Origin of the sequence: Herpetosiphon sp. NSE202 (genome assembly GCF_042688385.1) — a bacterium.
In the GTDB taxonomy this organism is placed as follows: Bacteria; Chloroflexota; Chloroflexia; order Chloroflexales; family Herpetosiphonaceae; genus Herpetosiphon.
This window is the reverse complement of sequence record NZ_JBHUPY010000011.1, coordinates 173,014-230,684: the sequence shown is the minus strand read 5'-3', so window position 1 is coordinate 230,684 and position 57,671 is coordinate 173,014. Positions and strand designations below refer to the sequence as shown.

The following is a 57,671-nucleotide window of genomic DNA, read 5'->3' as shown; positions in this document are numbered from 1 at the left end:
GAAGGTGCAGTTATGGCAACGCTGCCATCAAGCAATCTCATGTTCACTATAAATGGGCCCAATCGGACGAATGTCCGTAAGAAACAAGCCATGCTTGCCTCAGCCAAGCGCATTATACCACAGCCACTTTTATGCTCTGTGAAAAATGAGAAACTAGGATTAACAATCGTTAAGAATCCCTTGGCGCTGGCTGCTTTCGGGCAGCAACCAGCGCCAAGGGATGAATTAAGCCTTATTTGGAGCGCAAAGCTTATGCGTCGCGGAAGAAGTCGATCACGTTGCCGCGTTCTTCTTCGCTGACCATCATTTCGATGAAGGTCACCCGATGCCATGGGTAAATCACCGATTGCACCCCACCGCCAATGTAGGGCACATCTTTGCCATCGCGGCGACGCATGTTGCTGACGCGAATAAAGGCATCGGTTGGCTGGGGATCGTCTTCCATCTCAGCCACAATCGGATCTTCGCCGCTCAAGTGCAAAATAACAACCCGTGTACCCATAAAAAACTCCTTCTACTAGCGAGAATGGTTTTGTTTATTGACTCGTCAATTCAATCCGTAACAAGATATTGCCCAAGCGTACTTCATCGCCATGGCGCAAGGCTTTGGGGCTATTCGCAGCCAGCTTTTCGCGATTGATAAAGGTGCCATTCGAGCTACCCAAATCTTCGAGCGTACAGACATTGCCTGTTTGAATGCGAATAATTGCATGGCGACGTGAAACGCCAGCCTCTAGCCCGCCATCGGTCGAAAGATCAATATCGGGGTAAAAACTGCCTTTGTTGTCTTGGCGACCAATCACAATTGGCTGGTTGGTGTTGAAGCCAAGCTTGCGCCCGCTATTCAGAATCACCACCCGCAATACTGGAATCGCCGTATCGCGGGGTGGCGCAGGCGGCGGAATGACCAAATTGCCAGAGCCACCAGCCATCGAGGCTGCCCCAAGCGAAGCGGTGGTCTCACGAATGCGCGAAGGCAAAAACGACGAGCCACAGTCAATGCAGAAAAAGGTGCCTGGTAAATTTTCGGTTTCACACGCTGGACACTTAATCATAACAACTTCCTATTGCTCTCCGCCCCGTTCGCGAGCTACCAAGCCACGGGTGCCGTACTTAATCCGTTTGCGACCTTCATCGCTGGTTGTGCCGCTGCGTAACAGGCGGGTTGCCTCTTCTTGCACGGTTTGGGCCAGATCGGTTTGGCCCGATTCGAGCAAGCGCGTGCCAGCCATGCGCAGTTTTTTGGTCGCTTCTTCAATATTGCCTTGCTCGACATGTTGCCACGCCGAGGCTTGTAGACGATAGGCCACCGTGCGCTCGAGCCAGTGCTTAACCACGCCATCAACATCAGGCCGAATCTGCTCTGCTGATCGAATTGGCAATTGCACATCGACCTTGGTTTGCAAGGCTTGGCTGCTGATGCTCGGCACTTCGTAGAACATCTCGACCCGACAGATCGTTTGGTTGCCTGCTGGCATTGGCGGCACGACCAGCTCCAACAAAAAGACTTGATCTTCGCGGCCAACCCACTCGCCGAGCGGCATACGCCACAAAGTTTCGTTGTGAAGTTGCGGGGTGAGCGCGGCAATAAATGGGCGCACCCGAAACAGCGAACGAATCTCAGCTTGCGGATGCAAGTGAAAGCGTAATTCAACCTTATGCGCCATCACATTTTGCAGCCGTTTGATCTCCTCGGAGAAGACGTTAACAATTTGCTGGGCGTTGGTAATGTACTCGGTGCGGCTATTTTCGGCTGAGGCGATAGTTTCGAGCAGATCTTCGTTCCACTCGTCGCCAATACCTAGCGCCGTGATGCCGATGCCCTTGGATTGCGCGCGGCGGGCGATTTCGACACAGCGGCTTTCATCGCCATAGGTGCGGCCATCGGTCAACAAAACCATGCGGCTGATCCCACGGCTCATCATAGGCCGCGAGATTTCTTGCAAGCCCATCATCATGCCGGTGGCCATTTCGGTGCCACCTTTGGCCTCAATCATGCCAATTGCGCGTTTGATTTGGTCTTTATCGTTGGGGCGTTGGCATGGCACAACCACTTCGGCGCGGTCGTTGAACGACACCACCGAGAAATAATCTTGACGATTGAGTTGATTGACGACGTTGTTACAGGCCTCTTTGACTTGGTAGAGCCGTTCGCCGCGCATAGAAGAGCTACGATCGACAATAAAGCCAAGATTGACCGGAATCGCCAAATCGGCATCGGGAATGCCGGAAGGCGAGGCTTCGACCAACAAATAGACGATTTGCGGATCGTTGCTTTGGGCAACTGCTGGCCGCCCAGGGGTGATGCGCAGTTGAACCATTGCTTGGTTACTCATCGAAGCGCTCCTTGGGCTTGCAAGGGTGGCAATGAAACGACCACCGCGCTAATATTATCTTCGCCGCCTTCTAGGTTGGCGCGGGCAATCAAACGTTGGCAGGCATCTTGAGGCCAAGGCGTTTCATTGATAATCGCGGCCATCTCATCGTCGTCAACCATACTCCACAAGCCATCGCTACACAATAACAAATGGCTGATGCCCTCAAGGCTTTGATAGATTGAATCGACTTGCAGCTCAGGGTGTTGGCCAACCGTCCGATAGAGTTGATTGCGCAGCGGATGATTGCGGGTTTCTTCTTCGGTCAATTGACCCATCGCAATCAAGCGCCCAACCGTTGAGTGATCGCTGGTAATGAGGCGCAATTTGCCATCGCTCATGGCGTATAAGCGGCTATCGCCAACATGGGCAATGTACAATCCATCGCCAACCATTAACGCTGCCGTGCAGGTTGTGCCCATATCCGTGCCGTGGGCTTGGGCTTCATTCCAAATCCGCGTGTTGGCATCTTGCACCGCAGTCATCATCAGCAAGGGCAATGGATTGCCTGGATCTTCATCGGCCATGGCTGGCAGGGCTAATTGCTCCAACACGGCAATCATCACGGTTTCAATTGCGCGCCGCGAGGCGATTTCGCCGCCTTCGTGGCCGCCCATGCCATCAGCAACCACAAACAGGCCAACACTCAAATCGTGCTCGCCATCGGGCAAACTCATCAACAGCGAGTAAACGCTATCTTGGTTGTTGCGCCGAATTCGCCCAATATCCCGCGCGGCCCAGGTTGCCAAGCCACGGGTTGAAACGGCTTTGGCTACAATCGGCGCATTGCTAATATCGCGCGTCCCAAGGTAATTTGTGCCATCGGGATCGCGCTCCGGCAGTTGCTCTGGGTCGAGGGGGGCTGTAGTTTTTTGCGAGCGTTCGGTGGCCAAAGCGCCAGCAGTTTGAGCTGCTGGCAATTCGGCTACTGGTTCTGGGCTGGTTAGCTCAGCTTCGGTTACTACCTCGGCTGGTTCACCGCCAACAGCCTCAATGGCTGGTTCGACATGTGGCTCGTTGCTGGCAGGGTTTTCGATCGCAACCGCTGGTTGCTCGGTTGCAGCAGGAGCCGAATCAAGCGTGCTTGGCTCAGTTGAAGTACGCCCGAATAATTTACGAAAAAATCCCATGGCGGACTCTCCTAAGCACGTAAGGCATAGACATTGTGATCCATCGACCCAATATAGACAACACCTTCGACGACCGCTGGCGTAGAAACGATTGGGCCTTCGCAAGTGTGCGTCCAAACCGGCGTGCCCGAACCAGCATCGAGACAATAGACCGTTCCATCAGCGGCCCCGATGTAGATGCGACCTGAATCGGCAACCGGCGATGAGACGATTTGCGCCCCGGTGTTGTATTGCCAAACCTGTTTGCCATTTTTCAGATCAACTGCATAGACATTGCCGTCGATGCCGCCAACAAAGGCGCGGTTGCCAATGATAATCGGCGATGAATTAACGTAGTGGCTGGTGCGGAATTTCCAGATAGGCCAGCCGCCTTCAAGGTCGAGCGCATGCAAATTGTTATCCATACAGCCAACCAAGACCATGGTATCGTTGGCCGCAGCGCTTGAAACAATCCCACCTTGGAGTTTTTGTTTCCAGCGAATGCCGCCCTTAAACAAGTCAAGCGCCACAATGCTGCCATCGCCTGAGCCAAAAATAACCATACTTGAGGTCAAACATGGCGATGAGCGAATCCATTGCCAGCCGCGATAGCGCCAAATTTGGCGGCCATTGGTGGCATCAACCGCATACATGTGGTAATCGTCGGAGCCAAAGTAGACCAAGCGGTCTTGGACGCGGGGCGAGGAACGCACGGGTTTTTCGGTGCGAAAGACCCAGCGTTGCGTGCCAGCACGGGTATCGAAGGCATAGACGTTGCCATCATCCGAGCCGACAATCACCATATCATCCCAGACGGTCGGCGTTGATGAAATACCGCCCTCGGTTGGCTTCTTCCAGCGAAATTCGCCACGTTTGGTATCCAAGGCGTAGAGGTTGGTGTCGTAGCAGCCGATGTAGAGCGTGCCATTGCGCACAAATGGCGATGAACGCACTTCATCTTCGCAGCGAAACTTCCAAAGTACCTCGGTATTTTTGCCGCCACGGCGAATTGCTGCGCCAAAGGCTGGCGTTGCTGGCGTAGCGACCGCGACCCCTGCTGGGGCCAAGCCTGGCACGCTCATCAAGACCGCTTGAAATTCGGCTGCCGAACCCCAGCGATTGGCCATGTCGTATTCGAGCGATTTCATCACAATCGCTTCTACTTCAGGCGAAACGCTTGGGTTCAATTGGCGAATCGGGCGATCGCCAAAGGTAAATGGAGTTTCTAAGCGTGGGTCAATGTTGGTGAGCAAGTGGTGCAAGGTCGCGCCCAAGGCGTACACATCACCACGGGCTTCGGCAATCCCGCGATATTGTTCTGGTGGCGAATAGCCTTCCGTCCCAATCATCGTGCCTTTTTTATCAGTGCGGGTAAAGACCCGCGCAATCCCGAAGTCGATCAGCACAATCCGATCGCTTGGCGTGACGATCATATTCGATGGCTTTAAGTCGCGGAAGATAATTGGCTCTGGCTCGTGGCCATGCAAATAGTTCAGCACATCGCAGATCTGAATCGCCCAGCGCCCAACTTGCTGCTCTTCCAAGGGGCCGTTGGCTTTTTCGAGCACGGTTTCAAGGTCGTGGCCTTCGATCAATTCCATCACCAGATAGGCGCGGCCTGTTTCTTCGAAAAAGTCGTAGACCTTGGGAATTGCTGGATGATTGAGGGTTGCCAACAAGCCAGCTTCGCGCTCGAAGTTCTTCAAGCTCAGCAAGCGGGTTTGTGAATCGGGCGAGTTTTGAAACATTTCTTTGATCGCACAAAAGCGCGTCACATCTTTAAAACGGGTGTCGCGGCCTTTGTAGACCACGCTCATCCCGCCGATGCCCAAAACGCCTTCGATCACATAGCGGCCTTCAAGCACTGTGCCAGTTTTGAGCGTTGGCGAGCTTGCTTGGGGCATGCTTGGCTCTGCTTGTTTCGCGCCTGGCTGTTGCAAACGGGTTGCATCAGGGTTGGGCGCACGATTGCGAATATCTTCCGTGCCAAGCCGTGAAACCCCTTGATTACGTAAGATCGAGCCGATCCGATTGCTAACGCTGCGGGTCGCATCGGGATTTTCATTGATCCCACGGGTTGCATCAGGATTTGGATTGATCCCACGGGTCGCATCGGGATTGACTGGCGGGGCAATGCTTCTGGTTGAATCATTGCCCGCGGCGACTAAGCCACGAGTCGAATCGGGATCGGCTGGAGCAATCGTGCGGGTTGCGTCTAAGCCGCGAGTCGAGTCATCGCTGATTGGTTGTGGAGAGAAGGTACGTGTTGCATCATCGGGCTGCCCTGTTGATGAACCGCCATCCGGCCCATCGATTGGGGTTAAACGCGATGTCCCACCTCGTTTGATTAACGCCATACAGCCCCCTTGGCTTTAAGGAACGATCAATGCGCGGCTTGCCGAAGTAGGGGTGATGTTGTAGGACAGCAAATAAACAAGAGCATAACAATAATTGCTACCAACATCCCAATCCACCTACAACTACTGCATCTCGCAGGAGCTTCTTCAAAGCTGCTGGTTGAATAAATCCAGTCGGCTTTGTAGGAACAATGTTGATCAAGTCTTAAGAAAGAAAATGTTACGATGTATTATACGAAATCGCCCGAAGGCGGGCAAGGTAGCTGGTTAGGCAATTTTAAGTAAAATCCGCGGCTGATGGGTGGTTTGTGCAGCAACATTGCTCGTCAAATAGTCCTCAGTTGGGCTAGTACCTAGTTAAATGACCAACGCCGACTACGAATCGAGACACTTAGCACAACTCCAATGCTCATCAAAACTGTTAGGGTAAACGAGCCACCATAGCTCAAAAACGGCAGCGGAATCCCAGTCATGGGCATCATAATCAGGTTCATGCCAATGTTTTCTAAGCAGTGCACCAAGAGCAAGCCGCCAATTCCGGCCACCATCAAGCGCCCAAATGGATCACGTGCCCGTTCAACGACCCGCCAAATTTGCCAGATGATAATTAATTGCAGCACAATCACCACTGCTGCTCCAATAAAGCCCAGCTCTTCGGCGGTCACGGCAAAAATAAAGTCGCTTTCTTGCACGGGCAAATAGTTTAATTGGCTTTGCACGCCGCGCAACAAGCCCATGCCGCCCAACCCGCCGCTGCTAATTGCCAAGCGCGATTGAATAATTTGCCAACAGGCGCGCATGCGAAATTCAAGATCAGTCTCGCAACGCTCAGGGGTGAGAAACACGGTCAAACGTTCGCGCTGATAAACGCTAAAATTGAGCCAAGCCAGCACCACAACCGGCGCGCCAAGCAGGCTTAATACGCCATATTGCACCCAGCGGGTATTGGCCACTAACGACATAACCAGCCAAATCCCAATCATCACCATGCCTGAGCCAAAATCGGGCTGAAGCATAACCAAGCCAAGTGGCACCGCCAGAATCACCAGCGAAACAAAGACCGATTTCCACGGGCTTGGTTCATCGCCATGCTTGCTCCAAAAGGCTGCCAGCGCGATAATTACCATCAGTTTGGCAGGCTCGGTTGGTTGAAACGACAGTTGGCTGGAGCCGATCCAGCTTTGGGCACCATATTTGACCTGGCCTAGCGCCACCACCATGCCCAACAAACCCAAGGCCGCAACATATAAAACAATTGCCAACGAACGTAGCAACTGATAATCAAGCAGCGCCAGCCCAAACATCAGGCTCACGCCCACGCTAATCCAGACAATATGTTTGGCAAACGATGAGCCAAGGCCAAACACCAAGGTGCCTGCTGAACCCACCGTCGTGGTATAGACCATTGGTAAGCTAATTGCTAGCAAGAGCAAGACAGCAACAACCATTAATGGATTAAACTCGCGCCATGAGCGGGCACGAATGCTAGTGGACATAATAACCCTCCTGACTCAAAATAATACCATATTGGCTTGCTGCGTGTGCGCAATTAACCAATAATTTGGCATAGCTTGAGCGTTTGTTGGTGCAATTATAGCAGTTGCGCTTGCTGCGCGATGGGCAATGTGAGCTTGGGGGCTGCTTAACACTGAATGAGCAATTCGCGCTTTGTCATCAAATTGTTGGGAATAAGGCTAGCCTATTCGCTATAATTCAGTGTATTATCACCAAATAGCAGCATCTGCTATCCCACTCGCGTTTAACCTCTTGATTGCTGATGCTCGTCGTCGTGTATAATTGCGCATATCTTCTATTAAAGAGGATATGCTTAGGATTCCAGAAAGAGTGGATCGTATGCAAGCATCTGCGGAAGGCCCGCGCCGCCGCGGCGATACAGCCGCCAAAACCAATCTTGTTTTGGTTCATGCCCACACGATTTATCGCGAAGGGCTGCGCTATCACTTTGGCCAAGTGCCACGCTATAAAATTATTGGCGAGGCTAGCAACGGCCAACAAGCAATTCGCTTGGTCGATTATAGCAACCCCGATATTATTGTGATGGACGTTGATTTACCTGGGGTCAACGGGATTGAAGTTGCGCGCACGGTCAAATTAAACCACCCCAATATTGGCGTGATTTTGCTCAGCGATATTAACGATCAAGAAGGCATCGTCAAATCTCTGCGCGCTGGCGTTGCGGCCTATCTTTCGCGCACGATCGATTGGGACGATTTGATCAATTCGGTCGATATGGTGCGCTCAGGCAATTATCCAATTAATGATTTGGTGCTGAACACGCCAGCGGTTGCTGCTGCTGTGATGGATTCATTTCGCCAGCTCACGATGGATACGCATACCGAGCATGTCTATTCGCCAATGTCGCCACGTGAGATCGAAGTGCTCGAATTGGTTGCTGCTGGCCAGACCAATAAAGAAATTGCTGCTCGGCTCGAAATTAGCAATCAAACGGTCAAAAATCATATTTCATCAATTTTGCGCAAACTAGCGGTCAACGATCGCACCCAAGCTGTGGTATTTGCATTACAGCGGGGCTGGATTAAAATTGTGCAAAACGATAATTCGTTTTCTGGGATGTAATTGCGGCGTTGCCCACCGCCGGTTTGGATTGTCCAAGGAGTGTCGTTTGAAGTTGTTGTTACGGCAACGTGTGAGTTTAGCCTTGGTCGTTGTGGCGCTCGCAGCATGTCAACAAGCCCCACAGCCCACTGCTCGCCCGTTACAAAATCAGCTAACTATTCTCGCCTTAACTCCGACAGGCACGGCTACTCCAACGGCTACGGTGACATTAACGCCTGCACCTGCGTCGCCAACTAGCGCGCCTTCGGTTACGCCAACTCGCACAGTTGGCCCGTCGCCAACCAAAGGTGCTACGCCAATCAATCCTTCAGCAGTTATTCCACAAACAACGCCACAAACAACGCCGCAAACAACACCGCTGAGCACGCCAACTGCCAATCAAAGCAGCAGTTTTTGCACCCAGAATTTTGGGGCGGTGAGTGATGAGCGGTTTAGTGCACGGCTCAATAATGCTGGGCTTGATCGCACGCCAAATGGCGATCGGCTCTTTTTAGAATTAACTTCAAACAGCGGCCCGGTCAACGGTCAAGTGCGCTGTGTGCCGCCTGCTGCCGCCCAGTTGCTCTCTAACGATAGCTCTATCGCCAGCGTCATCCAAATCGATTTGCCACTATGGCGACACGATGAGCTGTGGAGTTCGTCTTCGGTCACGCTGACCAAAGTTTTACGCCTCGATACCTTGCAACATGTGCGCTCGGTCGTCTCGCAATCGAGCAGCGATTCAGCAGGCGTGTTGATCGAAATTGGGCTTGATCAAGCCTTGCCATTTACCGTTCAGCTTAATGGCGGTCGCTTAAATGTCGTGATTGCCGATACTGCCAATACTGTGCTTAGCGATGATGCCCTGTCTAAGAGCAACGGCAAGCCAACCGCTCCCAAGCAGCCAGTTGTCTTTGCCAGCAAGGGCGATTTGTACCGCTACGAAAGCTCACGGGTCGTGCCGATTACCACAACCTTGGCCATTGAAAGCGATGTTGCGCTGAGTCCAGATCGCACCCAAATTGCCTTCTGTCGCGCTAATCCCGATGGCTTGCCAACCCAAGGCGCACTCTGGACAAGCACCATCGATGGCGATAACGAAACCTTGGTTGCCGATGTTGGCGGCTGTGCCGAGCCAGCTTGGGCGCTTGATGGCGGCGTAATTTGGTTTACTGCGCCGTGGAGTGATGCAGCGCCTGATAGTTATCGTTTGTGGCAAGTTACTGCCAATGGTGGCGATGCCAGCGCGGTCTCGCCGCTCGATGAGTGGAGCCGCCGCATGCCGCATGCCTTGCCCGATGGTTCGGTTTTGACGGTTGGGCATACCGATGGCGGCCAAGGCGCGTTGCTGATTAGCAATCCGTTGAGCGGCACCGATAGCTTGCTTGGCCAAGCCAGCCTTGGCAACTATGCGAGCGTTGGCAAAGCCAGCGTTTCTGCTGATGGCACACGGATTGCCGTCGAAGCCATTCGTGCTGATGGCGGGGCCGACTTGGTTGTGCTCGACCAGAGTGGCAAACAACTTGACTTGATTAGCGGCCAATGGTGGGTGCGCCCGCTGGCGTGGGGCAACGACAACACCCTCTACTACTTAAATGTAATTTGTCGCAGCGGCCAAGTGCTGAACTATAGCCTCCACAGCCGCCAAGGCAGCAAAGATAGCCAAATAGTCAAAGGCTCGACCCTTGGTGATTTAGGCTCAGTTGCAGTCGTTGATGATACGATGTTATATGTACGCTCTTTACAAGCGCCCGATACCGAGCGCGGCGCGCAGCCAGTGATTGGCGGGGCCAGCGAATTATGGCTGTATGATCTTTCAAATTCAGCCCGCACCCGCCTGATCGCTGCCGACGATGGCATTACCAGCGTCAAGTAAGCGCAAGCAAATCAGCGTTTGGGGCAAGTCACACGACTTGCCCTTTTTGTTAGCAAAAGATGGTGTCTATGTTTCAAGCAATGTATAGCTTGCCCGACCAGCCGTTGCGCAAACTCAGCAGCGTTGATGAAATTCGCGAAATGCGTGCCAGCGGCGAAGGCATGCTGTGGGTTAATTTGTATTCTTGTCAGCCAAGCGAATACGATATCTTTTTGCGCGACATGTTTCATTTTCACCCGCTTGCTATCGAAGATACGCTGAGCACTGGCTATCAACCGCCCAAGGTTGATGATTTTGGCGATTATCTGTTTATTATTGTGCATGCGCTTGCAGTGGGCGAAGATGTATCGCGCTTGAGCACCGATGAATTAAACTGCTTCTTAGGCCGCAATTTTGTGGTTACAGCCTCGCATGTGCGCTTAGCGGCCTTGGATTCAATTTGGGAACGGGCTGGCCGCGATGGGCGAATTCTTGAGCGCGGCGCTGATTTTTTGGCCCATGCAGTGCTCGATGCGATTGTTGATGAATTTTTGCCCTACCTTGACCGAATTGATGAGGAAGTTGATTTTTTGGAAGATAGCATTATTCAAGACCCCAAGCCTAGTGCTTTGCGCCGCATTTTGGAGCTGAAGCACAGCATTTTAGGCTTGCGGCGGGTTGTATCACCCCAACGTGAAGTGATGCAGCGGCTTTCGCGCGGCGAGTTCGATGTGATTTCGCGCAACTGTGAAATTTATTTTCGCGATATTTACGACCATCTGGTGCGGATTACTGACCTCAGCGAAGGCGTGCGCGACGTGGTTGGCAGCACCTTGGATACCTACCTCTCGGTTTCGTCGAACAAAATGAACGAAATTATGAAGGCGCTTACCATCGTCAGCACGATTTTCTTACCCTTAACGTTGGTTACCTCGCTCTATGGCATGAACTTTGAAATGATGCCTGAACTGCATTGGCGCTATGGCTATCTGATGGTGTGGGCAATTATGCTGCTGATTATCATCGGTATGCTCTGGTTTTTTCGCCGCCGCCGCTGGCTGTAAACCGATCCCCTCACCCCCCAACCCCCTCTCCCAATGAACGCGGGCGAGGGGGAGCATCCATTTTTCACCAAGAATTCCACGAATTGCACGAATACGTATTTTGAGCCACAGATTCCCACTGATTGTTGGAATTATGTTCTATGCTCTCTGTTCTATGCTCTTCATCCCTCATCCTTCATCCCTCATCCCTCATCCTTCGGTTCTCTGCGCCTCTGCGTTAAAATATTGATCCCCGAAGAGCACGAAGCGTGTAAAGAAAAATTATTGGGGCATAGCAATCACTCCAATAATCCAATACATAAATATTAGGGGGTGCTGGAGGATGAAAACCCCCGGCGTTTCCCTCCAGCGGAGGGACGGAAGGGTGGCAAAACGATGGTGAGCTATCAGGATTCAGGGGTCAGGAAAACGAAGGCTTCTTTTTTGCCAAGATTGACACAGATTATTGAGATTGAAATTCCGCTAGCCAATAGCTGTAATGGTTTATTAGGTTGGCACCCATGTTCCCTCACCCCCCAACCCCCTCGCCCACTGAACGCGGGCGAGGGGGAGCACGGGTTTTTACCGCCGTATTGCGCAAGAACCACGGCGTTAAAGCCCCTCGCCCGCCACGTGGGAGAGGGGTTGGGGTGAGGGGATCAGGCGGTGGTTAACCTGATGTATCAGTACAAATAGCCAATAGCCAATAGCCAATAGCCTCTTATCCATGAAAGAATTTCTACGAGCTAGCCACGTAGCTAGCTGATTGAGTTTTTCGCCCTAAACCCTTGCACTCGCCTGCGAAGCGATCAACAATTAATAAAGCCTCATCGTTTTTTCACAATGGTGACATTGTATGACACAGGGGCATGCGATAGTATCTAGGTGGAAGGTATTGTCGTCTACAGGTTAAAAGTTAGCGTTGGAATGACGATGTTGTTAGCAGAAAGCCAGCAATGCACCCGCGATCTCGTCTGATACTAAATCGCTGCTTTGAGGGAATCCTCGCGACCTATGCTCCAATTCCTAGGTTTGAGGGAACCAAACTTTCTGCATGGCGGTTATTAAAATATCAGGCTTCAGACCGACCAACAATCGGTTTATTTGCCCTGATCAACACAGCAACGCTCGGCTATACTTTGGGCATCCTGTTGGCAAGCCAAGCGCCTGGTGTGCTTGAGCGTTGTTCGCAGCGTCAGCGTTTATAGGGGGGAACCATGAGCAACTGGGAAAAAACGTTTGGTAAGCGCGAATTACCAACACCTCCAGCATGGGTCAATTTTTTTAGTCCACAGCAATGGCAAGATTTTCGCCAAATCGTGCAGCGATATTTGAAAAACCTCGGTTTGCCGGTTCGTCCCGAAAACCAAGGCTTTGTGGTGCTGGCCGATTATGCTGGTTGGACCAAAGACACCCGCATTGGGCTTAGCTCTTTGGCGCAAAAATGCTATGCCCATCCCCAATCGCAATGGCTGGCAGTTATTACCGATCACTTTGAGGCAATGCACAAGGGCTTTGAAAACGAAGTGCTCTTGCAAGATGAAATAGACGATTTTGAAAGTGTTCGCGATTTGTTGGCGATTCGCTTGTGGGCCTTGGAGCCTGAATTGCGCGAAAAGCTGATTTATCGCGAGGATTTGCAGGATGTTTGCTCGGTGTTGGTCTTTGATTTGCCAACAACCATTCGTAGCGTCAGCAGCGACGAGGCCGCAGCTTGGGGCAAGAGCGATGAGGAATTGTTTGCAATTGCCTTGGAAAACTTGCGCGGTCGCGAGCTACGCCTGACCGAACACGAGTTGGATGATGGGATCAATGTGCTGGCGATTACCGGCGACGATTTCTTGATTGGCTCGCAAAGCTTGTTGCTTGAGCACTATCCTCAATGTTTGGGCCGCTTTGGCACGTTGGTGGCTGTGCCCAATCGCCATGTGGTGTTGTGCTACCCAATTAATGAACCAATTGCCTTGGAAGCGTGGACAAGCATGCTGCCTGTGGTCGAAGGCATGTACTTGAACGGCCCTGGCTCGATCTCGAATCAGGTTTTTTGGTACGATAACGGCACATTCACCCATTTGCCGCATTCGCAAGAGCAGCAATCGCTGCGCTTATCGCCGCCAAGCACCTTTTTAACCACCTTCCAAGAGTAAACCTACCCATTGCAATTCAAGCGCCTGCTGTTGTCAGAGAAAGCCAACAGCAGTTTTTTTATATTCAGCGAGGAGCCAACGAATGAAATTACACATCCGTCGCTATCAAGCAAGCGATGCAGCGATCGTCTGGGAACTGCACAATTTGGGTTTGCAACTGATGGGCGCACATCTGGGCAATGGGCCGCGCGATGCTGATGTTTTAGCGGTTGAAAATTATTATCTGGCTACAGGCGGCGAATTTTTGGTTGGCGAATTAGCTGGGCAAGTGGTGGTAATGGGCGGTTTGTTGCCAACTGGCGAGCGTGAGGCCGAAGTTAAACGTATGCGCGTGCATCCCGATTTTTGGCGGCGCGGCTTGGGCGAGCACATGTTGCTTGGACTTGAAATGCGTGCGCGCGAATTGGGCCTAAATCGCTTGCATCTGGACACCTCAGTGCCGCAAGCGCCAGCTCAAAAGCTCTATCTGAAACATGGCTATCGGGAAATTGCGCGTGGCCAGATCGATCAACTCGAGATTATTTATTATGAAAAATGGCTCTGATTCGTTGGTTATGGGCAAGATTGCGCACATTTGAAAATGTGACATTTGTGAAAAAGATTATTAATCATTTACTCATCTTATTCGCTAGACAACTATTAATAATTAAAAGTATACTAGCGTCAATTCACCGATTCATTAAGGAGTATCCATGAAGAAACTGACGATTCGCAAGACCGAAACCATGAAAACGACCGCTGCGTTCTATGCTGGTGGCTGTGGTGGCCCAGTAATCATCATCCTGCCATAAACGTCGGCAAACCCAAAACCTCATCGAAGCAACACCTCTCCTATTTCCTGCCCTTGCTTCAAAACCCAACTTAACGCTCTAAAGTAAATACGATCATTTTCATTCCAATGAAGGATTTCCGTGAAAAAGATCACCATTCGTAAAGCTGAAACCTTGAGAACCACTGCGGCATTTTATGCTGGCGGGTGTCATTCAGGCGGTGGCGGAATTATTGTGATTCCCTAAACCTCGCAGCTACGACGATTTTGAAGCAACTCCTCCCACATCTTGCTCCACTGCTTCAAAATAATTGAGGATGATCGTCGCACATTTAACTATCATCTCACAAGGAGCAACCCCATGAAGAAAATCATCATTCGCAAAGCTGAAACCGTTAAAACGACCGCCGCTTTCTATGCTGGTGGCTGTGGCGGCTCGCCAATTGGCCCAGGCCGAATCCTGATCCCATAAGCACAACTCCATCCTCAAGCTATTTGCCCACCTCAATTCTTCCTGCCGCAAATAGTGCTTCAGATTTTATTTTGGCTCATTAACCTCCCATCATTACCATGGGCTTATTAGGAGTGTCACATGAAAAAGATCACGATTCGCAAGGCCGAAACCGTCAAAACAACCGCTGCCTTCTATGCTGGCGGCTGTGGTGGCCCACTTGTTCCAGGCCGCGGTGGCGTGTTAATCCCATAGGTTTTGCTTGTTGCTATTTGCATTTTTCGCTCTTTGCTCCCGCTGCAAATAGTTCCACAGATTCCCACTTGAATCGATGCGAAGCATCCCATTAACGCAATGGGTTTATTAGGAGTGTGTTATGAAAAAGTTGAGCATTCGCAAAGCTGAAACCCTCAAAACCACCGCTGCGTTCTACGCTGGCGGCTGTGGCGGCCCACCACGCCTAATTCCATAGATTTGGCCGTTTGAATTGTTTGCTTAAGGAGTGTGTCATGAAAAAATTGAGTATTCGCAAAGTTGAAGCGCTCAAAACCACCGCTGCCTTCTATGCTGGCGGTTGCGGCGGCCCAGGCGGCCCACCCCGCCAAATCCCATAGGCTTGGCCGTTTGAATTGTGTGTTTGCTTAAGGAGTGTGTCATGAAAAAGTTGAGCATTCGTAAAGTTGAAGCGCTCAAAACCACTGCTGCGTTCTACGCTGGCGGCTGCGGCGGCCCTCGCCAAATCCCATAGGCTTTTCGACTTAATAACGAGCAATTTTAGGAGTGTGTCATGAAAAAGATCACGATTCGCAAGACTGAAACCCTGAAAACCACCGCTGCCTTCTATGCTGGTGGCTGTGGCGGCGTTCGCTTGCCATAACAAATAGCGTCAATTATTGAAACTGATTAATTGTTATCAAGGAGCATTCCCATGAAAAAGATCACGATTCGCAAAACCGAAACCTTGAAAACCACCGCCGCCTTCTACGCTGGTAGCTGTGGCCCAATCTTCGCCCAACCATAGGCAACAAACCTCAACGATAAGGAGTGTGTCATGAAAAAGATTACGATTCGCAAAACCGAAACCCTGAAAACCACCGCTGCCTTTTATGCTGGTGGCTGTGGCGGCCCAATCTTCGCCCAACCCTAGTTTATTCGCCGAAATCTAAATTAGTGCTAAGGGGATTTCCAATGAAAAAGATCACCATTCGCAAGGCTGAAACCTTGAAAACGACCGCTGCCTTCTATGCTGGTGGCTGTGGCGGCCCAATCATCATCAGCCCATTCCCAGTGCTCGAACCATAGGTTTTTTGACTCGACGGTGTGTTAAGGAGTATCCATGAAAAAGATTACGATTCGCAAAGTCGAAACCCTCAAAACAACGGCGGCCTTTTACGCAGGCTCCTGCGACCCAATTGGCCCCGGTGGTCCCATCCTCGTTGGTGCATAAACTGAACCTGTGAGTGAGTGAGCAGGAGAAGGTTTTTAGTTAATCCCAACACTAGAAGGGTGGGCCTGGCGCTATGACAAGTATGGTTGCTGCCTCGACGAATCCTTTGTATACAGCATCAGCCTATGTTGATGTGTATCCATTTGTTCGGCAAGAGGAGAGCGAAGAAGAGTTATTAATTGGGCGCGTCGATACCAATAACTTCATTATGCTGCCCAAAGAAGCGGTTGAAATCCTCGATGATTTGGCGCATGGCAAAACTATTGGCGAGGCGCAAGCCCTGTATGCTGAACGCTATGGTGAAATTCCCGATTTGGTCGATCTCCTCGAACAATTAGAATCCGAAGGCTTTGTCCAGCCACTCCAATCGGATACTGTGCGCTTTGGCCAACAAGCGCCAACCAATACAGCCGAAGCTGTTGCAACCACACCCAATCAACCGCGCACTGTGCGCTTTCACTTCACGTTTTTTCCGGTGCGGCTTGCTCAATTGTTGTTCAGCCCAATTGCTTTGGCCTTGTATGCGATTTTTATTGGTGGTGCAGCGGCAATTGTGCTGTCTCAACCATCGATTGTAGCAGGCTGGCGGGCGATGGTCGTCGATGAGCAAATGGCGATCTTTACCTTAATCATCATGCTGCATGGCTTTGTGATTACCTTTTTTCACGAGCTTGGCCATGCGGTGGCTGCCCGCTCGCGTGGGGTTGATGTGCGCTTTGGCATCGGGCGACGCTTATGGGTGATTGTGGCCGAAACCGATATGTCGGCAATTTGGTCGATTAAGCGCAATCTGCGCTTTTTGCCAATTTTGGCGGGCATGGTGGTCGATTTGCTCAGCGCCGCGATGATGATTTATCTGGCGTTTATGCACCAGCGTCAAATCATTAATCTTTCGGATTTTGGCTATGTTTTGGTGCGGGCATTTATGTGGAGCTACCTGCTGAATTTGCTGTTTCAGCTGTATTTCTTTGTGCGCACCGATATTTATTATTTCCTCTCAACCTGGTTGCGTTGCTCAAACCTCATGGGCGATACCGCCAATTATATGATCAATCAGTTCAATCGTTTAATGGGTCGCCCAGAACCGCATAATCAAGCGGCAATTCCCGAACGTGAGCGCACAATTATCAAGCGCTACGCCTTTTTCTGGCTGATCGGACGGGTGCTTGCTTTCTATTCATTATTCTTCTTAACCCTGCCAATTTTATGGAGCTACGCCAGCATTTTGTTTGAACGGATGTTTGGTAGTTCAAGCAACAACCTGCAAGTGCTCGATTCGATTTTGGCAGCCATTTTGATCTTTATCAGCCAAGCCGTTGGAATCTTCCTTTGGCTTTGGAGCTTGATCCGCAGAAAGGTTAGCGTCGATGACATCTAAGAGCAAGCAATTAATCGTTTGGGTGGGCAATGCTGGCGCGCAACGAACCGCAGCCGCCCAAGCATGGCTAAACCAACAATCTGCGGCACGAACATGGCTGCTAAGCATGAATAGGGCCAATTTGGGCCACTGGGCTGGGCTGAATAGCTTTGTTAGCTCGCTCTTGCCCGAAATTAAGGCCCAAGCGCCTGAGCTATTGGTCAAATATGATTATGAATTGGCTTTGGTGCTGCCCCAATTGCAACGCGAATTGGCCGTGCGCAACCCAAGCCTGACTGATATTAGCAATCCTCAAGAGCGCACCCGCAATTATGCAGCCGATCGCGCTTTTCGAATTGTGCAGGGCTTGATCGATATGCTGCATGAGTTTCGCCAACATGCGCCCGACCAAGCTTGGGTGATTGTCTGCGATCAGTTTGATCAGGCTGGTTCGCTGGTCACGATGTTTTTCAAAGAATTATTGCGCCGCGCCGACCAACGCTTTGGCTTGACGATTGGCTTTTTGATTGAGCCAAACCCTGAGTTATTGGCCGAATATCAAAGCTGGGCCGAGCAGGTCGAGCTTATCAATGGCGATTGGCAAGCAGATCAGCCAGCGGCTGAATTAGATCCTGCTGAGGCCAAACAACAGCTTGAAGCGCTAGAGCGCGACCATACCTTTGATCCAATTGAAATTGAATTGCATTTGCCGCAATTGATTCAACTAGCAACCGCCGCCAACGAGCCACGCAAGCGGCTGGGCTTTATGCACGAAGGGCTTTCGATCTGCTCGACGCGCGGCTTGTATGCAGATGCGCTGTATTATGGCGAACCGTTACAAGTTGAGATGGAGCGCGATTTCCCTAAGAGCGTTGATTTTCGGCTAAGCGCCTATTTGAAGCTCTACAATTGTTATATTGGGCTAAAACAGGCCGAGCCAGCTTTGGCAATTGCCGAAACTGCGGTGAGCATCACCGATAATCCAGCTCGTTTATTTAGCTGGTATTACTTGATTGCGATGATTCATGGGCGTTTTGCAGTGCCGCGTGATTACGATCAAGCCGAGCATTACCTTAATTTGGGCATTGAAGCGATTCAGCAGGCCGACATTCCCGCCCAAGAAAAAATCTTTCAATCATCGTTTAATCGCAATGGCTTGGCATTAATTCGCCACTTCCAAAAACGGCCCTTGGAAGCGATTGAAATTTGCCAAGAATGTTATAAGCAGCTAGAAACTGGCTTAGATACTGAGGAACATAAATTACATCGCTCGGTGTTGCTCTATAACATTGCCCAAGTGTATGATTCGCTCAAAGATTATCCGAATGCGCTACACTATTATACCTTGACAATTGAAATGGACCCCAATTACGCCGAATATTACAACGAGCGCGCCAATATTTACCTGCAAATTGGCGATTATGCAGCCGCCGAGCGCGATTATCGCCAATCGATTGAACTTAGCCCGCCCTATACCGAAGTGTGGACTAACCTTGCCCAATGCTATCAGTTGCAAGACGAGTTTGAGCAAGCGGTTGGCGCATTTAGCCGCGCACTGGATATTGACCCCAACAACGTGGTGGCGCTTAACCATCGGGCCGAATGCTACGAAGCCTTGGGCCAAACTCAAGCCGCAATCGCCGACTATAGCGCTAGCCTGAAGCTCAAACCAAACGACTCAGGGATTGTGGCTAACCGCGCCATTCTCTATTATGAGCTTGGCGATTTAGCAGCATCGTTGGCCGATTTGAACACCGCGATTGAATTGCAGCCCGATTTGGCTGAGCTGTACGAAAATCGCGCGGTAGCCTTGGAAGCGCTCGAACGCTATCCAGAAGCCGAGCACGATCGCCAGCAAGCAATATTGTTGGCCAATGCCCACGAAGTCAATGCCTAAGTTCCCTCACCCCCCAGCCCCCTCTCCCACGAAAATGCGGGCGAGGGGGAGCACGCGTTTTGTATCACACATTACGGCAGAACCACGAGGTTAAAGCCCCTCGCCCATCGGATGGGAGAGGGGTTGGGGCGAGGGAACGCAAAATCCTTGCAAACTTATAAACCGCTGCAACTGAATCTTCATTTGTTGGCGAAATCATTGCTATACTGAGCCTCAAGGAACAATCCCTTGAGGCTCATTTGATTGAGGATCTGCCGATGCCAACCATATTTAGTCATGTTGCGCCAGCCTTGGTGCTTGGTTTGGCGCTTGGTCGCGAGCGAATTAGCCGCCCGTTGTTGGTTTGCGCCTCGATTGCAGCGATTAGCCCCGATTTTGATGGGATTAGCTTTTGGCTGGACATGCCGCGCGGCACGTTGTTGAGCCATCGCGGTTTTACCCATTCGCTTGGCTTTGCTAGCATGATTGCAGGGTTGGGGGCGATCTTCGCGCCGCATTTGGGCTGCAAACGCTGGGTTGCGGCATTGGTGCTATTTCTGGCAACCTTCAGCCATCCGCTTTACGATATGCTGACCAATGGCGGCAGTGGCGTGGCGCTGTGGTGGCCGTTCAGCAGCCAGCGAGTCTTTTTCGAGTGGCGGCCAATTGCGGTTGCACCAATTAGCGCGGCGCGGCTTTTTTCCGAGCGCGGCTGGAATGTGTTGCTCTCAGAATTACGCTGGATTTGGCTGCCATGGCTGGGGCTTGGCTTGATTGTAGCTTGGCTGCGGCAGCGCTATGATACGTCCAAAGCGCAGATTCGTGCGTAGCATAAGCAATCTCGATAGTGTGGAGCGATGACGAACATGGCCCAATTTGATGCGATTGTTGTTGGCGGCGGGCATAATGGCTTGACATGTGCCTGTTATTTGCAAAAAGCTGGAATTAAAACCCTTGTGATCGAACGGCGACCGATTGTTGGTGGCGCGGTTTGCACCGAAACCATGTTTGGTGGCTATAAGATGGATGTTGGCTCATCGGCCCACATTATGATTCACCTCACGCCAGTGGTGCGCGAGCTTGAGCTGCACAAATTTGGCCTCGAATATATTGATATGGACCCGTTTGCCTGGTATCCATTGCCCGATGGTTCCGGCGCGATTGAATTTTGGCGCGATTTAGACAAAACCTGTGCTTCGATTGAGAAAATTTCGCCCAAGGATGCTCATGCCTATCGCCAATTTGTAGCGCTGTGGGGGCCGCTCAACGAAGGCGTATTTGATGTATTCCTCAAAGCGCCATCGCCTGCCAACCTTGGCCGTCAGATGTTAACTGGCCAATTCAAGGGCGAGAAAGGCACGCATCCGCTGGATATTCTGCGGCGTTTGTTTACCTCGTATGGCCATTTGATCAACGAAACCTTTGAAAGCGAAGCCATGCGCGCCGCCATGGGCTGGTTAGCGGCGCAATCTGGCCCACCGCCGCACGAAATTGGCACTGGCGATTTTGCTGGCTGGCATTCGATGCTGCACGAAAGCGGTGCGAAACATCCGCGTGGTGGCTCTGGCATGTTGACCCAAGCGATGGCTGCGCGTTTCAAAAGCGATGGTGGCACATTGATGCTCGATGCTCCGGTTGAGCGAATTATTGTGCAACATGGGGTGGTGCAAGGAGTTGAATTAACCTCAGGCGAAATCTACAGCGCACCAATGGTTATTTCGAATGCCCATGTGCAAACCACCTTGCTCAAGTTGGTCGAGCGTGCGCAACTGCCGAATGGCCTCGCCGAGCGGGTTGGCCGGATTCGAGTTGGCAATGGCTTTGGGATGGCAGTGCGTTGTGCCGCCGATGAATTGCCCGATTATTTGGCCGCGCCTTCTGGTGGCCGCCCGCATCCATCGCATCATGGCTTGCAACTGCTTTGCCCATCGATCGATTATCTTAATCGCGCGGTCAGCGATTATGATCGCGGCGTGCCAGCCAACGATCCGGCGGTGATTGCTATGACATTTAGTGCAATCGATCCTGATGTTGCGCCCAAGGGCAAGCATACGCTGTTTTTGTGGGGCCAATATCACCCGTATGAATTAAGCAATGGCGAAGATTGGGATAGCATTGCCGATCGCGAGGCCGACAAACTTTTAGAAGTGGTGTATCGCTATGCGCCAAATATGCGCGGCAAAATTAGCAATCGTTATGTGCAAACTCCATTAACCTTGGAGCGAACCTTTGGCATGCTACGCGGCAACGTGATGCATGTCGAAATGTCGTTTGATCAAATGTTTGCCTTCCGTCCGCTGCCTGAGCTTTCCGAATATCGCGTGGCTGGGATCAAGGGCTTGTATCTGACTGGCGCGAGCACCCATCCTGGTGGCGGCGTATTTGCGGCATCGGGCTATAACACTGCCCAAACTGTGCTCAAAGATCGCCAGCCATCACGCCAATGGGTTGGTTGGACGCTTGGCGCGGCGGCGGCCTTAGGCGCAATTGCTTGGGCGAAAAAGAAATAAAGCTATTGCAATAGCTGCTCAGCGATTGATCCAACTGAGCAGCTATTGTTTATTTAAGGCTGAATTGTCGCTTCAAAAACGCTAATTGATAAGGTTCGCGGGTCGGCACCTGGTTGTTGCAAGCTTGGGTTAATACCTGCTTCGTGGGGTTTGAAACGCAGTTTATAACTTTTTTGGGCTAAATCGATTGGCAGTGTGAAGCTTTCAACGGCTGTGCCAACATTCAGCGTTGCCAACAATTGGTCATCGAGCAAAATATCGACCGCCTGCGGATGATCAAATGCTACCAATTTCAATTGAAGCTGGGCTTGCATCGGGCGAGTGGGATATAGGCCCAAGGTTGCGCCAGCGTCAGCATCTTTAATCCAGCGATGTAAATCATGCTCGCTGCCCTCAAGCTCATACCAACCAGTACCTAGTTCCATCAGGCTCGTCAATGGCTCGCTGCTTGGTTGCCAATCCAGTCGATAGGCCACCAGCGTTTGGTCGTTGGCAATTTCGCTGGCCTTGGCTCCAGTGAGCGCTTCAACTTGCTCCAACGTCGGCACTTGCTGATTCGGCATATCCGATTTGCGGTAGTACAAGAGGTAGCGCAAATTAAAGTAGCTGGTGGCGGCCAGCGGTTGTTGCACCGGAAAAATATCCTGCGCTGGCAAATTAAGTTCTGGTTCTTCCAAGCCACGCACGAGCCGAATATCAAAAATTGGAATTCGTGGCACGGGTCGCGCCAACACGCCATCAATAATTGGGCGCTGATGGATGGTTTGATAATACATAGCAAACCACGCGCTGTTGGTGCGCCGAATCGGCATGTCGAGCACGCTGCCAGCGATTGGATCGGCGGCAATTTGCTCATACACCGGATGATGGCTTGGTTGGAGCAATGGCCGCTGGTTTGGCCAACTATCAACGCCAATTAAGAGTAGCAAAACGGCGCTTGCTAGCACATGCCAACGCGCTTGCCAACGCTTCAGCAGTGCATCCACGCCCATGGCCGCCAACACCGCACAACTGATTAACGTTAAAACGATAAAGCGATCGGGGTAGCGCCCAAATTGGGCAATTGGCAAGAGATTATAAATTTGATACAAGCCATAGCGTGGGCCGAGCGCCAGCCAAAATGCCCCAAGCCCCAGCACAATCCAGCGCAAGCCTTGTTTTTTGGTCAACACCACGCCCATTACGGCCAGCACCAAGCCAACAATGCCTAAATAGGATAATGTTGAGCGTTGAACGATTGCCAAAGGTGAGATTGCCCGCTTGCTCACTTCCTCAACGCTGCGAATCAAGACCGGATTATTGGCCGCCTGGCTCAACATTGGAAGCAACATCAATGGCAGAATCACGACTAAAGTTACGCCACCGATGATCAGTGGAGCGCGTAGACGTTGCCAAGTCTGTTTAAGGCTAAGTGGTTGCTGCCCCAGATCAAATCCAAGCCAAACGAATGTCCAGAGTAATGCATACATCGCCATATACAAGCTCGAAAACAACACCGCCAGCAAAGCCAGAATTGCCCAGGCAATCCGCCCGAATGAGGGTTGTTGGCGCACCCGTTCGTAGGCCACGAAATAGAGCGGCAACCATTGCATATTCCACAATTCAAGGTGATTGAGGGTGAGGTGGCCAAAATGGAATGCCGAGAAACTGTAGATCATGCCCGCCAAAAAGGCGCTGCGCGGCGAGCATTGCCATTGGCGGCAGAGCAAATAGACTGCATAGCCGCTGAGCACAAACGAGCCAAGCGCCAAAAAATTATAGGCTGGAATCACGCCCCAAATAGCGATAATCGGTAGCGCAATGATTGCGTTGGTAATGCTCAAGGGGTGAAAATAGAGCGCAGCGCCATTCGGTGTATACAGTTGGTCGGTAAAAAAAGGCGATTGGCCAGCAAGCAGGCTGCGATACACATGGTCAAGATTCCAGAGCTTTTCCCATAAATCTTGGGCTGCATCGCCAGCACCCGAAGGCACATGGGTTGCAACATTGCCAATCAACGGATAGGTAGCGATGATTGCAAGCAGCAGATAGCCCAAAAGCACAAGACAATGAATTAAGCGTTGCGACACACTGAATCCTTTTTAACTAATCAAACAGCGCTAGCATACCATAGGCACGGGATGCGAGAGACGAAACCAAGAAGGACACGAAGAGCACGAAGGAACGAGGAATTAAGGTAACGAAACCACGAAGAGCACAAAAAGCACGAAGCTATTAATGTGGGGAATAGGAAGCATAGCAACAATCCACGGAGAAACATTAGGGGGTGCTGGGGGATGAAAACCCCCGGCGTTTCCCTCCGGCGGAGGGACGGAAGGGAGGCGAACCGATGCTGAGGAATCAGCGATCAGGGACAAGGCTATAGGCTATAGGCTTTTGGCTAGCGGAATATTTTTGCAAGCAAAAGATATGTTCCAATAACCAATAATGAATCGCCTCATTTTCTCTGCGCCTCTGCGTTAGCGGATTGATCCACGAAGAGCATGAAAACAAATCATTGGGGATCAGTAAACATAGCAACAATCCACGGAGAAACATTAGGGGGTGCTGGGGGATGAAAACCCCCGGCGTTTCCCTCCGGCGGAGGGACGGAAGGGAGGCGAAAAAAGCCATACTTATTAAATACTACAAATGTTGATTAAAGACGTAACAAAGGGCTAAAACTAAACTCCGTGGCCAGCAAGCAGCATAAAAATTGACAAAGTATTAAGCTTAGGCTATGCTTGCCATAACTGCGTGGACTTGGCAACGCACATTCATGTCATCATGCATATGCAGATAGCCTTGATTGCTATCAGCAACCAAGTACCATTCGAGGAGTCTTCTTTCCATGACAGAGAAGCGAACTCCGCGGCGACGTGTCCAACGGGCCCAAACGCAAAACAACGCCGAAGTTATTTTGCTACCAGCTCCTAACCACACCACTACCGCATTTCGCCAAAAATCTGATACAGGCCGGATTGAGTCACTCAATCAAGCTGGCCGCTCAGCCCAACGACGACGCAAGCAAGAACAACGCGCAGCTTCGATCGCGCGATCTTCGCTAGCTCAAATCGCTGGCACATCAACACGTGCTCCAGTAGCAATTCCCGAACCAAAACCAGCACGGCGTTCGCTCAAGCTTGCCGCCCAATCGGTGCGTCAGCGCTTACAAATTCAACGTCGTTTAGTCGCGCATAGCGTCATTCTTTTGGCTGCCTGTGTGGTGGCTTGGGGTCGTGGCTTTCCACTCAATCCCGCTGCTGATTCGACAGATCATGCAATTCCTGAAGTTTTAGCCGCCGCTCAGTTGGTCGATGAAGTTGAAGCAGGTAATTTCCAACGTGTCGTCATCCCCATTTCTGCAACCCAGCCCCAAAGTGTTGGTGGTGGCGAGCATGAAGTTGTGGTCGATGTTGGCCCTGCCTTAATCAAACCAGCGCCAGAGCGTGGCCCTGCCTTTGTTGCAACTCACTTGGTTGCCAACGAAGAAACTATCGCCGATATTGCTAGCAAATATACAATCACTCCAGAATCGTTAATTGCGGCCAATAATTTAACTGGCCCAGTTGCGATTGGCGAAACGCTGCGGATTCCGCGGGTTTCAGGCGTGCCCCACACCGTCAGCGAAGGCGAAACGATTACCGATATTGCCGAACGCTACAGTGTTGGCGCTGATGTGATTATGACCTTCCCGCCCAATGGCTTAGATCAAGGCCAAGCCTTGGTTGCTGGCCGCGAGATTTTCGTGCCAGGTGCATCGCTAGCGGGCGTGCAAAATGTCTCAGTCCGTGGCGCAATCGATTCAATCAACCAAAAATCGCAAGCAGCAGCCATTGTACTGGCCGACCGCACCAACTTGCGCGAAGGCCCAGGCACTGCCTACGAGAAAATCGTTAAGGTCAATGCTGGCGAGCGTTTACAGCTGATCGCTAAGCACGAAGAATGGGTCAAAATTCTACAAACTGATGGCAACGTGGCTTGGGTTGCTCGCGAAGTTGTGAGCATTCCTGCTGAAGTTTGGTCGGTTTTGGAAGAAACCGATAACTTTCCACCGCCACCACCACCGCCACCAGTCTGGGTTTGGCCAAGCTATGGCGACCTAACCTCGGGCTTTGGCTATCGCAACTTTAGCGTTGGCCGCTTCCACAACGGCATCGATATTGCCAACCGCAAAGGCACGCCAATTTCGGCAGCTCGGCGTGGTACGGTTATCGAAGCTGGCTGGTGTAGCGGCTATGGCTATTGTGTCAAAATTAGCCATGGCTCTGGGATGGTCACCGAATACGGCCATATGATGTCGAATCCTGTGGTTTCCGAAGGTCAAGAAGTCGAGGCCGGACAGTTGATTGGCTATATGGGCAGCACCTATGATCGGGCTGGTGGCGGCTATTCAACAGGCGTGCACTTGCACTTCACGATCAAAATCGATGGTACAGCAGTTAATCCGCTGAAGTATCTGCCATAAACCAAACGAGGTTTGAAGCAGCGCCAGTGCAACTTGCATTGGCGCTTTTTTATTCCCTCACCCCCCAGCCCCCTCTCCCACTGAACGCGGGCGAGGGGGAGCATCCGTGGTTCACCAAGGAATTGGGGGAAAACCAAGATGTAAAAGCCCCTCGCCCATTCGATGGGAGAGGGGTTGGGGTGAGGGAACGTAGCTTCAAACTACGCTCGACCTAGTTGCAAAACTTGCTGGCTGCGTTCGCGTCCGCTGGTCGTTAACTCAAGTTGTTGGCCTTGGCAACGCACCAAACTGCGCCGCTGAGCCAAATCAAGCACGCGCTGAGCAAACTTATTGTTCCATTGTAGTTCGCTTTGCAAATGGCTAATTGTGCTTTCGTTAGCTGCTTCGGGGCTGCCTTCGTGCTGCAACAAATGCACGAGCAGCGTATCTGCTGCGAACTGAATCCGTTGGCGGGCCAAACGCCGAGCGCGGGCAACCAAGCCCTGTTTGGGGCTAAACAACAAGGCCAAGCCAAATTCTACCCCTGTGATGGTGGCAATTGCGCCTGCAACCGAGCCATTGAGCATAAAGGCCAAGCCAAAGCCAAGCACTGCCGCGATTGCTCCAGCGCCAATCGCCAAGCCAATCATCCATGGCAAGCGGTCGGTCAGCAAATAGGCAGTGGCCGCAGGCACAATCATCAAGGCCACCACCAAAATTGCCCCAACTGCGGTAAACGCCCCAACTGTGGTAATCGAAACCACCGCCATCAAGCCATAGTGAATCAGGATTGGCGAGAAGCCAAGGGTCGCCGCCAAGCCTGCATCAAAGGTCGCTAGCTTCAATTCTTTATAAAACACGCTGATAAAGATGAAGTTGATCAGACACAAGCCACCCATAATCCACAGCGATTGTGGCCCCAAATCGGTTTCGCCAATGTACCAATGATCGAAGCCCACAAATTCGATGTTGCCATACAGCACTGCATCGGCATCAAGGTGCACATCGGCATAATATTTCGAGACGAGGAAGGTTCCCAAGGCAAACATGGCTGGAAACACAATCCCAATCGCCGATTCGCCGCCGACCCGTTGGGTATTTTTGAGCAATTCTACTAAGCCGACGGTAATTAATCCGGCTAGTGCTGCGCCAAAAAAGCCCGCCAACAAACTTGGCCCTTGGGCGATGAAATAGCCCGCTACCAAGCCTGGCAAAATCGCATGGCTAATCGCATCGGCCAACATCGCCATGCGCCGTAGAATCAGGAAACAGCCAAGCGAGGCACAGGCAGCCGCGACCAAGATTCCGGTCAGAATAATTGCAAACGTGCTACTCATGGCTTATTCTCCTTTGACTGGCTGGGCTTCGCGATTGCGCGGCTCATGATTGAGAGCATGGCTTTGGCGCAATTTGGCCCAAACCAAGCCGCGAGCTGGCGCAAACAATAATGAAATTGCCACAATTGCGGTTAGGCTGAGAATGATCATCGGCCCAGTTGGTACGTGCTGTTGCCCAAGGCTCAGCATTGTGCCAGCAATGCCTGCCGCTGCGCCAAACACGCCCGAAAGCAGCAACATCACGCTTAATCGATGCGTCCATTGGCGGGCTGCAACCGCTGGCCCAACCAACATCGCCGCCATTAACACCACGCCGACGGTTTGCAAGCCAATCACAATCGCCACCACAATTAAGCTGGTGAGCAAAATGCCCAAGCGGTTGGGCGCAAAGCCAAGGCTGGCAGCAAAGGCCGGATCAAACGCCAACAACTTAAATTCTTTATACAGCAACACCAAACAGCCCAGTGCCAAACCACCCAAAATGCTCATTGTCAGCACATCGGTTGCAACCAAGGTTGCCGCTTGGCCAAACAAAAAGCGATCAAGCCCAGCTTGGTTGGCATCGTTGCGCTTGGCAATATAGGTCAGCAGCAAAATCCCTACGCCAAAAAAGACGCTCAGCACAATCCCCAAGGCGCTATCTTCGCTAATTCTGGTGTCGCGCACAATTCGATTGATTGTGAGTGTGCCAACCCAACCGGCAATGCCCGCCCCCAGCAAAAGCACAATCGGCGCTTTGGATCCAGTCAACAAGTAGGCGATGGCGATGCCAGGCAGGGCTGCGTGCGAAAGCGCATCGCCGAGCAAGCCTTGGCGACGGAGCACCGCAAAACAACCCAAAATGCCGCTGACAATCCCCAGCACCATCGCGCCCAAGGCCACATTACGCAAGGTGTAATCGCTAAATAGATCGAATAGGCTCATGCAGCACCTCGAATCAAGTTTTGGGTTCGGCCACCATAGGTTTGGCTGATATTTTCTGGTGTCCAAGTGGTTTTCATGGGGCCTGCGGCGATCATACGCACATTCAGCAAGGCCACCCAATCGAAATATTCTGGCGCTGAATCAAGGTCGTGGTGCACGCAAATTACGGTTTTGCCATCGGAGCGTAGTTGTTGCAATAAGCTGATGATTGCGCGTTCGGTTACTGCATCAACGCCCACAAATGGCTCATCCATCAGATACAGCTGGGCGCGTTGGGCCAAGGCCCGCGCCAAAAAGACCCGTTGTTGCTGGCCGCCGCTGAGTTGGCTAATTTGGCGTTGGGCAAAATCGGCCATGGCGACTTGCTCCAAACAGTGCAAGGCCCATTCGCGGTCGGCCTTGCTTGGCCGCTTGATCCAACCAAGCTGGCCATAGGTTCCCATCAAGACCACATCCAAGGCATTGGTTGGAAAATCCCAATCGACGCTGGAGCGTTGTGGCACATAGCCAACCATTTGGCGGGCTTTGGCATAGGGCTGGCCAAACATCTGGACAGTGCCAGCAGCGATTGGCATCAAGCCAAGCGTGGCTTTGATCAAAGTCGATTTGCCAGCGCCGTTTGGCCCGACAATTGCCGCCAACACGCCGGTTGGCACGCTCAAATCAATATCCCACAAGACCGGTTTATCTTGATACGCCACAGTCAGGTCGTGAATTGCCAGCGGTTTTGCATTTGTGTTCATAATGTTTGGCTCCTGTATGAGGGGTCAGTGATTAGGGATCAGGGGTCAGGATTAATAGCTATTTCATCTTTTCTTCTCTATTTCCGACTGAACTTTGATCCCTGAATCCTGCTCCCTCGTAACTACTTCAACGCATTCACAATTGTTGTGATGTTATGGCGCACCATGCCGATGTAGGTGCCTTCTTCAGTGCCAGCGTTGCCCATGGCATCGGAGAATAATTCGCCGCCGATTGCCACATTCCAGCCGCGCGATTGCACAGCCTTCTGCACTGCATTAATGGTGGTTTGCGGCACGCTGGATTCCACAAAGATAGCTTTGATCTGGCGGGTTTGAATAAATTCGGCCAAACCCTGAACATCGCCTGCGCCTGCTTCGCTGGCAGTGCTCAAACCTTGCAAGCCGCGCACTTCAAAGCCATAGGCCGAACCAAAATAACCAAAGGCATCGTGGGCTGTAATCAGCACGCGGCTTGAAGCTGGCACGCTGGCAATCAGCTCGCGAATCTCTTGATCAAGCGCGGTTAGTTCTTGGGCATAGGCAGCGGCGTTGCGTTCGTAATCGGCGGCATGCGCCGGATCGTAGCTCGCCAAGGTTTCGGCAATCACACCAATCGTATCGCGCCACAACAGCACATCAAACCAAATATGTGGGTCGTAGGAATCGTTGCCGGTTGAATGCAAGCGACTTGGATCGAGCTTGCTGGTGACGGCAATCGTGGGCTTTTGGCGATTGAGCTTTTCGAGCATATCGGTCATGCGGCCTTCAAGCTCCAAGCCACCATAAAACACCATCTCAGCATCATCGAGAATCCGCACATCGCCAACGCTTGGCTTGTAGAGATGCGGGTCAACGCCAGGCCCCATCAAGCCAAGCACCTCGACATGCTCACCGCCAACATGCTTAATCACATCGGCGATCATGCCAACCGTTGCTGCCACTTTGATCGGTGGATTTGGTGTGGTTTGTTGGGCAAAACTGCTCGGGCCGCAACTTACCAGCAACAGAACGAGAAGCACTAAAAGCTGTTTTCGTCGCATACAACTACCTCATTTTAATAAGACAACAAACTATTTAGGCATGCCTAAAAGCTTTGACTAAAAAAAGAGCGCTAAATTGAACGCTCTATTTGAACTTGAATTCTGGTTGCTAAGCGCGAGTCGAGCACCTGTTGGGTTTGCTGCTCGCCCACGTTCAAGGTTAAGGGGCCGTCAAACGGGGCGCGGGCCACAATCATCACAATGCTGTTGGGCGTTAAGCCAAGATCAGCCAAATAGCGCAAGCGCGCTGCATCGCGATCTTCAACTTCGACGATGCGGGCAATTTGGTTAAGCTCTAATAAGGTTAATGAGCAAGAATCGCGCTGCGGAATGCTACCGTCGCGGGCCGGAATTGGCGAACCATGCGGATCAAATTGGGGATGACCCAAATATTCGGCAATCCGTTCTTCGAGTGCTTCCGAAAGCACATGCTCCAACACTTCAGCCTCGTCGTGCACTTCATCCCACGACATCCCAAGCGCTTGCACTAAATAAAGTTCAAGCAGCCGATGATGGCGAATCATCTCAAGTGCAATTTTCTCGCCGATTTCGGTTAGGCGCACGCCAGAGCGCGCTTGATAATCGACCAATTCCAAATTTTCGAGTTTTTTGACCATCTCGGTGATGGTGGGCGCACTAAAGCCAAAATAACTAGCCAGCCGACCGTTGGAGACAGGCGCTTCCTCTTGTTGCAGGGTATAAATCGCTTTGACATAATCTTGCACGCCTGCCGTAATTCGCATAAGCTCACTAATCCTTTCATTTAGGTACTACCTAAGTATAAAGTTGATTGTGGTTAAATGTCAAGCAGGGAAACCACGAAGGACACGAAGGGCCACGAAGCAGGGAAACCGCGAAGGGCACGAAGAGCGCAAAGGTTAAGTTTTGAGCCACGAATTGCACGAAGATATATTTTTTCGCCACAGATTTTTAGGCTATAGGCTATAGGCTATTGGCTTTTGCGTTCATCCCTCATCCCTCATAATTCATCCTTACGCCCTCTGCGCCTCTGCGTTGAGTTTTCGCCACGAATTGCACGAAGATGTATTTTTTGCCACAGATTGGCACAGATTTTTAGGATTACATTCTTGCTGACCCATAGCCTATAGCCTGATCCCTGAAACCTGATCCCCAGCCCCCAACAACCGATCCCCATCTATGCTCTATGTTCTATGCTCTATGTTCTTCATCCTTCATCCTTCATCCTTCATCCTTCTATTTACGGAAACCCACTACCCATACTCAGTAAGCTGCCGATTAAAATGAACAGCAAGGCCAGAATATAGCCTAGCAAGGCCAGATTAAAGGCCACGCCACGGCCAACTTGATACCAGCGATAGCGTTGCTGGGCCTTGGCTGCGCGGCTCGTCCAGTGCAGAATTTGGGGAATTAAGCGCATGGCTTGATCAAAAAGCTGCTTGACTGCTAGCTCAGGAGTTGCCAAATCGACCTCAACCAGCGCTAAACGATGCTCTTCGACATATTCGCCTGGAGCCAACCACTCGCCAGTTTTGGCATCGCCAACAAAGCGATTGCGATAGCGCACTGCCTTGCAAACCAGCCGAAACTCCAGCGTATTGCCATGAATTGCCAGCACAAACGTGCCGATTAGTGGTTGCAGTTGAAAAACTTTGCTGGTGAGGTGGTCGCGCACGATGATTGGCACAATCACCGAATAGCGATCGGCCTGAATTTTCGCATGGGGAATTTCCGTGCAATGCTCAAGCTGGGTAGCTCCCAGCGCTTGCATAAAGTGGGGTAGATGTAGTTCAATCAGTGGGCGCACAAGGCGAGCGGTGGCGCGGCTTTGCAAATCGCTTTCGGTTTGGCGAATCCGTTCGATCTGCTGCTCTAAGCGCCAGCGTAAAATCCGTGCTCGTTCCATAACAACCACCTAGGTGATGGAAGTTTGCTAGCTGATAGCCCGTTTACGTTCAGCTAAACGCTGCTCGATCTCTCGATCTGCCACAATTTGGTCGGCCTCAAAATAGACTTGGGCCACAACCAGCCAGGCCCAAAATAAACAACTCATCAACAGCCACAAGGCTGCCAAGAGCCACCACACCGCCACTGCCGGAATATGCGTAAGTTGCCAGAACCACCACCCAGCTCCTAGCGCTGGCAGATAAATTGGCAAAGTAACCAAGCGCGCTTGGAGGTAAATCCAACGCCCATTATTGCCAAGCGCCCGCCGCAGGCTTGCCCGACCTAGAGCTTTTTCCACCGCGCCATCGCGAGCAAAAAAGAGCTTGCTAACAGGCGAAAAACTGCCTAAGAAGCTTACACCAAACAGCGTGCCAAGAATGATGAAGGTGAGGCTGGTGGCAATCGTATTATTATCGCCAACGATAAATGGCACAATCGCACAAAACAAAAACACGGCGGCAACCAGTTGCGGAAACACGAAATAGACAAAATCCATCACCGTTGCCAACAAACCCATCACCGCTTTATCGCCGAATTGTCGCCATGCAGGCAGTGGCAGCCGATAGCCCCGCGAACTATTATCGAGGTGCTCAATCACTAACCCTTGCGGCCAAATAACCCCAATGATCGTTGAGCCAAGCAACCCGCCAAGCGCAACCTTGGGCAACCATAAACGGTCGCTCCAAACAGTACGCAAGGCGGTTTGTAAAGCTCGCAAGGGCTGAAATTGTTCTTCGGCTGCCACTGGCACTCCTTCGCTAGGCTTCCAAGCTACGGCGAATCAGATCAAGCGCCGCAGTGGTGATAAAGCCTAAAGCATCGTCGCTTTTCAACTCAACCCGTCGGGTAAAGCTGCGTTGCAAATCTTTGCCCACCAACACAATGCACACATCGGTAAAGCCATCGGCCCCAATTTGGGCTGGCACTGCTGCAATGCCATAGCTTGCTTGCCAACTGTTGCGTACCGTATTGGCCCCGGCAATTGCCAACGATTCTGCTGCTTCGCGATCAACCGCTTGATCGAGTGGGTGGATGGTTACGCCGCGCAAAGCTTGGGCCAAATCGGGCTTGGCCGAACGCAGCCCATTGTAGATTGGTGCGCCGCGCAAGCCTTCGTAAATTGCCAAACTAGCTGATTGTTGTTGCAACCGGCGCAATACATGCGCTGCCAAGCCATCGCGATCCATCAAAAAGCGCTCAAGGCGACGCGAAACTTCGGCAGCGCAGGCTTCAATATCGGCCTCAACTTGGGCCGGATCTTCGCCATGAGCCGAAATTCGCACCTCGTATTGGGCGGCTTTGGCCGAAATCCCAACCGTTGGATAGGCCGCTTGCATTAGATCGGCGATAAGCTCGCCAGCTTCAGCCTCGCTTGTGCCACTCAGCCAGATCGAACGCACCAACAAAACCGATTTTAGGCCACGCTCGTTGCGCAAGAAGGGCAATAATTCAGTTTCAACCAGAAACTTCATCTCGCTTGGTACGCCAGGAAAGACCATCAACGCGCGTGCGCCTTCGTCGATGATGAATGATGGTGCCGTGCCACGAGCATTGGGCACAGGCCGCGCGCCCATCGGCACAAAGGCTTGTTGGCGATTGCTCTCGCTCATCGTGCGCCCAAACGAGCGGAAGCGCGCTTCGATGCCAGCAAACAGCTCTTGGTGAAACTCCAAGGGGCGTTTGGTGGCTTGGGCAACGGCTTCGCGGGTTAGATCGTCGGCGGTTGGGCCAAGCCCACCAGTGCACAGCACCAACGAGCTACGTTGCCATGCCGCCGCGATGACCTCGGTGATTGCGCCAATGTCGTCGGCAACCAAGGTGACTCGTTGCACTTCAACCCCAACGGTAGCGAGCGTTCGCGCCAACCAAGCGCTATTGGTATCGACGGTTGTGCCGAGGGTCAATTCGGTGCCGATTGCAATTAATTCAGCTTGCATTGTGCTACTCGCTAGGCAATCGTTGTTTGATCAGGGGCTGGCACACGTTCGTGGAATTCAGTCCAAAGCTCTTTTTCCCGTTGAACCACGGCGGCTTTGGCCGAGGCGATGGCACTTTTGACGTTGACTTGGAGCGAACCCAACGCGCCTTCTTCTTCATCGCGGTTGGCCAGCACAAATGAGGCTGCCAAGCCAGCACCAACGCCGACAATTAGGCCGAAAACGAATTTCATGAGCGGTTTCCTCACACTAGGCAGAGCAAATTCTGGGGTTATTATACGGTGGAATGAGGCTTAAAACAATGCAGCGCCCGAAGGCGCTGACTGTGTGGAGCGGGAAACGAGACTCGAACTCGCGACCTTCTCCTTGGCAAGGAGATGCTCTACCAACTGAGCTATTCCCGCGATTTAGTTGTGAGGATGTGGTTGGTGGGGACGGAGAGACTCGAACTCTCACGTCTAGGACACTTGCTCCTAAGGCAAGCGCGTCTGCCAATTCCGCCACGTCCCCGTAGCGAGGAGGAGTATAGCATAGCTGTTGGAAAATTGCAAATGCGAGGATTTCCCTCACCTCAACCCCTCTCCCGTCCAACGGGCGAGGGGCTTTAAGCCGTGGTTCTTGCAAAAATCCTTGGTAAAATGGGTGCTCCCCCTCGCCCGCGTCTAGTGGGAGAGGGGGCTGGGGGGGTGAGGGAATTCTACTCAATCTCAACTGTGCCTAATTCGATGTAATTGGCTCCATGCTGGGCAGTGCTGGCAGTTACGGGCAAGCGCTGAGCCTCAGTCTCAGTAATCGTCGGATTATACCAGCCAAGCACAACTAAATAGCGACCTTTGGCCATGGTTTTGGGCAAGGGTACTGCCACTTGATCATGAATTGCTTGGTTGGCTTGCCAGCGACTGGTGGGCAGCCCGCCATTCAAGGGCATGGTATCGACTTGGGCGGCAACTGGCGCGCCCAAGGCTGGCACCAAATGAATGAACAAGCGATAATCGTTGGTTAAAGCGCTGCTGGTGCGCCACGCCAATTGCACCGGCAACGTGCCGCCCGCCTGATAGCCAGCAGGCCAAGCCTGAAATTGATAGCCTTCGAGTTGTAGGCTGTTATTCCACGTGGCTGTGGCCGAAGCGGGAATTGGCCACGTGCCAACTAAGGCCAAATTCTCCACTTGCATTGGGCGGGGAAAGCTTTGGCACAAAATCCGTAGCGCATTAAATTCCCAATATGGCAGATCGGTGCAACGCCATTTGTCGTTTAAATCAGCGGTCAGAAAATTAATTCCAACCTTGCCCATATCATCTTGGGGATATTGCGGGTTGGGCGGATCGATCGCTTTGGCATTTTCAGGGGCAATCAGCAGCCAACCACGGCGTTTGCCAGCCAACAGCGCCGCATAATCATTATCAAACTCGCCTTGATCGTAGCCAATTGCCCCGATGCGGCCAAAGCCACGGGCCACAGGCAAGGCATCGGGCGTAACGCGGCTGGCATAATAGTTATACAAAGTGGCAATATAGGGCGGCTGCACGATAATCACATCATCAGGGGCGACATGCTCAGCCAGACTTTGCAGCGCCCCGCGGTAATCTTCCTTGACGGCGTTGCCGCTCCAAATGCCATAAGGCTGCTGAAACACCAACCACGCGCTTAAGCCAACGATTGCCCCGAGGCTCGCCGTGTTGAGCCAGCGTTGTTGGGCAATTCCGGCCAAACCAAGCGCCAACATCAAGCAAAATAGCGGCAAGCTAAAACTGAGGTAGCGTGGCTCGTAGAGCGGCGAGCCAGCCCCAAGCACCGCCAAAAACAGCAGCACAGGTAAAAGCCACAAGCTTAAGATGATGTTTCGCCGTGGATGCCTCCATGTGAGCCATAAGCCGCTGGCGAGTGCCAAGCCCACTGGCAACAAGCGCCAAGCCAAATCGCTGCTTGAGCGATCAAAACTGAGGCGGCCTAGCAACAGCCATGCCGCTTGCAGCACGCCAATTGTGCGGCCAATCGGTGGTGCATTTGGGTCTTGGCGCAGGCCAAAACGAATGCCAACCACAAAGCCAAGGCTCAGCAAGCCAAAGCCAAGCCAGAACCACTTTTGCCAAGCGGTTTGCCTGAAATGGAGCGCCAAAACCAAAACTTGCCCCAAAACTTGCAATAATGCCAAACGATGCAAACTGAGACACAGCACCACGCTGGCCAACCACAGCCAAACATTCCGCTTCTGAAGCTGATCAAGCAGATCGAGCAAGCGCAAATTTGACCACAACACCGCCGCCATTAACATGCTATAGACTTTGGCATCTTGGCTTTGCCACAAGCCAAAAGGATTAATTGCCAGCAGCCCAGCCGCAACCCATGCGACGGTGGGTGTGCTCAAGCGCGCCGCAAAGTGATAGAGCAACCCGACCGCCAAAGCTCCAGCAATGGCTGAAGGCGCACGCAACGCCAATTCACTATCGCCAAAGATGCTTACCCAAGCCTTGATCAGCAAGTGATAGAGCGGGTAGCTCTGGCGTGGGCTTAACAGATCGCCGAATAAGCTGGGCCAAGACCGACCAGTAGCTTCGCTCCACGTACCGCCCTCGTCGAGCCACAAACTTTGGCTGCTTAGGCGGAAGAAGCGTAAGCCAAGGGCAACGATCAAAAGGCCAAAACTGATTAATCGGGCTGATTGCTTGTGCATAGCGTGCTCTATAATCTTTAACAAATATGAATGGCGGCGGTGATTTGGGCTTGAACAGCAAAAAGCACCAAGCCAGCGAGCTTAGTGCTTGATTGATTGCTGCGGAGCACGCCGTTAAGCGGTCAGTTGCTCGATGCCGCTTGCTTCGTCATCTGCGATTGTAAACAGCGTATCGAAGCGCGTTTTGCGGAAAACCTCAGCAATTTGGACTTGCAAACCAAATAGCATCAAATTTTGGCCACGACTTTGCTGATCTTTCAAATTCATCATGAGCATGCGCAAGGCCAAGCTTGCGGCAAAATCAACTTTGCTCACATCGACCAAGACAGGCCCATTGTGATCGGCAATCGTTTTGGCAAACGGTTCTTCAAGCTCACGGACTGCGGCAGCGTCCATGCGCGCAGGCAAGCGCACGATCAAGACCTTACCATTGGTTTCTTGGATGAGTTCAGCCATACGAAATCTCCCTATAGTTGTCGTTCAAAAGACAGCAGGAAACAAGCGTCATTATACACTGAAGCGCGGGTCTATCACAGAGGATTCTGGCCAAATTGCGTTTTTGGGCTTGTTAAAGGCACATTGACGCTTTTTTGAGCGGGCTTTATAATGCGTAGCGCTTAATGCAACTTCACTTCTTCGCAGGAGGCTGCTCGGTGTACTTTACACAAAACGATCCCCCGATTCTTTTCCCTTCGTGGGTAGCAGGTTTGTTGGTTGTTTGGATTGCGGTTTTAGTGGGAGCCATTTTCTGGCTACGCTCGCTGCCACCAAAAAATCCGTCGCGTTTGGCGTTTCGCAAGCGCACCAGCAACGGCCTGTTGATCATCGCCGGGATTGGGATCGTGCAGTTTCTGGCGCGTTGGCTGAAGATCGACGTAGTTGAGTGGCGCTTGTGGGGCTATGTTTTATTTGTCGCATTGATTGGTTTCGGGCTGTATTCTTGGCAGTATGCCCGTTCAACCTTGCCAGCTTTGGTTGCCCAAACCGGCAAAGTTAAATCCAATTATGCTAAGAGCCGCGCTGCTGCTGCCAGTAGCAATGTCAAGGCTGGCGCTGATGGTGTTGCAAGCGAACCCGCTGCACCACGCCTCCCCAAGCCAATTGCAACCACTGGTCGTCGTGACGCACGCCGCTCCAAGAAACGCAAATAATTCGCTCTGTTGGCAACAATTAAACACTGGCTCTGCTTTGCAGGCTGGTGTTTTTGTTTTTTAGCGTGAGGCAAAAGTCAAAAATCAAAAGGCAGAAATCAGCAAGAACATAGAGCATAGATGTACTAGTTCATTTGATTGGCAACCGTTTTCCCTCACCCCCCAGCCCCCTCTCCCACTGCACGCGGGCGAGGGGGAGTACCGTTTTTACCAACGAATTGTGGCAGAACCACAGCGTTAAAGCCCCTCGCCCAGTGGATGGGAGAGGGGTTGGGGTGAGGGGATCAGGCAGTGGTTAACCTGATGTACCAATACACATAGAACATAGGGATGAATGGCTATGGGCTATCGGAAGATTTTTTCGTGGAATTCGTGGCTAAAAATACGGTTCTGATGCCCAAGCAATCGTTTCGCCACCCTTCCGTCCCTCCGCCGGAGGGAAACGCCGGGGGTTTTCATCCCCCAGCACCCCCTAATATTTATTTTGTGGAATGTTTCTGGGTTGTTTTTTCCCCCGATAGCCAATAGCCAAAAGCCAATAGCCATGGTTCCTCTGCGCATCTGCGTTAAAATTCTCTTTGTGCAATTCGTGCAATTCGTGGCTAAAAACTTAACTTTCGCGCCCTTCGTGTTCTTGGCGGTTTCGTTCCTCGGCTCCCTGTTCCCTTGGCCCTGACAGCTGAACCCTGGCCAATCAATCGTAGAAACGAAAGAAACAGGTATACTACTAGTCTACTTAAGGAGCAACAATGAATCCATATACCGATCCGTCGCGGGTGCGCGGCGCGTTAAATAGCATTGGGGTGCGCCCAAGCAAAAGCATGGGCCAGAATTTTTTGGTCGATCCAACGCCGTTGAAATTGGCGTTGGAGCATGCCGATGTGAATGCCAATGATGTGGTGATTGAGGTTGGCCCAGGCTTGGGCGTGCTCACCTGGGAGCTGCTGAATGCCGCTGGCCAGGTGATTAGCGTTGAGCTTGATACGCGCTTGGCCGGACGTTTACGCACTGAGTTTGCCGACCGCCCGCTGACAATTGTCGAAAGCGATGTGCTGGAATTGGCTCCCAGTGCGATGTTGGCTGCTGCTGGCTTGCCCGCCGACACGCCCTACAAACTGGTGGCCAATATTCCATATGCAATTACTTCGCCGTTGTTGCGCCATTTTCTCGAAGGCGATAGCCCGCCAAGCTTGATGATGGTGCTGATGCAGTGGGAAGTTGCCGATCGGATTACCGCTAAACCAGGCGATCTGAGCATTTTGGCGCATAGCGTGCAACTCTACGCAACTGCTGAGATTGTGGCTCGCGTGCCAGCCGCTTCGTTCTTGCCACCGCCAGCGGTCGATTCGGCTTTAGTGCTGATGCGCCGCCGCCCAACCAACGCCGTGCCGACCAATCCCAAAGCCTTGTTCAAGGTCATTCGGGCTGGGTTTAGCCAAGCTCGCAAAAAGCTGATCAATTCGTTGGCTGGTGGTTTGGCTGGTCAAGGCTATAACAAAGAGCAAGTGTTGGCGGCAATTAGCGCAGCGGGGATTGACCCAAATCTACGGGCCGAGGTGTTGACCTTGGATCAATGGGCGACATTAACTGATACCCTAGGCATGGCTACCAAATAATTAAGCCGCGTTGCGCGCCGACGCGAATTGCTTCGGTGCGCGAAGCCACATCCAATTTGCTGAGCAAGGCTGAAACATGGAATTTGACTGTGTGTTCGCTAATCACCAAGCGCTGAGCAATTTGGCGGTTGGTCAGGCCTTCAGCCAAGAGTTGCAGCACTTCATGCTCACGCTCGCTGAGCACAGTATCCAAGGGTTCTGGTTGGGGCGGGGTATGAATTTGGGCCAAAATTGTGGGCGAGAGCACGCACAACCCAAGCTGCAACGCCTGCAAGCTAGCCCAAATTTCCTGCGGATAAGCATCGGTTGTTACCACACCCCAAGCCCGTTGCTGCGGCGTGGGATGTGGTAATTCTTGGCTAATCAGCAAGATCGCAGGCTGATCGGTGATGTGGTGCAAAAGCAAGGGCAAGGCTTGATCATCAAGCAAAATCACGACATCGACGTTTCCCAAATGGTCGAGCAATGATTCGATGTTCGGCGCTGCCGCTACAATTTCTGCCTCGTACTCGGCCAAAACGCTGCGCATACCCGCGCGCGTTAGCGTTGTGCCACCAATCAACATGAGTTTTAATGCTGGTTCGCTCAAAGGCTATTTCGCTCCAATGGTGATGTCGAGGTTTTGCAATTGACCAGCGCGTAGCACATCAAGCGCCACGGTCTTACCAGCCCGATCGCTTGCCAAGAGCATTTGTAAATCGCGTGGCTCGCCAAGCTCATGGCCATCTAAGCCAACCAAAATATCGCCAACCAACAAACCAGCTTGATGGGCTGGGCTATCGGCTTCGACGCTGACTACTAGCAAACCAGTGGCTTGATTGCGGCCTGCGCGTTGGTTTTCGGGCAAATTAACAGTTTGGCTGGCAATTCCGATAAACCCGCGCCGCACTTGGCCATGATTCAGCAAGGTATCGGCCACGCTGGTCAGCACTGCCACCGGAATCGCAATTGGTTCGCCACCAGCAAAGCCCGAGGTAAACAAGCCAACAATTTCGCCTTGAACATTGACCAAGCCGCCACCAGAGAAGCCTGGATATGGCGTGGCATCAGTGCGTAAATATTGGGCCAACGTGCCACGGCGGGTTGGAACTGGGCCGCCAATCGCGTTAATAATGCCAAAGCTTGCTTGTACGCTGCTTGGCCGACCAACTGCCAAGGCCAATTGACCAACCCGTGGCTCGGTTTTGGCCAATGCTGCGGGAGTAAAATTGGCGTTTGGTACGCGCAACAACGCCACATCGCTGCTTGGGTCGCGCCCAACCACATGGGCTTGATATTCAGCGCCATCTGGCCCAACCACCTTGATATGCTCATCGCGTTGAATGACATGATCGGCGGTCAGCACCAAATCTGCTTGCCAAACGATGCCGCTGGCACTTTGGCGACGGCGGGCGTAGATCGTCACAATCCCTGCGCCAGCGTGTTCAACTGCATCGGCCAGTTCGCTCGAAAATTCCTGTAAACTCATACAGCCTCCTAAATTTAGTAACTGCTGAGCAGTATAGCCCTGCCTAGCGGCCTTGAGATCAGCCGAGTAGCGAGGTTCTGACCTAGCCAAACGACTAGTTGCTTGGGCCAGAACGCGGTACAATAGTTATGAAGCTGTCGTGAGGATAGCTAGAATTTCAAGCTGCACCCTGCTGGTGCCAACTTCATTGCGGAAGAAGAATTATGGTGTTATCGCTTGATCTACGACGCTACCGAAATATCGTCGTATTGACGGGGGCGGGAATTTCGGTTGCCTCAGGGGTGAGACCGTTTCGCGGCCCAAATGGGATTTGGAACGAATGGGATATTGAGCGCTGCGCCACGCGTACAGCCTTGGAACAATCTCCCCAGTTGGTTTGGCAAGCTTTTGGGCCATTACGCAAACAACTCCAAACTACTCAGCCCAACGCTGCCCATCGGGCCTTGGCTCGTTTTGAACAATCGCTGAGCAAGCATCAACGCTTTACGCTAATTACCCAAAATATCGATGGCCTGCATCAAATGGCTGGCACACGCAATTTGGTCGAGTTTCATGGCAGTTTACGTCAAAGCCGTTGCAGCGACGATGCTTGTGAACAGCCAAGCTTTGTCGATCAGCGCGCGCATACCGAAACGCTGCCAACCTGCCCAACCTGCGGCAAGCCATTGCGCCCAGATATTGTGCTGTTTGAGGAATCAATTCCGACGTGGGCCGAAGCTCACGCCAAACGTAGCCTCCGTGAATGCGATTTCTTTTTGGCGGTTGGCACATCGGGAACGGTGTTTCCAGCCGCAGCGTTTGCACGTACAGCCCAAATGCTGGGCGCTCGCACAATGTTGGTCAACTTAGAGCCGCATGCCGAAGCCGATTCGGCGTTTGAAGAACAGCAGATTGGCCGCGCCGAGGAGCTGTTGCCGACCTTGCTAGGAGTTGCCTAGCTGAATCGTGACTGGCAATTGTTCAACCGCTGAGGTGCAGTAACCTTTGCTGCTACAGAGCATAAAACTCAGCAAAATTTGCTGATTAGGCTGTTGGGCATCAAGCTCAACAGGCATGCGCAAGGTTACTGGCCCCGCTGGGTAAATCAACAATGGCTTGGCGGTTTGCAGGGTTGGGTCTGGCGCTGCAATTGCATCGGCGATAATTGGCCCAACCGAGCGCAATTGGCCTGCTTGGGGTAGCTCAAGCAAGGTTGGCCGACCCATGCCATCAACGCCGTTGCGCGGCAAATCTTTGGAATACAAGTGTAAATGCGGTTCTTTGGGTTGGTAGGTTGCCGCCAAAATGATTTGGTTGGCACTATCACGCTCTAAGCGCAATTCAACCTGAGCGTACTGGCTATCGACAGTTTCCAACACCTCGAGCACCTGATAGGGTGCTTGGGGCGTGGCGATCTCTGGGCCACAACTTGCCAGCAAGAAGATTAATCCCAACCAAATCATTTTGCGCATTTAGTTAATCTCCGCTTTGAGCATTTTTATGCCATTCCACACATGCCAAACCACCGTGTGCTCAGGGTATTGGCGGCGATTGGCCGCGCTGATTGGCTGGCCTAAGCGGGTCATTCTGCCTTGGCGATCAACCGGACGGCGGCCAACCACGGGCGCTGCTTCCGAACGCGGCGCAGGAAAATAGCTCTGGCCAATTGGCACTGGCGTATGAAATTGCCAATTGCCCAAAGCTGCATAATCAACGTTCAAAACATACAAACTATAATAATCGGTTTCGAGGCCTTCGCGCTGACATTTGGCGCAACCGCCGGTTGTCTCTGCATATTCTACAGGCGAAAGATTGGCCTTGCGCGCCTGAGCACGGCAATTCTCACATAGCCAAATCCGCGTTTTCGGCGTTGGGCCTTCGAGAATCCCCAAGCTAACCGAGGGCGATTGGCTGAGATACAGCGTTTGAATCGCCCGCTCTTTAAGCAAATAGAGTGATTGCGCCCGATCAAAGGCGCTCAGCTCTTCGCGGCTTGGCGTGCGTTCGGCTTTGGGGTCAGTTTCGTAGAACGTGGCCCATTCATCAAGCAATTTCAACCAACGAGACAAACCGACAATCGGCGGTTCTTCAATGACAGTACTCAACGAGCCTCCTCAATCGAGCGGCGCAAACAAATCAACTAAATTTCCATCGGGATCAACGACAACTGCATAGCGCTGACCCCAAAATGCATCCCATGGCTCTTTGGAGCCAGCATAGCCTGCTGCCAAAATCTTAGCATAGAGTTCGTCAACTGCTGCAGGGCTGGCACATTTGAACGCCATGTTCATGCGATGGCCGCGTGGTTCTTCCCAATGCTCATGCAAACTCTTGATCAAGCTTTGGCTATCCCAGGCCAAGCGCATGCCGTTGGGCAAGGTTGTTTCAACATGATTTTCACCACCAGCATCGCTTGGCAAATCCAAATCGAACAAGCGATAAAAATTCAAGGCCTTGTCCATGTCGGCAACCACAATCCCAATCATATCAAACATTGGCTTCCTCCTGTAAACACAAACACATGTGCTATTATACAGCTTAAATAGCTTGGTTTGACAACCATTGTCTCGTCTCATCGATTGAGTTTTGCATTAATCAACTTCAATAAGCATAGTACTTTGGCTGTATTATCCTAGCCTAGTTGGCATTTTAAATTGATGCCAAAACAGCTATAGATTTTATGGATTAAGCAAAAATAATGCCTAAATTATTGCCAATGGTCATAGCATTATGCTAGTACCACCAGATTAGATATTTGATTGAGAGAATAAAGTACTAGCCAATTAATTGTTTATTGCCTTTTATCAGCGCATAATTGTTACCAAGAGTTTGCCTCATTCGGTTTCTTGGGAAGGATTATGCTCATGCAGCGGATAAAAATTGTGCCACTGATTATTGTTTTTTTGCAATTCTATGCAGTTATTCCTATCGCTGCTAAAAATGATACTTCATTGCAATTAACTATCGCCAATGAGCAACTTGATAGCGATAGCGATAGCCTAACCAATACTTGGGAAATTCAACATCAACTCAATCCCTATAGCGCGCTTGGCCCCGATGGCGCAGCAGGCGATCCCGATAACGATGGCTTGAGCAATGCCGCCGAGCAAATTCACACCACTAATCCGCGTAATCCCGATAGCGATGCTGATGGGATGGGCGATGGCTGGGAAGTTGGCTATGCGCTGAATCCAACCAACGCGGCTGGCGATGATGGCGCAACTGGCGATGCCGACCGCGATAACTTGACCAACCAAGAAGAATTATTCAGTTCAACCAATCCCCGCAATGTCGATACTGATGGCGATAGCTTGCGCGATGGCTGGGAAGTTGATCATCAATTGTCGCCGATTAGTTCGACTGGCTATCACGGCAGCGCCGGCGACCCCGATACCGATCAGCTCAGCAATCTGCAAGAGCAAACTGCCACCACCAACCCGCGCAATCCCGATAGTGATAGCGATGGTTTGCCCGATGGCTTAGAAATTGAGCATGGCACAAATCCCTTGGATTGTGAGCTTGACGCTGATGCTGATGGCTTGGAGAACCAAGCGGAATTGGCCTTGGCAACCAATCCATTTAGCGCTGACAGCGATAGCGATGGTTTGCCTGATGGCTGGGAAGTGGCGCAGCAACTCAATCCGCTCAGTAGCGCAGGTTTGCATGGCGCAAACGGCGATGGCGATGCTGATGGCTTGATTCAGCTCCACGAATATCAACACCAGACCAACCCACATCATGCCGATAGTGATGCCGATGGTTTGGGCGATGGCTGGGAAGTGCGCTCCAACTTGAATCCACTGAGTGCAGTTGGTAATGATGGCGCACATGCCGACCCTGATGGCGATTCGTTGAGCAATTTGGCTGAGCAAGGTTTTGCCACCAACCCGCGCAGTGCCGATAGCGATGGCGACCACTTGCCCGATGCTTGGGAACTGCAACAGCAGCTTGATCCCTTGCAAGCCAGCGCCGAATTTGGCACAGCTGGCGATCCTGATGCTGATGGCTTGAGCAATCTGGCCGAATATCGCAACAGCACCCGCCCATTGCTGGCCGATTGTGATGCAGATGGCATGACCGATGGCTGGGAAGTGCGCTATCTGCTTGACCCGCTTGATGGATTTGGTTTGAATGGGGCATCGGGCGATCCTGATGCTGATGGCTTGAGCAATGTGGTTGAATTTCAACGCCAAACCCACCCGTTGCAGGCCAGCTACCTCATGATGCTACCACTTGCCCAACATTCGTACTAACCTGGGTGCAGATTTGGCCCAAAACAGAGCGCTAGACCTAGTGAAATTGCTAGGTCTAGCGCTATTTAAACTTGGTATAATGGCCCAACATTGTTGTTTGAAACCTGACTCAATCATAGGAGTAGAGCATCCATGCGCGTCTTGATGTTGGCTTGGGAGTATCCACCGCATATTGTTGGCGGTATGGGCAAGCACATTGCCGAATTGGTTCCGGTGCTTGATGCAGCGGGAATCGAAGTGCATGTGTTAACGCCATGGCTGCGTGGCGGCCAACAACACGAGCGTTTTGGCATGCACAGCCATATTTGGCGGGTTCAGCCCCCGGCTATGCCCGATTATGGCTTTGTTTCGTTTACCCAAGAAACCAACCGCTATCTTGAGCGCTTTGCCTATGATTTGGGCAAAACCCATGGCCCATTCGATTTGATTCATGGCCACGATTGGCTGACGAGTTATTGTAGCGTCGCCTTGAAATATGCATGGCATACTCCGCTGATCACCACGATTCACGCGACTGAACGCGGGCGCGGGCGCGGCTCGCTGGGCGGCGACCATGCCAAAACGATCAATGGCTTGGAATGGTGGTTGGCCCACGAAAGCTGGCGGGTGATTGTTTGCAGCGATTTTATGGCCGACCAACTGCATCAATTTTTTGGCACGCCCTTCGATAAACTCGATGTGATTGCCAATGGCGTGAATGTGCCAACCATCGAATGGCCGAGCCAAGAACGCCAGCAATTTCGCCAAAAATATGCCGCCGAAAACGAAAAAATTGTGTTTAGTATTGCGCGCATGGTCTACGAAAAAGGCATTCAAGTGTTGGTTGAGGCAATTCCCCATGTTTTGGCGCAACGTCGCGACGTAAAATTCGTAATTGCAGGTATGGGGCCGTTAGCGGAACAATTGCGCAATCGCAGCCATGAATTGGGGATTAATGATCATGTCTATTGGACAGGCTTCGTGACTGATCAAGATCGCAATTATCTCTACAATGTTGCTGATGTAGCGGCCTTTCCCAGTATTTACGAACCATTTGGGATTGTGGCCTTGGAAGCGATGGCTGCGCATTGCCCAGTGATTGTTTCGGATACGGGCGGCTTGCACGAAGTTGTGCAAAACCACGAAACAGGCTTGACGATCTATCCCGATAATCCAGAATCGCTGGCTTGGGGCATTTTGCACACCCTTGAACACCCCAAATGGACCAAGCAGCGGGTTGCCCATGCCTTCAAAACTGTTGTCGATATTTATAATTGGCCATTAATTGCCAGCCAAACCCAAGCAGTCTATCAGCGAGTTTGCGACGAGCGTGCAGTTAGTATGTGGGGATGATTCTATGAGTACCGAAGCGTTTCAGGCTGGGGTTGCAGCCCTGAAAAGTGGCAATAAAGCCTTGGCTCGCCAACATTTGATGCAGGTTGTTGAACAGGACGAAAATAACGAACAGGCGTGGTTGTATCTCGCAGGAGCCTTGGAAGATCCGCAGGAAATGCGGATTAGTTTGGAAAATGCGCTGCACATTAATCCGCAAAGCAGCCGCGCCAAACAAGGCCTCGAATGGCTGCGCAAGCAACATCCGGCTATGTTTGTTGAACCAACGCCAGCCATAGCTGAAGCAGCACCAGTAGCGACAGCTCCTGCTTACACTGGGGCAACCTTGGCCTTAGCTGACATGCCGCTATCCTCGAATGCAATTCCTGATCAGCCAAGCGCTCCCGGGCCTGCGCCTATGACGCAACCAGCGATTGTTGCCCAACCAAACCCAGTTGCCGTGCCAGCGCTCGGCGAGGTTCCCGATATTTTGCCATGTCCACGCTGTGGTGCCCAAACCCGCTATGCTGAGCAGCGCTGTCGGCAATGTGGCATGACTTTGACGATCAAGGCCGATCGCCAAGCTCCATCCAGAGCACCAGCAATCATTGCCGCAATATTAAGTATGTTACCAGCTCTCTTATGGACATTGCTTGCCATTCTTATTTTTGGTAATGTATTTCAAAAGTATACTGATTTCCAAAAGCAATTAAAAGTTATAGCTCCTCCTGGCCTAAGCCTACCAGAAGCACAGCAAAAGCTTCAAGATGAAAAAGTTGCCAGAATGGAGGAACTTTTTTCGGCATCGATAACTCCCTCGCTTAATGCAGCAGTCGTTTTCTTATTAATTGGGGTCTTTGGGATTGTAATGGCAGTCGCCTTGATACGCCGTAAAAAATATGGTTTCTGGGGAACTCTTATTTATAATAGTATTTATGCGTTTTCTTGGCTTTCATTATTATTCGCAGTATTTCGATTAGAAAGCGAAATTACACCATTAGTACAGCTTCTGAGTCAATCATTTATAATTGATCCTTCAATGAGTGTTTCAGGCAATGCTGATTCATTTTTTACCATGCTCAAGCTAATTATCTTTGCTTTTGCTAGTTACTATCTGATTATTTTGGTATTAATGATCTTCGCTTGGAAATCTGTCTCGCAGCAGGTTGTGCGCTTTGTACCGCAATTCGAAGAATTGTCCGATGGCAATGGCCACTTCAATCGTGGGGTTGTCTATCAAAAGCGTGGGATGTGGTATCTTTCTATGCTAGAGTGGGAACGAGCAGTCAAGCTCAACCCACGTGATTCGACCTATCGCCATGCCCTTGGCTTGATTTATGAGCAGATGAAGCGGCCTGCTGATGCATTACAGCAATTTGAGCAAGCCCTCACCGAAGATCCCAATAATCTCCGCATTAGCCAAGATCGGGATCGCTTGGTGCAAACATTGCGAGCCTAGCGTGATCCATGGCTTGTTATAAGCGAGGCCCGCATGCCCGGAAATAGTTTTGGTCGTTTGTTCCGCATTTCAACCTGGGGCGAATCCCACGGCGCTGGTTTAGGCGTGGTCATCGATGGCTGCCCTGCTGGCCTAGCGCTTGATCTGGCCGCGATTCAGGCCCAATTGGATCGCCGCCGAGTTGGCCAAAGCCGCATGACTTCCGCCCGCCGCGAGCCTGATGAAGTCGAGATTTTATCGGGCGTTTTCGAGGGCCGCACCACCGGCACAGCCTTGGCAATGCTGATTCGTAACACCAACGCGCGCTCCAGCGATTACGATGCGATTAAGCATTTGTATCGCCCTGGCCATGCCGACCATAGCTACGATGCCAAATATGGTTTTCGCGATTATCGCGGCGGTGGCCGTTCAAGCGCCCGCGAAACTGCGGCCCGGGTTGCTGCTGGCGCAGTGGCGCGCCAAATTTTGGCCACAATGGGCATTAGCTTGGTTGCCTATACGCTGAGTTTAGGCCATCTCAAAGCCCAAATTATCGACGAAAATGAAATTGAAAATAATATTATGCGCTGCCCCGACCCAGCCGTTGCCGAGCAAATGATTGCCTATGTCGACCAAGCGCGCCGCGATTTAGATTCGTTGGGTGGTGTGGTTGAAGTAAAGGCGCGTGGCGTTCCTGCTGGGCTGGGCGAGCCAGTCTTCGATAAACTTGATGCGCTGATTGGCCACGCGATGTTTAGTATTCCTGCGATCAAAGCTGTGGAAATTGGCTCGGGCATTGAGGCTGGCAATGCGCGTGGCTCACAAAATAACGATCCATTTATCCAACGCGCCGATGGCAGCATTGGCACCAGAAGCAACCATGCTGGCGGCATTTTGGGTGGCATCAGCAGCAGCGAGGAGATTGTGGTGCGCCTGACGGCTAAGCCACCAGCCTCAATCGCCCAAGAACAAACTACGGTTAATCAAGCGGGCGAGCCAGCGACGATTGTCGTCAAGGGCCGCCACGATCCAACCGTTTTGCCGCGTTTGGTGCCGGTTGCCGAGGCAATGTTGGCGTTGGTGTTGGCCGATTGTATTTTGCAGCAACGCGCCGCTCGATTGTAGGCCCGAATGACAGATCAGCCGCCAGCATTCAACCAAGCCAGCGATCCTGAGGCAGCCGAGCCACGTCGCAGCAGCTCGGCTCCGCCCCAATTGCGCTCAGCGATTAGCCGCGCATTATCGCGCCGCAAAGCCGAATTGCAAAGCCAAACTAGTGCCGAACAGGTGCCAGTTGATGCTACCATCGAGCCAAGCGTCGTTGCTGAGCTAGCAGCGCCAAATCCCATGCGCCAAGAGCGCTATCGGGTGGCTGCTAGCCGCGCCATCAGCCGCCAACGCCCAAGCAGTGAGCCACAGCAGGCGAGCAATGGCGCAAACAGCCGTGGCCGTGATCGTACCCGCACGCGCTTACGTCCGCCAACCTTGCCCAACCAACCCTTGCCCAAGCTGCCTGCCGAGCAACCAGCACGGCGCGAATTGCCGCCAGCAGTTGTTGCGGCCTTGCAACCGGAGAGCCTGCCAGCGCCTGAGATTCAACGGCCACCATTGTGGGTTGCCTTTGTTGCCGGTTTGGGCTGGACGGCAATGCTGGTTTGGATCTTTTTTGGTGGGCTTTCGCCCCAATCTGGTTTGTGGGTTCGTAGCTTGTTTGGCATTGCAAGTTTGGGCTTGGGGTTAACCACTTGGTTGCCAGTCCAATGGGCTTTGCGTTTGCCAGCATTAACCTGGCGCGGCACAGTTGGCTGGGCCGTCATTTTCTGGGTGCTGGCCTTTGTGCCCGCGCCAACCACGACGATTGCTGCTGGCCTGCCCGACTTACCAATTTACTTGCTGTTTCTGAGTGGGGTGTTTTTGGCCAGCAACGCCTTGGTTTTGCCCTTGGTCTATGTTTGGGGCATTCGGCGCTACCACAATCGGGCGCAGCGTTTCGATGTGCGCCGTTCGCATCGCCAAGCGGCAGAAGCTGGAATTTTTTGCAGTTTGTGTGTGCTGTTGGCAGCAATGAACATTTTCGAGCCAGTCACAGTGTTATTGTTAATCGCCATTTTGGTGCTGAGTGAGATGGTGATTTTATCGTTACATGCCAAATAGCAGGCTTGATCGCTACACATGGGGGTTTTGTTCTATGCCACATACCGTTGCAATTCTCGGAACTGGGCTAATTGGCGCGTCGCTGGGCTTGGCGTTGGGCACTGCTGATCCTGAGACCGCTCCACTAGGGCGTTGTCGGGTTATTGGCTACGATGGCAGCAGCCAACAATTGCGAATTGCGCGCGGGCGTTTGGCCATCGATGATGAGGCCAAAACTGCTGCCGATGCGGTCAAAGAAGCGGATATTGTGGTGTTGGCAACCCCGGTGCAAACCTTGCCAGCCTTGATGCGTGAAATTGCCCCACACTTGCGCTATAAGGCCTTGGTAACCGATGTTTGTAGCACCAAAACCAGCGTTTTGCAATGGGCCAAAGAATTTTTGCCTACCACCGTGAGCTTTGTTGGTGGTCACCCAATGGCTGGTCGCGAGAAAATTGGAGCCGAGGCTGCTGAATTAGATTTGTTCAAAGGCGCGGTTTATTGCTTGTGCCCCCCAGTTAATGCCACGCCCGAAGCTACCGATTTGGCGACTGCTTTTGTTGAAACGATTGGCGCTAAGCCCTACTATATCGATCCCGAAGAGCATGATATTTATGTGGCTGGCATCAGCCATTTGCCATTTTTGCTGGCCGCAGCCCAAACCGAAGTGGTGACGCGCTCGCCTTCGTGGCGCGAAATGCAGATGATCGCAGCCAGTGGCTTTCGCGATCTGACCCGCTTGGCATCGGGCGATCCAGTGATGCATCGCGATATTTGCAGCACCAATCGCAGCGCAATCAAACATTGGGTCAACGAATCAATTCGCGTCTTGGTCGAGATGCGTACCGCGCTGGAAGACGACAAGATGGATGATTTGCAAAGCATGTTTGAGCATGCCAAAACCATGCGCGACCAATGGCTGACCCTGCCGCAAAACCAACGCCCAGGCGAAAGCGATCAATTAGCCGATGCCGAAATTGGCACCAGCATCAGCCAACGCTTGTTTGGCAATCCTGCTGCCTTGTTGCGTGGCGGCAAGAAAAAATAGGCCAAGAATTAAAAACTTGCTCAATTTACCAAACTATGCTATACTCCGCCTCGTCTGATAAAACAGACAACCAGCGAAGGGGTGTAGGCTCAATGGTAAACCGCTGGTCTCCAAAACCGGATTTCAGGGTTCGAATCCCTGCGCCCCTGCCAAACGCTCCATTACGGAGCGTTTTTTGTTGCCAGATAGCTAGCCCCAAATCACCTAAATGGCCTATAGCACAGATGTTCAAATTCTGGTTGACATGCTATAATTTGCTGGTTGAACTGAGTTTTTGCAGCATGCTTGAGGGTCTACCGTGTCAAAAATGACGATGTGGCAGCAGTATCTGTCGATTAAGCAAAAATACGCCGATGTGATTCTGTTTTTCCGGCTGGGCGATTTTTATGAAACCTTCGGTGATGATGCCAAGTTGATTGCCGAAGTGCTCGATATTACCCTAACTGTGCGTGGCCTGAGCAGCGACGAAAATACGCCAATGGCTGGCGTGCCCTATCACGCCGCCGATAATTATATTGAGCAATTGGTCAGCCGTGGCTATCGGGTCGCGATCTGCGAACAAATGGATGAGATGGTGCATAAAACCTTGCAAAAACGCGAGGTTGTGCGCATCGTTACCCCAGGCACGCTGACCGAACCAACCATGCTCCAAGCTGAACGCAATAGCTACCTCGCTGCAATTTTGGTCGATCGCGGCAGCGTAGGTTTGGCCTATGCCGACCTGACAACTGGCGAGTTTTGCGCCACTGAATTGCGCGGCAACGAGGCCTTGAAGCAACTCGAAGGCGAATTAGCCCGCTTGGGCGCTGCCGAATTGTTGGTTTCCGATGCGCCTGAATTGCGCCCCGCTGGCTTGGAGATTGCCAAAAAGCAGTTAACCCAAGATCTCGCGCCAATGCGCAAGGCCGAACGCGAGCGCCTGCTGCCCCACGAACGCACCGCCAAAAAAGTCGAAGGCAACAACGAAAGCACCTGGGTTCAAGGCAACGTCACTCAATGGCCAAATTGGCATTGGGAAGCTCGCACTGCCCGCGATGCCTTGCTGAATCAATTTAAAAGCCAATCGCTTGATGGCTTTGGGATTGGCAATAAAGCGCTAGCAACACGGGCCGCTGGCGCATTAATTCAATATTTGCACGAAACACAGCGTGATAGTGTGGCCCAAATTCGCAGCTTGCGGGTGTATGATACGACGCGCTTTATGTTCCTCGACCCCCAAACGCGACGCAATTTGGAGCTGACCGAAGGCGCGGCGGGCCAACGCAAAGGCTCGTTGATCGCAGTGCTCGATCAAACCCGCACGCCGATGGGAGCACGCTTGCTGCGCCAATGGATTTCGCAGCCGCTGATCGAACTAGGCCCATTGACCGAGCGTCAACAAGCGGTCAGTTGTTTTGTCGAAGAAACCTTGGTTCGGGCCGAAGTGCGGGCCTTGTTCAAAGGCGTTGGCGATATTGAGCGCACGATCAATCGGGTGGTGCAGGGCATTGCCACGCCGCGCGATTTGGTGCGCTTGCGCGAAGCACTGCGCCTTACCCCCGATATTTTGAGCCAAATCGAACGCACTGGTTTGCGCTCAACCAGCCCAACCCAAATTGCGACTAGCGATGATGATTTGTTTGATGACGAGCCAGCCAGCAACCAAATTGATGCCTGCGCCGATATTTGCGAATTGCTCGAACAGGCGATTGCCAACGATCCGCCTGCTTTGCTCGGCACATGGGATAACGCTCGCAGCGACGAGAATGTGATTCGCAAAGGCTACGCTGGCGAAATTGATGCAATTGTTGAAGCAACTCGCGATGCAGCTCGCTGGATCAATGAGCTTGAAGCCAAGGAACAGCAACGCACGGGGATCAAAACGCTCAAAGTGAGCTACAACAAAGTTTTTGGCTACTACATCGAAGTAACCAAGGCCAGCGGCGAAACGCGGATTCCCGATGATTACATTCGCAAGCAAACCTTGGTTAATGCAGAGCGCTACATCACGCCCGAACTCAAAGAATACGAATCGCTGATTCTGAATGCTTCGGAAGCCTTGAACGAAAAAGAACGCCAAGCTTTTCGCCAAATTTTGCGCCAATTGGCCAACGCTGGCCATCGCTTGCTTGATTTGGCGCGGGCGATTGCCGAGTTTGATGTTTATAGCACCTTGGCTGAGGTGGCAGTGCGCCAACGCTTTGTGCGACCAACCCTGCGGCTCGATGATGTATTTGTGATTCAGAATGGCCGCCATCCGGTCGTTGAGCACAATTTGAATGAGCCATTTACGCCCAACGATGCCCATTTTGATCCTGAGCATCAAATTGTGGTGCTGACTGGCCCCAACATGTCGGGCAAAAGCACCTTTTTGCGCCAAGTGGCTTTAATTGGCTTGATGGCGCAAATTGGCTCGTTTGTGCCAGCTGATTATGCTGAAATTGGCATGCTCGATCGCATTTTCACGCGGATTGGGGCGCAAGACGATATTGCAACTGGTCAATCGACATTTATGGTTGAGATGATCGAAACTGCCAATATTTTGCACAATGGTTCGCCGCGCTCGCTGATTATTCTCGATGAAATTGGCCGTGGCACCAGCACCTACGATGGGCTTTCGATTGCGCGCGCAGTTGTTGAGTATATTCATAATCAGCCCCGCCTGCGGGCCAAAACCCTGTTTGCAACCCACTATCACGAACTGACCGAGCTAGCCAACATCTTGCCACGGGTGCATAATTGGACGCTCGCGGTGGCCGAAGAAGGCGATCATATAGTCTTTTTGCGCAAAGTGATTGAGGGCGCTGCTGATCGTTCATATGGGATTCATGTGGCGCAAATGGCGGGCTTGCCACCAGCCGTAATCAAACGGGCAAGCGAAGTGTTGAGCGAGCTTGAAGGTAAAGGCGAGCGTGAGCAACGCCGCGAAGCGATGCGCCGAGTCAATGCAGCAGGTAGCACGGCTGCGCCGCAAATGTCGTTGTTTAGCAGCAACGAGCCAAATCCAGCGCTGGAGCTGTTGCGCGAGATGGATGTGACGCAACTTACGCCAATCGAAGCGCTGACCAAATTGTACGAGCTGCAACGCTTGGCCAAGGATTGAGCAACGAGGGATGAGGTTTCAGGGATCAGGGGCTAGGGATATTTTAAGCATCCCGTCGCCGCTGATCCCTTTTTTTGATCCACGAAGGGCACGAAGGCTAGGAACCGCGAAGAGCGCGAAGGCCACGAAAGCTCATTTTAGCCAGAGATTTGTTTGATTATCTTCCCAAAAAACCAAAGCCATCCCTTCTCTACGCCTCAATGCTCTTCATCCCTTATCCCTCATACTTTTCTCTGCGCCTCTGCGTTAATGAATTGATCCACGAAGGACACGAACGGCACGAAGGTGAGGAACCGCGAAGAGCGCGAAGGCCACGAAGATTTATTTTTAGCCACAGATTAGCCAGATTATGTTCTTTTTTGCCACGAATGCCATGAATTGCACGAATAATGTTCCGCTAGTCGAGAGCCAAAAGCCTAGAGACTCATCGCGATTTTGACTTCTCACTTTTGCCTTCTGACTTTTGACTTTTGCTCTCTGTTCTCGCTTGGTTTTGTCACAATAGTTGGGCTGTGATGAATGCTAGTGAAATGAGCGCGTGATAGTTGCGTGATAGCCTCAGTTTATGCTGCTGGGCATTGAATGTGTCGCTAAGGAGGGTTCCATGCCACGCTTCGTGCTCCAGCTTGTGCTACTCATCGCCCTAATTGTTAGTGTTAATCTCCCTGTAGCCCAAGCTCAACCTCAGGTTTTTTTGGCTCCCGACGAAATCCAGGCCGTCGTTGATGATCAATTTTGGAATAATAGCGGCCTGATTGCCGGGGCAAATAACACAATTCGCGCCCTCAGTTCGCAATCTGGGGATTTATTTGTTGGTGGTTTATTCGATCGGATTGCAGGCATTAGCGCCAATCGGGTGGCATTTTGGGATGGCAATCGCTGGAATGCAATGGGCAGTGGAGTCAACGGCCCTGTCGATGATCTCGATGCCTCAACTGGCAGCTCGGTGTATGTGGTTGGCTCGTTCAGCAGCGCTGGCGGAGTTGCCGCGGACGGGATTGCGCGCTGGAATTCGGGCACTGGTCAATGGTCGGCCTTAGCTACCAACGTCAACGGCGCGGTTACCGCAGTTCTGGTACAACAAGTTGGCGGTAACGATGTGGTGTATGTTGGCGGCACGTTTACCGCGATTAATGGGGTCAGTGCCAATCGGATTGCCAAGTTTAGCAATGGCACTTGGTCGGCCTTGAGCAGCGGGCTGAGTGGCGGAACCGCACCGCAAGTGTTTGATTTGGCGGTTAATCCTGCTAATGTCAACCAAATTGTGGCTGGCGGCACGTTTAGCTCGGCTGGTGGCAGCACTGCCAACAACGTGGCAATTTGGACAGGTTCAGTTTGGCAAAGCCTTGGCACTGGCAGCAGCAACGGGGTCAATAACACCGTGCGCTTTGTCGATTTTCGCGGCACGAATATGGTTGTGGTTGGCGGTAGTTTTAGCAACGCTGGCACCATCAGCAATGTTGGCGGCGCAGCGGTTTGGCAAGGCAGCAACACATGGCAAGCCATGGCCGGACGCGGGGTTGCTGGTGATGTGCGTGGCATCGTCGAAAATGTGAATTTTACCTATGTGATGGGTAATTTTGGCAGCGGCGTAAACCCCAATGGCAACAGCGTTTTCTCACCCAACATTGCTCGTTGGGATGGCAATATTTGGTCGCCTGTGCCAAATGCTTCGAATGCGCTCGGCACAAACGGGGCAATTTTACGCACCGAACGCCTTGGCAGTGGCAGCGATAGCTTCTTCATTGCTGGCGCTTTTGGCACAGCCCATGGCCTTGAATTGAATTTTGTGGGCATGGTGTTGCCGCAACAAGGCTTTTTGCCCGGCGCAGTTGATCGCTTTTTCCCCTTGGCTGGCGGCTTAGAAGGCGCTAACGCCAAAGTATTTGCCATCCAGCCGCGTTCGGGCCAAATTATTGCCGCTGGGCGTTTTGATTTGGGCAGCAATCGCTTGCTCAACAATATTGCCAGTTTCGATCCGGTTGCGCGGGTTTGGTCGCCCTTGGCTGGCGCAAGCGATAGCGGCGTTAACGACGATGTGCGCGATTTGGCTTTGCGCGGCACTGATCTGATCGCAGTTGGTGAGTTTAGCAAAGCAGGCGGCGTTGATGCTGCTGGAGTCGCCAGTTGGAATGGCTCAACTTGGACAGCCTTGGCAACCAGCATCAATGGGCGGGTCAATGCTGTCGCGGTCAGTGGCAGCGATATTTACATCGGCGGCGAATTTACCCAAGTTGATGGCGTGCCCGCCAATCGGATTGCCCGCTTGAGTGGCGGGGTTTGGCAAGCCTTGGGCGCTGGCAGCGATGGCGCAATCAATAGCCTGTTGTTCAAATCGGGCCAGTTGTATGCTGGTGGGTTGTTTGCCAACGCTGGCGGTACTCCGGCCAGCAATCTTGCGCGCTGGAATGGCACAACGTGGCAAGCAATTGGCACAGGCACGAATGGCGAAGTGCTAGCCTTGGCCGATGTCAACAGCAGCACGCTAGCGGTTGGCGGGCGCTTTAGCAGCGCTGGTGGCGTTGCCAACACCCGCGCAATTGCCTTGCTGAACCACAGTAGCTTGGCATGGACGGCGCTGGGCACTGGCACTGATGGCTATGTGACGAGCCTCGCCGTGCGGGGTAACGACCTCTATGCTGGGGGCTTATTTAGCCGAATGGATGGCCTGACGGTTAATCATATTGCGCGTTGGAATGGCAGCAATTGGAATGCGCTGGGCAGCGGGGTTGCTGGTGGCAACCTGCCAAATAGCGAAGTTGGCGGCTTGGCGGTCAACGGCGATAACTTGTATGTTGGCGGGCGCTTCGATCGCGCTGGCGATACAGTTTCGCATCGTTTTGCAGAATGGCGACAGCCAGAAGTCGATCTAAGCCTGAAACTCACTGATTCGCCTGATCCGGTGACGGTGGGCAATGCCATGAGCTACCGCGCCAGTGTTAGCAATTTGGGCACAATTAGCGCGAGCAATGTCGTGTATGAGCAAAGTTTTGCCAATAGCTTGATTTTTGGCCAAGTGACGACCTCGCAAGGCACATGTAGTTTTCCCACAGCCACGATCTTGCGCTGTAATTTGGGCACGTTGGCGGCCAATGCCAGTACCAACATCACGATTAATGCCACGCCCAGCCAAATTGGCCTGATCACCAGCACCGGCACGGCTTCGTCGCCAGCGAATGAGGCGTTTCCAAGTAACAACAGCCGCACGCTCACAACCCAAGTGATTGTACCTGGCAACCCAGTGCCAACGATTAGCAACATCACGCCTGATAGCTTTATTCGCCAGCCGATTGGCTTTCCACCGCCGCCAGC

General features: G+C 52.1%; 44 protein-coding genes and 3 tRNA genes (1 of these 47 running past the window's edge). 22 read left to right on the top strand and 25 right to left on the bottom strand.

Features of this window, described 5'->3' with window-relative positions; translation table 11 throughout:
• Positions 1–250: 250 nt before the first annotated feature.
• From ACFMKP_RS14350 to ACFMKP_RS14325, 6 genes are all read right to left on the bottom strand, one after another.
• A complete protein-coding gene (locus ACFMKP_RS14350) occupies positions 251–502 on the bottom strand; it encodes a hypothetical protein (RefSeq protein ID WP_054534630.1) in 252 nt (83 codons plus the stop codon).
• 34 nt (positions 503–536) lie between these two features.
• Complete coding sequence (locus ACFMKP_RS14345; protein ID WP_110515503.1) at positions 537–1,055, bottom strand: FHA domain-containing protein; 519 nt, start codon at positions 1,053–1,055, stop codon at positions 537–539.
• A gap of 9 nt (positions 1,056–1,064) precedes the next feature.
• Positions 1,065–2,336 carry a VWA domain-containing protein gene (locus ACFMKP_RS14340; RefSeq protein ID WP_382292640.1) on the bottom strand — a complete coding sequence of 424 codons (1,272 nt, stop codon included), beginning with the start codon at positions 2,334–2,336 and terminating at the stop codon, positions 1,065–1,067.
• On the bottom strand, positions 2,333–3,505 hold the full coding sequence (locus ACFMKP_RS14335) for a protein phosphatase 2C domain-containing protein (protein ID WP_382292639.1): 1,173 nt from the start codon (positions 3,503–3,505) through the stop codon (positions 2,333–2,335). The genes ACFMKP_RS14340 and ACFMKP_RS14335 overlap by 4 nt, the downstream gene beginning before the upstream one ends.
• 11 nt (positions 3,506–3,516) lie before the next feature.
• A complete protein-coding gene (locus tag ACFMKP_RS14330; protein WP_382292638.1) occupies positions 3,517–5,841 on the bottom strand; it encodes a PQQ-binding-like beta-propeller repeat protein in 2,325 nt (774 codons plus the stop codon).
• Between the two features lie 353 nt (positions 5,842–6,194).
• Positions 6,195–7,337, bottom strand: a complete 1,143-nt coding sequence (locus ACFMKP_RS14325) for an FtsW/RodA/SpoVE family cell cycle protein (protein WP_382292637.1) — start codon at positions 7,335–7,337, stop codon at positions 6,195–6,197.
• A 358-nt stretch (positions 7,338–7,695) separates the two neighbouring features.
• Between ACFMKP_RS14325 and ACFMKP_RS14320 the strand changes: the two genes are divergently transcribed.
• The 9 genes from ACFMKP_RS14320 (at position 7,696) to ACFMKP_RS14280 (ending at position 21,873) form a co-directional block, all read left to right on the top strand.
• Positions 7,696–8,439: a response regulator transcription factor gene (locus ACFMKP_RS14320; protein ID WP_054534636.1), complete on the top strand. Its 744-nt coding sequence runs from the start codon at positions 7,696–7,698 to the stop codon at positions 8,437–8,439.
• A 46-nt stretch (positions 8,440–8,485) separates the two neighbouring features.
• On the top strand, positions 8,486–10,294 hold the full coding sequence (locus ACFMKP_RS14315) for a TolB family protein (protein WP_382292636.1): 1,809 nt from the start codon (positions 8,486–8,488) through the stop codon (positions 10,292–10,294).
• A gap of 68 nt (positions 10,295–10,362) precedes the next feature.
• Positions 10,363–11,337 (top strand): magnesium/cobalt transporter CorA, encoded by a 975-nt coding sequence (corA, locus tag ACFMKP_RS14310; RefSeq protein WP_382292635.1) that lies wholly within the window; start codon positions 10,363–10,365, stop codon positions 11,335–11,337.
• 1,196 nt (positions 11,338–12,533) lie between these two features.
• Positions 12,534–13,463, top strand: coding sequence for a hypothetical protein (locus ACFMKP_RS14305; protein ID WP_382292634.1), 930 nt, complete (start codon positions 12,534–12,536; stop codon positions 13,461–13,463).
• Positions 13,464–13,545: 82 nt separating this feature from the next.
• Positions 13,546–14,007: a GNAT family N-acetyltransferase gene (locus ACFMKP_RS14300; protein WP_382292633.1), complete on the top strand. Its 462-nt coding sequence runs from the start codon at positions 13,546–13,548 to the stop codon at positions 14,005–14,007.
• 2,196 nt (positions 14,008–16,203) lie between these two features.
• Entirely contained in the window at positions 16,204–17,508 is a 1,305-nt protein-coding gene (locus tag ACFMKP_RS14295) for a site-2 protease family protein (RefSeq protein ID WP_204755591.1), read from the top strand.
• Positions 17,498–19,384 carry a tetratricopeptide repeat protein gene (locus ACFMKP_RS14290; protein WP_382292632.1) on the top strand — a complete coding sequence of 629 codons (1,887 nt, stop codon included), beginning with the start codon at positions 17,498–17,500 and terminating at the stop codon, positions 19,382–19,384. The genes ACFMKP_RS14295 and ACFMKP_RS14290 overlap by 11 nt, the downstream gene beginning before the upstream one ends.
• A 257-nt stretch (positions 19,385–19,641) precedes the next feature.
• Entirely contained in the window at positions 19,642–20,193 is a 552-nt protein-coding gene (locus tag ACFMKP_RS14285; protein WP_382292631.1) for a metal-dependent hydrolase, read from the top strand.
• 27 nt (positions 20,194–20,220) lie between these two features.
• Positions 20,221–21,873: a phytoene desaturase family protein gene (locus tag ACFMKP_RS14280; protein ID WP_382292630.1), complete on the top strand. Its 1,653-nt coding sequence runs from the start codon at positions 20,221–20,223 to the stop codon at positions 21,871–21,873.
• 53 nt (positions 21,874–21,926) lie between these two features.
• Here the strand turns inward: ACFMKP_RS14280 and ACFMKP_RS14275 are convergent, their stop codons facing one another.
• Positions 21,927–23,942, bottom strand: coding sequence for a hypothetical protein (locus ACFMKP_RS14275; RefSeq protein ID WP_382292629.1), 2,016 nt, complete (start codon positions 23,940–23,942; stop codon positions 21,927–21,929).
• 761 nt (positions 23,943–24,703) lie between these two features.
• Between ACFMKP_RS14275 and ACFMKP_RS14270 the strand changes: the two genes are divergently transcribed.
• Entirely contained in the window at positions 24,704–26,320 is a 1,617-nt protein-coding gene (locus ACFMKP_RS14270; protein WP_382292628.1) for a peptidoglycan DD-metalloendopeptidase family protein, read from the top strand.
• A 200-nt stretch (positions 26,321–26,520) separates the two neighbouring features.
• Here ACFMKP_RS14270 and ACFMKP_RS14265 read toward each other — a convergent pair whose 3' ends face one another.
• The 13 genes from ACFMKP_RS14265 to ACFMKP_RS14205 form a co-directional block, all read right to left on the bottom strand.
• The gene (locus tag ACFMKP_RS14265; RefSeq protein ID WP_382292627.1) at positions 26,521–27,636 is read right to left on the bottom strand and encodes a metal ABC transporter permease; all 1,116 of its coding nucleotides are present in this window, start codon (positions 27,634–27,636) and stop codon (positions 26,521–26,523) included.
• 3 nt (positions 27,637–27,639) lie between these two features.
• Positions 27,640–28,560: a metal ABC transporter permease gene (locus ACFMKP_RS14260; RefSeq protein ID WP_204755598.1), complete on the bottom strand. Its 921-nt coding sequence runs from the start codon at positions 28,558–28,560 to the stop codon at positions 27,640–27,642.
• A complete protein-coding gene (locus ACFMKP_RS14255; protein ID WP_382292626.1) occupies positions 28,557–29,303 on the bottom strand; it encodes a metal ABC transporter ATP-binding protein in 747 nt (248 codons plus the stop codon). Before ACFMKP_RS14255 ends, ACFMKP_RS14260 begins: the two co-directional genes overlap by 4 nt.
• Before the next feature lie 122 nt (positions 29,304–29,425).
• A complete protein-coding gene (locus tag ACFMKP_RS14250; RefSeq protein ID WP_382292625.1) occupies positions 29,426–30,343 on the bottom strand; it encodes a metal ABC transporter solute-binding protein, Zn/Mn family in 918 nt (305 codons plus the stop codon).
• 71 nt (positions 30,344–30,414) lie between these two features.
• Positions 30,415–31,086 carry a metal-dependent transcriptional regulator gene (locus tag ACFMKP_RS14245; protein WP_382292624.1) on the bottom strand — a complete coding sequence of 224 codons (672 nt, stop codon included), beginning with the start codon at positions 31,084–31,086 and terminating at the stop codon, positions 30,415–30,417.
• A gap of 476 nt (positions 31,087–31,562) precedes the next feature.
• Positions 31,563–32,228 carry a hypothetical protein gene (locus ACFMKP_RS14240; protein WP_382292623.1) on the bottom strand — a complete coding sequence of 222 codons (666 nt, stop codon included), beginning with the start codon at positions 32,226–32,228 and terminating at the stop codon, positions 31,563–31,565.
• Positions 32,229–32,255: 27 nt separating this feature from the next.
• On the bottom strand, positions 32,256–33,014 hold the full coding sequence (locus ACFMKP_RS14235) for a DUF4013 domain-containing protein (protein ID WP_382292622.1): 759 nt from the start codon (positions 33,012–33,014) through the stop codon (positions 32,256–32,258).
• 13 nt (positions 33,015–33,027) lie between these two features.
• On the bottom strand, positions 33,028–34,206 hold the full coding sequence (locus ACFMKP_RS14230) for a competence/damage-inducible protein A (protein ID WP_382292621.1): 1,179 nt from the start codon (positions 34,204–34,206) through the stop codon (positions 33,028–33,030).
• Positions 34,207–34,217: 11 nt separating this feature from the next.
• Positions 34,218–34,439: a hypothetical protein gene (locus ACFMKP_RS14225; protein WP_204755605.1), complete on the bottom strand. Its 222-nt coding sequence runs from the start codon at positions 34,437–34,439 to the stop codon at positions 34,218–34,220.
• A 95-nt stretch (positions 34,440–34,534) separates the two neighbouring features.
• A tRNA-Gly gene (locus ACFMKP_RS14220) sits at positions 34,535–34,610 on the bottom strand.
• A 22-nt stretch (positions 34,611–34,632) separates the two neighbouring features.
• Positions 34,633–34,716, bottom strand: a tRNA-Leu gene (locus ACFMKP_RS14215).
• A gap of 187 nt (positions 34,717–34,903) precedes the next feature.
• Positions 34,904–36,880 carry a glycosyltransferase family 39 protein gene (locus tag ACFMKP_RS14210; RefSeq protein ID WP_382292620.1) on the bottom strand — a complete coding sequence of 659 codons (1,977 nt, stop codon included), beginning with the start codon at positions 36,878–36,880 and terminating at the stop codon, positions 34,904–34,906.
• A gap of 114 nt (positions 36,881–36,994) precedes the next feature.
• Positions 36,995–37,336 carry an STAS domain-containing protein gene (locus ACFMKP_RS14205; protein ID WP_382292619.1) on the bottom strand — a complete coding sequence of 114 codons (342 nt, stop codon included), beginning with the start codon at positions 37,334–37,336 and terminating at the stop codon, positions 36,995–36,997.
• A gap of 197 nt (positions 37,337–37,533) precedes the next feature.
• Here ACFMKP_RS14205 and ACFMKP_RS14200 point away from each other — a divergent pair, with 197 nt between their 5' ends.
• Positions 37,534–38,031, top strand: coding sequence for a hypothetical protein (locus ACFMKP_RS14200; RefSeq protein ID WP_054534659.1), 498 nt, complete (start codon positions 37,534–37,536; stop codon positions 38,029–38,031).
• A 749-nt stretch (positions 38,032–38,780) separates the two neighbouring features.
• The gene (gene rsmA, locus ACFMKP_RS14195; RefSeq protein ID WP_382292618.1) at positions 38,781–39,647 is read left to right on the top strand and encodes a 16S rRNA (adenine(1518)-N(6)/adenine(1519)-N(6))-dimethyltransferase RsmA; all 867 of its coding nucleotides are present in this window, start codon (positions 38,781–38,783) and stop codon (positions 39,645–39,647) included.
• Here the strand turns inward: rsmA and ACFMKP_RS14190 are convergent.
• On the bottom strand, positions 39,637–40,236 hold the full coding sequence (locus ACFMKP_RS14190) for a response regulator transcription factor (protein WP_382292617.1): 600 nt from the start codon (positions 40,234–40,236) through the stop codon (positions 39,637–39,639). The two genes, rsmA and ACFMKP_RS14190, sit on opposite strands and share 11 nt — an antisense overlap.
• Positions 40,237–40,239: 3 nt before the next feature.
• Positions 40,240–41,115: a S1C family serine protease gene (locus tag ACFMKP_RS14185; RefSeq protein WP_382292616.1), complete on the bottom strand. Its 876-nt coding sequence runs from the start codon at positions 41,113–41,115 to the stop codon at positions 40,240–40,242.
• Between the two features lie 203 nt (positions 41,116–41,318).
• Between ACFMKP_RS14185 and ACFMKP_RS14180 the strand changes: the two genes are divergently transcribed.
• Complete coding sequence (locus ACFMKP_RS14180) at positions 41,319–42,053, top strand: NAD-dependent deacetylase (RefSeq protein ID WP_382292615.1); 735 nt, start codon at positions 41,319–41,321, stop codon at positions 42,051–42,053.
• Here the strand turns inward: ACFMKP_RS14180 and ACFMKP_RS14175 are convergent.
• Genes ACFMKP_RS14175 through ACFMKP_RS14165 form a run of 3 tightly spaced genes read right to left on the bottom strand, consistent with a single transcriptional unit; the run spans position 42,039 to position 43,589 of the window.
• Positions 42,039–42,566 (bottom strand): hypothetical protein, encoded by a 528-nt coding sequence (locus ACFMKP_RS14175; protein ID WP_382292614.1) that lies wholly within the window; start codon positions 42,564–42,566, stop codon positions 42,039–42,041. The two genes, ACFMKP_RS14180 and ACFMKP_RS14175, sit on opposite strands and share 15 nt — an antisense overlap.
• Positions 42,567–43,199 carry a hypothetical protein gene (locus ACFMKP_RS14170; protein ID WP_382292613.1) on the bottom strand — a complete coding sequence of 211 codons (633 nt, stop codon included), beginning with the start codon at positions 43,197–43,199 and terminating at the stop codon, positions 42,567–42,569.
• 9 nt (positions 43,200–43,208) lie between these two features.
• A complete protein-coding gene (locus tag ACFMKP_RS14165; RefSeq protein ID WP_382292612.1) occupies positions 43,209–43,589 on the bottom strand; it encodes a VOC family protein in 381 nt (126 codons plus the stop codon).
• A 369-nt stretch (positions 43,590–43,958) separates the two neighbouring features.
• Here ACFMKP_RS14165 and ACFMKP_RS14160 point away from each other — a divergent pair, with 369 nt between their 5' ends.
• The 9 genes from ACFMKP_RS14160 to ACFMKP_RS14120 all read left to right on the top strand — a co-directional run.
• On the top strand, positions 43,959–45,347 hold the full coding sequence (locus tag ACFMKP_RS14160) for a hypothetical protein (protein WP_382292611.1): 1,389 nt from the start codon (positions 43,959–43,961) through the stop codon (positions 45,345–45,347).
• 132 nt (positions 45,348–45,479) lie between these two features.
• The gene (locus tag ACFMKP_RS14155; RefSeq protein ID WP_382292610.1) at positions 45,480–46,679 is read left to right on the top strand and encodes a glycosyltransferase family 4 protein; all 1,200 of its coding nucleotides are present in this window, start codon (positions 45,480–45,482) and stop codon (positions 46,677–46,679) included.
• Between the two features lie 4 nt (positions 46,680–46,683).
• Positions 46,684–48,117, top strand: a complete 1,434-nt coding sequence (locus ACFMKP_RS14150; protein ID WP_382292609.1) for a tetratricopeptide repeat protein — start codon at positions 46,684–46,686, stop codon at positions 48,115–48,117.
• Between the two features lie 33 nt (positions 48,118–48,150).
• Positions 48,151–49,221, top strand: coding sequence for a chorismate synthase (gene aroC, locus ACFMKP_RS14145; RefSeq protein ID WP_382292608.1), 1,071 nt, complete (start codon positions 48,151–48,153; stop codon positions 49,219–49,221).
• A 6-nt stretch (positions 49,222–49,227) separates the two neighbouring features.
• Positions 49,228–50,250 (top strand): hypothetical protein, encoded by a 1,023-nt coding sequence (locus ACFMKP_RS14140; RefSeq protein ID WP_382292607.1) that lies wholly within the window; start codon positions 49,228–49,230, stop codon positions 50,248–50,250.
• Between the two features lie 34 nt (positions 50,251–50,284).
• The gene (locus ACFMKP_RS14135; protein WP_382292606.1) at positions 50,285–51,277 is read left to right on the top strand and encodes a prephenate dehydrogenase; all 993 of its coding nucleotides are present in this window, start codon (positions 50,285–50,287) and stop codon (positions 51,275–51,277) included.
• 77 nt (positions 51,278–51,354) lie between these two features.
• A tRNA-Trp gene (locus ACFMKP_RS14130) sits at positions 51,355–51,429 on the top strand.
• Positions 51,430–51,584: 155 nt separating this feature from the next.
• Entirely contained in the window at positions 51,585–54,359 is a 2,775-nt protein-coding gene (gene mutS / locus ACFMKP_RS14125; RefSeq protein WP_382292660.1) for a DNA mismatch repair protein MutS, read from the top strand.
• A 604-nt stretch (positions 54,360–54,963) separates the two neighbouring features.
• A protein-coding gene (locus ACFMKP_RS14120; RefSeq protein ID WP_382292605.1) for a hypothetical protein crosses the window boundary here: on the top strand, positions 54,964–57,671 show its 5' portion. Its footprint extends 697 nt past the window's final position; only the first 2,708 of its 3,405 coding nucleotides appear in the window; its start codon is at positions 54,964–54,966; its stop codon lies off the right edge, out of view.

Bases quoted from the DNA above. Each gene is read 5' to 3' on its own strand.
- ACFMKP_RS14350 (WP_054534630.1), bottom strand. From the start codon at position 502: ATGGGTACACGGGTTGTTATTTTGCACTTGAGCGGCGAAGATCCGATT.
- ACFMKP_RS14345 (WP_110515503.1), bottom strand. From the start codon at position 1,055: ATGATTAAGTGTCCAGCGTGTGAAACCGAAAATTTACCAGGCACCTTT.
- ACFMKP_RS14340 (WP_382292640.1), bottom strand. From the start codon at position 2,336: ATGAGTAACCAAGCAATGGTTCAACTGCGCATCACCCCTGGGCGGCCA.
- ACFMKP_RS14335 (WP_382292639.1), bottom strand. From the start codon at position 3,505: ATGGGATTTTTTCGTAAATTATTCGGGCGTACTTCAACTGAGCCAAGC.
- ACFMKP_RS14330 (WP_382292638.1), bottom strand. From the start codon at position 5,841: ATGGCGTTAATCAAACGAGGTGGGACATCGCGTTTAACCCCAATCGAT.
- ACFMKP_RS14325 (WP_382292637.1), bottom strand. From the start codon at position 7,337: ATGTCCACTAGCATTCGTGCCCGCTCATGGCGCGAGTTTAATCCATTA.
- ACFMKP_RS14320 (WP_054534636.1), top strand. From the start codon at position 7,696: ATGCAAGCATCTGCGGAAGGCCCGCGCCGCCGCGGCGATACAGCCGCC.
- corA (WP_382292635.1), top strand. From the start codon at position 10,363: ATGTTTCAAGCAATGTATAGCTTGCCCGACCAGCCGTTGCGCAAACTC.
- ACFMKP_RS14305 (WP_382292634.1), top strand. From the start codon at position 12,534: ATGAGCAACTGGGAAAAAACGTTTGGTAAGCGCGAATTACCAACACCT.
- ACFMKP_RS14300 (WP_382292633.1), top strand. From the start codon at position 13,546: ATGAAATTACACATCCGTCGCTATCAAGCAAGCGATGCAGCGATCGTC.
- ACFMKP_RS14295 (WP_204755591.1), top strand. From the start codon at position 16,204: ATGACAAGTATGGTTGCTGCCTCGACGAATCCTTTGTATACAGCATCA.
- ACFMKP_RS14290 (WP_382292632.1), top strand. From the start codon at position 17,498: ATGACATCTAAGAGCAAGCAATTAATCGTTTGGGTGGGCAATGCTGGC.
- ACFMKP_RS14285 (WP_382292631.1), top strand. From the start codon at position 19,642: ATGCCAACCATATTTAGTCATGTTGCGCCAGCCTTGGTGCTTGGTTTG.
- ACFMKP_RS14280 (WP_382292630.1), top strand. From the start codon at position 20,221: ATGACGAACATGGCCCAATTTGATGCGATTGTTGTTGGCGGCGGGCAT.
- ACFMKP_RS14270 (WP_382292628.1), top strand. From the start codon at position 24,704: ATGACAGAGAAGCGAACTCCGCGGCGACGTGTCCAACGGGCCCAAACG.
- ACFMKP_RS14265 (WP_382292627.1), bottom strand. From the start codon at position 27,636: ATGAGTAGCACGTTTGCAATTATTCTGACCGGAATCTTGGTCGCGGCT.
- ACFMKP_RS14260 (WP_204755598.1), bottom strand. From the start codon at position 28,560: ATGAGCCTATTCGATCTATTTAGCGATTACACCTTGCGTAATGTGGCC.
- ACFMKP_RS14255 (WP_382292626.1), bottom strand. From the start codon at position 29,303: ATGAACACAAATGCAAAACCGCTGGCAATTCACGACCTGACTGTGGCG.
- ACFMKP_RS14250 (WP_382292625.1), bottom strand. From the start codon at position 30,343: ATGCGACGAAAACAGCTTTTAGTGCTTCTCGTTCTGTTGCTGGTAAGT.
- ACFMKP_RS14245 (WP_382292624.1), bottom strand. From the start codon at position 31,086: ATGCGAATTACGGCAGGCGTGCAAGATTATGTCAAAGCGATTTATACC.
- ACFMKP_RS14240 (WP_382292623.1), bottom strand. From the start codon at position 32,228: ATGGAACGAGCACGGATTTTACGCTGGCGCTTAGAGCAGCAGATCGAA.
- ACFMKP_RS14230 (WP_382292621.1), bottom strand. From the start codon at position 34,206: ATGCAAGCTGAATTAATTGCAATCGGCACCGAATTGACCCTCGGCACA.
- ACFMKP_RS14225 (WP_204755605.1), bottom strand. From the start codon at position 34,439: ATGAAATTCGTTTTCGGCCTAATTGTCGGCGTTGGTGCTGGCTTGGCA.
- ACFMKP_RS14210 (WP_382292620.1), bottom strand. From the start codon at position 36,880: ATGCACAAGCAATCAGCCCGATTAATCAGTTTTGGCCTTTTGATCGTT.
- ACFMKP_RS14205 (WP_382292619.1), bottom strand. From the start codon at position 37,336: ATGGCTGAACTCATCCAAGAAACCAATGGTAAGGTCTTGATCGTGCGC.
- rsmA (WP_382292618.1), top strand. From the start codon at position 38,781: ATGAATCCATATACCGATCCGTCGCGGGTGCGCGGCGCGTTAAATAGC.
- ACFMKP_RS14185 (WP_382292616.1), bottom strand. From the start codon at position 41,115: ATGAGTTTACAGGAATTTTCGAGCGAACTGGCCGATGCAGTTGAACAC.
- ACFMKP_RS14180 (WP_382292615.1), top strand. From the start codon at position 41,319: ATGGTGTTATCGCTTGATCTACGACGCTACCGAAATATCGTCGTATTG.
- ACFMKP_RS14175 (WP_382292614.1), bottom strand. From the start codon at position 42,566: ATGCGCAAAATGATTTGGTTGGGATTAATCTTCTTGCTGGCAAGTTGT.
- ACFMKP_RS14165 (WP_382292612.1), bottom strand. From the start codon at position 43,589: ATGTTTGATATGATTGGGATTGTGGTTGCCGACATGGACAAGGCCTTG.
- ACFMKP_RS14160 (WP_382292611.1), top strand. From the start codon at position 43,959: ATGCAGCGGATAAAAATTGTGCCACTGATTATTGTTTTTTTGCAATTC.
- ACFMKP_RS14155 (WP_382292610.1), top strand. From the start codon at position 45,480: ATGCGCGTCTTGATGTTGGCTTGGGAGTATCCACCGCATATTGTTGGC.
- ACFMKP_RS14150 (WP_382292609.1), top strand. From the start codon at position 46,684: ATGAGTACCGAAGCGTTTCAGGCTGGGGTTGCAGCCCTGAAAAGTGGC.
- aroC (WP_382292608.1), top strand. From the start codon at position 48,151: ATGCCCGGAAATAGTTTTGGTCGTTTGTTCCGCATTTCAACCTGGGGC.
- ACFMKP_RS14140 (WP_382292607.1), top strand. From the start codon at position 49,228: ATGACAGATCAGCCGCCAGCATTCAACCAAGCCAGCGATCCTGAGGCA.
- ACFMKP_RS14135 (WP_382292606.1), top strand. From the start codon at position 50,285: ATGCCACATACCGTTGCAATTCTCGGAACTGGGCTAATTGGCGCGTCG.
- mutS (WP_382292660.1), top strand. From the start codon at position 51,585: ATGACGATGTGGCAGCAGTATCTGTCGATTAAGCAAAAATACGCCGAT.